Origin of the sequence: Enterococcus sp. AZ084, from assembly GCF_051714905.1 — a bacterium.
In the GTDB taxonomy this organism is placed as follows: domain Bacteria; phylum Bacillota; class Bacilli; order Lactobacillales; family Enterococcaceae; genus Enterococcus_B; species Enterococcus_B pernyi.
In genome coordinates this window covers 2,145,758-2,203,428 of record NZ_JBIOSS010000001.1, presented here as the reverse complement: position 1 = coordinate 2,203,428, position 57,671 = coordinate 2,145,758, and the positions used below count along the sequence as shown (strand labels likewise).

Annotated in this window: 62 protein-coding genes, 3 tRNA genes and 1 riboswitch (1 of these 66 cut by a window edge); of the genes, 58 read left to right on the top strand and 7 right to left on the bottom strand. The window is 37.8% G+C overall.

Features of this window, described 5'->3' with window-relative positions:
* Positions 1–52 precede the first annotated feature (52 nt).
* The 4 genes from IGI79_RS10050 to IGI79_RS10035 all read left to right on the top strand — a co-directional run bounded on the left by IGI79_RS10050 (position 53) and on the right by IGI79_RS10035 (position 2,783).
* Positions 53–484: a DUF1934 domain-containing protein gene (locus IGI79_RS10050; protein WP_066026358.1), complete on the top strand. Its 432-nt coding sequence runs from the start codon at positions 53–55 to the stop codon at positions 482–484.
* A gap of 76 nt (positions 485–560) precedes the next feature.
* The gene (gene rpoE, locus IGI79_RS10045; protein ID WP_019723160.1) at positions 561–1,172 is read left to right on the top strand and encodes a DNA-directed RNA polymerase subunit delta; all 612 of its coding nucleotides are present in this window, start codon (positions 561–563) and stop codon (positions 1,170–1,172) included.
* Between the two features lie 280 nt (positions 1,173–1,452).
* Positions 1,453–1,851, top strand: a complete 399-nt coding sequence (locus tag IGI79_RS10040; RefSeq protein ID WP_010734858.1) for a hypothetical protein — start codon at positions 1,453–1,455, stop codon at positions 1,849–1,851.
* 302 nt (positions 1,852–2,153) lie between these two features.
* The gene (locus tag IGI79_RS10035; protein WP_438845911.1) at positions 2,154–2,783 is read left to right on the top strand and encodes a hypothetical protein; all 630 of its coding nucleotides are present in this window, start codon (positions 2,154–2,156) and stop codon (positions 2,781–2,783) included.
* 108 nt (positions 2,784–2,891) lie between these two features.
* On the opposite strand, the gene IGI79_RS10030 is transcribed toward IGI79_RS10035, so the two are convergent.
* Positions 2,892–2,963, bottom strand: a tRNA-Arg gene (locus IGI79_RS10030).
* Between the two features lie 59 nt (positions 2,964–3,022).
* Between IGI79_RS10030 and rpoN the strand changes: the two genes are divergently transcribed.
* From rpoN to IGI79_RS09985, 9 genes are all read left to right on the top strand, one after another.
* On the top strand, positions 3,023–4,351 hold the full coding sequence (gene rpoN / locus IGI79_RS10025; RefSeq protein ID WP_195274443.1) for an RNA polymerase factor sigma-54: 1,329 nt from the start codon (positions 3,023–3,025) through the stop codon (positions 4,349–4,351).
* Positions 4,352–4,503: 152 nt separating this feature from the next.
* Positions 4,504–5,595 (top strand): sugar-binding transcriptional regulator, encoded by a 1,092-nt coding sequence (locus tag IGI79_RS10020; protein ID WP_171844984.1) that lies wholly within the window; start codon positions 4,504–4,506, stop codon positions 5,593–5,595.
* Positions 5,596–5,635: 40 nt separating this feature from the next.
* Positions 5,636–6,637 carry a type I glyceraldehyde-3-phosphate dehydrogenase gene (gene gap / locus IGI79_RS10015; protein WP_010734862.1) on the top strand — a complete coding sequence of 334 codons (1,002 nt, stop codon included), beginning with the start codon at positions 5,636–5,638 and terminating at the stop codon, positions 6,635–6,637.
* Positions 6,638–6,743: 106 nt separating this feature from the next.
* Positions 6,744–7,934, top strand: coding sequence for a phosphoglycerate kinase (locus IGI79_RS10010; protein WP_065095695.1), 1,191 nt, complete (start codon positions 6,744–6,746; stop codon positions 7,932–7,934).
* Positions 7,935–8,028: 94 nt separating this feature from the next.
* Positions 8,029–8,784 carry a triose-phosphate isomerase gene (gene tpiA / locus IGI79_RS10005; RefSeq protein WP_019723102.1) on the top strand — a complete coding sequence of 252 codons (756 nt, stop codon included), beginning with the start codon at positions 8,029–8,031 and terminating at the stop codon, positions 8,782–8,784.
* Between the two features lie 116 nt (positions 8,785–8,900).
* A complete protein-coding gene (gene eno / locus IGI79_RS10000) occupies positions 8,901–10,199 on the top strand; it encodes a phosphopyruvate hydratase (protein WP_010734865.1) in 1,299 nt (432 codons plus the stop codon).
* An 803-nt stretch (positions 10,200–11,002) separates the two neighbouring features.
* Complete coding sequence (locus IGI79_RS09995; RefSeq protein WP_019723101.1) at positions 11,003–11,497, top strand: hypothetical protein; 495 nt, start codon at positions 11,003–11,005, stop codon at positions 11,495–11,497.
* Between the two features lie 544 nt (positions 11,498–12,041).
* A complete protein-coding gene (locus IGI79_RS09990) occupies positions 12,042–13,505 on the top strand; it encodes a helix-turn-helix domain-containing protein (RefSeq protein ID WP_195274444.1) in 1,464 nt (487 codons plus the stop codon).
* Positions 13,506–13,710: 205 nt separating this feature from the next.
* Positions 13,711–14,757 (top strand): WxL protein peptidoglycan domain-containing protein, encoded by a 1,047-nt coding sequence (locus IGI79_RS09985; RefSeq protein ID WP_195274447.1) that lies wholly within the window; start codon positions 13,711–13,713, stop codon positions 14,755–14,757.
* A gap of 146 nt (positions 14,758–14,903) precedes the next feature.
* Here IGI79_RS09985 and tnpA read toward each other — a convergent pair whose 3' ends face one another.
* Positions 14,904–15,359 (bottom strand): IS200/IS605 family transposase, encoded by a 456-nt coding sequence (gene tnpA, locus IGI79_RS09980; protein WP_100917284.1) that lies wholly within the window; start codon positions 15,357–15,359, stop codon positions 14,904–14,906.
* Between the two features lie 181 nt (positions 15,360–15,540).
* Entirely contained in the window at positions 15,541–15,960 is a 420-nt protein-coding gene (locus IGI79_RS09975; protein ID WP_195274210.1) for a hypothetical protein, read from the bottom strand.
* A 459-nt stretch (positions 15,961–16,419) separates the two neighbouring features.
* Between IGI79_RS09975 and IGI79_RS09970 the strand changes: the two genes are divergently transcribed.
* The 14 genes from IGI79_RS09970 (at position 16,420) to IGI79_RS09905 (ending at position 25,702) form a co-directional block, all read left to right on the top strand.
* Complete coding sequence (locus IGI79_RS09970) at positions 16,420–17,322, top strand: PBECR4 domain-containing protein (protein ID WP_195274211.1); 903 nt, start codon at positions 16,420–16,422, stop codon at positions 17,320–17,322.
* A gap of 477 nt (positions 17,323–17,799) precedes the next feature.
* A complete protein-coding gene (locus IGI79_RS09965) occupies positions 17,800–18,123 on the top strand; it encodes a hypothetical protein (protein ID WP_229054055.1) in 324 nt (107 codons plus the stop codon).
* A gap of 150 nt (positions 18,124–18,273) precedes the next feature.
* Positions 18,274–18,657 carry a hypothetical protein gene (locus tag IGI79_RS09960; RefSeq protein ID WP_195274268.1) on the top strand — a complete coding sequence of 128 codons (384 nt, stop codon included), beginning with the start codon at positions 18,274–18,276 and terminating at the stop codon, positions 18,655–18,657.
* Between the two features lie 346 nt (positions 18,658–19,003).
* Positions 19,004–19,396, top strand: coding sequence for a hypothetical protein (locus tag IGI79_RS09955; RefSeq protein WP_229054057.1), 393 nt, complete (start codon positions 19,004–19,006; stop codon positions 19,394–19,396).
* A gap of 176 nt (positions 19,397–19,572) precedes the next feature.
* Entirely contained in the window at positions 19,573–20,010 is a 438-nt protein-coding gene (locus IGI79_RS09950) for a hypothetical protein (protein WP_195274215.1), read from the top strand.
* Positions 20,007–20,390: a hypothetical protein gene (locus IGI79_RS09945; RefSeq protein WP_438845910.1), complete on the top strand. Its 384-nt coding sequence runs from the start codon at positions 20,007–20,009 to the stop codon at positions 20,388–20,390. The genes IGI79_RS09950 and IGI79_RS09945 overlap by 4 nt, the downstream gene beginning before the upstream one ends.
* Before the next feature lie 136 nt (positions 20,391–20,526).
* The gene (locus IGI79_RS09940; protein WP_229054059.1) at positions 20,527–20,940 is read left to right on the top strand and encodes a hypothetical protein; all 414 of its coding nucleotides are present in this window, start codon (positions 20,527–20,529) and stop codon (positions 20,938–20,940) included.
* A gap of 119 nt (positions 20,941–21,059) precedes the next feature.
* The gene (locus IGI79_RS09935) at positions 21,060–21,449 is read left to right on the top strand and encodes a hypothetical protein (protein ID WP_195274219.1); all 390 of its coding nucleotides are present in this window, start codon (positions 21,060–21,062) and stop codon (positions 21,447–21,449) included.
* 139 nt (positions 21,450–21,588) lie between these two features.
* On the top strand, positions 21,589–21,981 hold the full coding sequence (locus IGI79_RS09930) for a hypothetical protein (protein ID WP_195274221.1): 393 nt from the start codon (positions 21,589–21,591) through the stop codon (positions 21,979–21,981).
* A gap of 398 nt (positions 21,982–22,379) precedes the next feature.
* Complete coding sequence (locus IGI79_RS09925) at positions 22,380–22,778, top strand: hypothetical protein (protein WP_195274223.1); 399 nt, start codon at positions 22,380–22,382, stop codon at positions 22,776–22,778.
* Positions 22,771–24,345 carry a cutinase family protein gene (locus IGI79_RS09920; RefSeq protein WP_195274225.1) on the top strand — a complete coding sequence of 525 codons (1,575 nt, stop codon included), beginning with the start codon at positions 22,771–22,773 and terminating at the stop codon, positions 24,343–24,345. The genes IGI79_RS09925 and IGI79_RS09920 overlap by 8 nt, the downstream gene beginning before the upstream one ends.
* Before the next feature lie 13 nt (positions 24,346–24,358).
* Positions 24,359–24,652 carry a hypothetical protein gene (locus IGI79_RS09915; protein WP_065095657.1) on the top strand — a complete coding sequence of 98 codons (294 nt, stop codon included), beginning with the start codon at positions 24,359–24,361 and terminating at the stop codon, positions 24,650–24,652.
* A gap of 3 nt (positions 24,653–24,655) precedes the next feature.
* Complete coding sequence (locus IGI79_RS09910; protein ID WP_019723969.1) at positions 24,656–24,982, top strand: hypothetical protein; 327 nt, start codon at positions 24,656–24,658, stop codon at positions 24,980–24,982.
* A gap of 99 nt (positions 24,983–25,081) precedes the next feature.
* Positions 25,082–25,702: a sugar O-acetyltransferase gene (locus tag IGI79_RS09905; protein ID WP_010734876.1), complete on the top strand. Its 621-nt coding sequence runs from the start codon at positions 25,082–25,084 to the stop codon at positions 25,700–25,702.
* A gap of 163 nt (positions 25,703–25,865) precedes the next feature.
* On the opposite strand, the gene IGI79_RS09900 is transcribed toward IGI79_RS09905, so the two are convergent.
* On the bottom strand, positions 25,866–26,444 hold the full coding sequence (locus tag IGI79_RS09900; protein ID WP_065095658.1) for an ECF transporter S component: 579 nt from the start codon (positions 26,442–26,444) through the stop codon (positions 25,866–25,868).
* Positions 26,445–26,450: 6 nt separating this feature from the next.
* Complete coding sequence (locus IGI79_RS09895) at positions 26,451–27,425, bottom strand: nucleoside hydrolase (protein ID WP_065095659.1); 975 nt, start codon at positions 27,423–27,425, stop codon at positions 26,451–26,453.
* A 23-nt stretch (positions 27,426–27,448) separates the two neighbouring features.
* A riboswitch (PreQ1 riboswitch) is annotated at positions 27,449–27,493 on the bottom strand.
* Positions 27,494–27,784: 291 nt separating this feature from the next.
* Here IGI79_RS09895 and IGI79_RS09890 point away from each other — a divergent pair.
* The 24 genes from IGI79_RS09890 (at position 27,785) to IGI79_RS09775 (ending at position 45,059) form a co-directional block, all read left to right on the top strand.
* Positions 27,785–28,750, top strand: a complete 966-nt coding sequence (locus tag IGI79_RS09890; RefSeq protein ID WP_171844985.1) for an alpha/beta hydrolase — start codon at positions 27,785–27,787, stop codon at positions 28,748–28,750.
* Between the two features lie 90 nt (positions 28,751–28,840).
* Entirely contained in the window at positions 28,841–29,116 is a 276-nt protein-coding gene (locus IGI79_RS09885; protein ID WP_019724263.1) for a GNAT family N-acetyltransferase, read from the top strand.
* Positions 29,117–29,316: 200 nt separating this feature from the next.
* Positions 29,317–29,553 carry a preprotein translocase subunit SecG gene (gene secG / locus IGI79_RS09880; protein WP_010734881.1) on the top strand — a complete coding sequence of 79 codons (237 nt, stop codon included), beginning with the start codon at positions 29,317–29,319 and terminating at the stop codon, positions 29,551–29,553.
* A 202-nt stretch (positions 29,554–29,755) separates the two neighbouring features.
* On the top strand, positions 29,756–30,502 hold the full coding sequence (locus IGI79_RS09875; protein WP_065095661.1) for an alpha/beta hydrolase: 747 nt from the start codon (positions 29,756–29,758) through the stop codon (positions 30,500–30,502).
* Between the two features lie 2 nt (positions 30,503–30,504).
* Positions 30,505–32,868 (top strand): ribonuclease R, encoded by a 2,364-nt coding sequence (gene rnr, locus IGI79_RS09870; protein WP_438845909.1) that lies wholly within the window; start codon positions 30,505–30,507, stop codon positions 32,866–32,868.
* A gap of 33 nt (positions 32,869–32,901) precedes the next feature.
* Positions 32,902–33,366, top strand: a complete 465-nt coding sequence (gene smpB, locus IGI79_RS09865; RefSeq protein WP_010734884.1) for an SsrA-binding protein SmpB — start codon at positions 32,902–32,904, stop codon at positions 33,364–33,366.
* A 301-nt stretch (positions 33,367–33,667) separates the two neighbouring features.
* On the top strand, positions 33,668–34,387 hold the full coding sequence (gene atpB, locus IGI79_RS09860) for a F0F1 ATP synthase subunit A (RefSeq protein ID WP_010734885.1): 720 nt from the start codon (positions 33,668–33,670) through the stop codon (positions 34,385–34,387).
* 49 nt (positions 34,388–34,436) lie between these two features.
* The gene (gene atpE / locus IGI79_RS09855) at positions 34,437–34,652 is read left to right on the top strand and encodes an ATP synthase F0 subunit C (RefSeq protein WP_010734886.1); all 216 of its coding nucleotides are present in this window, start codon (positions 34,437–34,439) and stop codon (positions 34,650–34,652) included.
* 101 nt (positions 34,653–34,753) lie between these two features.
* The gene (gene atpF / locus IGI79_RS09850) at positions 34,754–35,278 is read left to right on the top strand and encodes a F0F1 ATP synthase subunit B (RefSeq protein ID WP_104871740.1); all 525 of its coding nucleotides are present in this window, start codon (positions 34,754–34,756) and stop codon (positions 35,276–35,278) included.
* A complete protein-coding gene (gene atpH / locus IGI79_RS09845; RefSeq protein WP_010734888.1) occupies positions 35,265–35,807 on the top strand; it encodes an ATP synthase F1 subunit delta in 543 nt (180 codons plus the stop codon). The genes atpF and atpH overlap by 14 nt, the downstream gene beginning before the upstream one ends.
* Before the next feature lie 22 nt (positions 35,808–35,829).
* Entirely contained in the window at positions 35,830–37,386 is a 1,557-nt protein-coding gene (gene atpA, locus IGI79_RS09840; protein ID WP_010734889.1) for a F0F1 ATP synthase subunit alpha, read from the top strand.
* A 13-nt stretch (positions 37,387–37,399) separates the two neighbouring features.
* Positions 37,400–38,302 carry a F0F1 ATP synthase subunit gamma gene (locus IGI79_RS09835; RefSeq protein ID WP_010734890.1) on the top strand — a complete coding sequence of 301 codons (903 nt, stop codon included), beginning with the start codon at positions 37,400–37,402 and terminating at the stop codon, positions 38,300–38,302.
* A 22-nt stretch (positions 38,303–38,324) separates the two neighbouring features.
* Positions 38,325–39,731 (top strand): F0F1 ATP synthase subunit beta, encoded by a 1,407-nt coding sequence (gene atpD, locus IGI79_RS09830; protein ID WP_010734891.1) that lies wholly within the window; start codon positions 38,325–38,327, stop codon positions 39,729–39,731.
* A gap of 13 nt (positions 39,732–39,744) precedes the next feature.
* Positions 39,745–40,167, top strand: a complete 423-nt coding sequence (locus IGI79_RS09825) for a F0F1 ATP synthase subunit epsilon (RefSeq protein WP_010734892.1) — start codon at positions 39,745–39,747, stop codon at positions 40,165–40,167.
* 311 nt (positions 40,168–40,478) lie between these two features.
* The gene (locus IGI79_RS09820) at positions 40,479–40,709 is read left to right on the top strand and encodes a DUF1146 family protein (protein WP_029594144.1); all 231 of its coding nucleotides are present in this window, start codon (positions 40,479–40,481) and stop codon (positions 40,707–40,709) included.
* Between the two features lie 95 nt (positions 40,710–40,804).
* Complete coding sequence (gene murA, locus IGI79_RS09815; RefSeq protein WP_010734894.1) at positions 40,805–42,106, top strand: UDP-N-acetylglucosamine 1-carboxyvinyltransferase; 1,302 nt, start codon at positions 40,805–40,807, stop codon at positions 42,104–42,106.
* Between the two features lie 14 nt (positions 42,107–42,120).
* Positions 42,121–42,297, top strand: coding sequence for a DNA-directed RNA polymerase subunit beta (locus IGI79_RS09810; protein ID WP_010734895.1), 177 nt, complete (start codon positions 42,121–42,123; stop codon positions 42,295–42,297).
* Positions 42,298–42,509: 212 nt separating this feature from the next.
* Positions 42,510–42,785 (top strand): membrane protein insertion efficiency factor YidD, encoded by a 276-nt coding sequence (gene yidD / locus IGI79_RS09805; RefSeq protein WP_010734896.1) that lies wholly within the window; start codon positions 42,510–42,512, stop codon positions 42,783–42,785.
* Between the two features lie 32 nt (positions 42,786–42,817).
* The gene (locus IGI79_RS09800; RefSeq protein WP_104776153.1) at positions 42,818–43,267 is read left to right on the top strand and encodes a GNAT family N-acetyltransferase; all 450 of its coding nucleotides are present in this window, start codon (positions 42,818–42,820) and stop codon (positions 43,265–43,267) included.
* Between the two features lie 65 nt (positions 43,268–43,332).
* Entirely contained in the window at positions 43,333–44,217 is an 885-nt protein-coding gene (locus tag IGI79_RS09795; protein WP_065095665.1) for an ROK family protein, read from the top strand.
* A 74-nt stretch (positions 44,218–44,291) separates the two neighbouring features.
* A complete protein-coding gene (locus tag IGI79_RS09790) occupies positions 44,292–44,525 on the top strand; it encodes a DUF2969 domain-containing protein (protein WP_010734899.1) in 234 nt (77 codons plus the stop codon).
* Between the two features lie 87 nt (positions 44,526–44,612).
* Positions 44,613–44,693: transfer RNA gene (locus IGI79_RS09785), tRNA-Tyr, on the top strand.
* A gap of 6 nt (positions 44,694–44,699) precedes the next feature.
* Positions 44,700–44,771, top strand: a tRNA-Gln gene (locus IGI79_RS09780).
* 117 nt (positions 44,772–44,888) lie between these two features.
* Complete coding sequence (locus IGI79_RS09775; protein ID WP_010734900.1) at positions 44,889–45,059, top strand: hypothetical protein; 171 nt, start codon at positions 44,889–44,891, stop codon at positions 45,057–45,059.
* A 52-nt stretch (positions 45,060–45,111) separates the two neighbouring features.
* On the opposite strand, the gene IGI79_RS09770 is transcribed toward IGI79_RS09775, so the two are convergent.
* Positions 45,112–45,720: a TetR/AcrR family transcriptional regulator gene (locus IGI79_RS09770; RefSeq protein ID WP_029594141.1), complete on the bottom strand. Its 609-nt coding sequence runs from the start codon at positions 45,718–45,720 to the stop codon at positions 45,112–45,114.
* A gap of 173 nt (positions 45,721–45,893) precedes the next feature.
* Here IGI79_RS09770 and IGI79_RS09765 point away from each other — a divergent pair, with 173 nt between their 5' ends.
* Complete coding sequence (locus IGI79_RS09765; RefSeq protein WP_195274229.1) at positions 45,894–50,123, top strand: 2-hydroxyacyl-CoA dehydratase; 4,230 nt, start codon at positions 45,894–45,896, stop codon at positions 50,121–50,123.
* Between the two features lie 237 nt (positions 50,124–50,360).
* Complete coding sequence (locus tag IGI79_RS09760; protein WP_010734905.1) at positions 50,361–51,068, top strand: GntR family transcriptional regulator; 708 nt, start codon at positions 50,361–50,363, stop codon at positions 51,066–51,068.
* 84 nt (positions 51,069–51,152) lie between these two features.
* Here the strand turns inward: IGI79_RS09760 and IGI79_RS09755 are convergent, their stop codons facing one another.
* Positions 51,153–51,797, bottom strand: a complete 645-nt coding sequence (locus IGI79_RS09755) for a YigZ family protein (protein WP_438846071.1) — start codon at positions 51,795–51,797, stop codon at positions 51,153–51,155.
* Positions 51,798–51,928: 131 nt separating this feature from the next.
* Between IGI79_RS09755 and IGI79_RS09750 the strand changes: the two genes are divergently transcribed.
* The 5 genes from IGI79_RS09750 to secA form a co-directional block, all read left to right on the top strand.
* Entirely contained in the window at positions 51,929–52,219 is a 291-nt protein-coding gene (locus tag IGI79_RS09750; protein ID WP_010734907.1) for a DUF7662 domain-containing protein, read from the top strand.
* A 263-nt stretch (positions 52,220–52,482) separates the two neighbouring features.
* Positions 52,483–53,808: a DEAD/DEAH box helicase gene (locus tag IGI79_RS09745; RefSeq protein WP_195274231.1), complete on the top strand. Its 1,326-nt coding sequence runs from the start codon at positions 52,483–52,485 to the stop codon at positions 53,806–53,808.
* A 139-nt stretch (positions 53,809–53,947) separates the two neighbouring features.
* The gene (locus IGI79_RS09740) at positions 53,948–54,490 is read left to right on the top strand and encodes a ComF family protein (RefSeq protein WP_317742866.1); all 543 of its coding nucleotides are present in this window, start codon (positions 53,948–53,950) and stop codon (positions 54,488–54,490) included.
* A gap of 136 nt (positions 54,491–54,626) precedes the next feature.
* Positions 54,627–55,178, top strand: coding sequence for a ribosome hibernation-promoting factor, HPF/YfiA family (gene hpf / locus IGI79_RS09735; RefSeq protein WP_010734910.1), 552 nt, complete (start codon positions 54,627–54,629; stop codon positions 55,176–55,178).
* 217 nt (positions 55,179–55,395) lie between these two features.
* On the top strand, positions 55,396–57,671 hold the 5' portion of the coding sequence (secA, locus tag IGI79_RS09730; protein WP_195475775.1) for a preprotein translocase subunit SecA. It continues 259 nt past the right edge of the window; the window shows 2,276 of its 2,535 coding nt (coding positions 1–2,276); its start codon is at positions 55,396–55,398; the stop codon falls past the right edge of the window.

Below are 57,671 nucleotides of genomic sequence, written 5' to 3'. Positions count from 1 at the left end.
CAAATCAGTGGAAAGTGGGAACAATGTAGCTATGAGAAAAGGAGAATGTCAAATGGAACGATCTGGATTACCGATTTCGATACAATTACGTACAAAAGTGAAACAACAAGGAGAGCAACAAGATTTTTATTTTGATCTGAAAGGACAAATGGTCAAAATTGGCGATACCTTATACATACGTTATAAAGAGATCCAAGAAGGACAAGAAGAAATTCCTGTCACGATCAAGATCATGCCAGATGGTCACGTGCAATTGATCCGTGCTGGTGAAATGCGTATGCGTTTGAAATTTGCCTATCGTGAACGCTTGGAGACTCATTATCGGACCCCTTACGGAATGATCCAAGTCGACACATTCACGAAGGAATTACACGTCAGTCTAAAAGATCGACCAACCGCTGGCAAAGTCATGATCGAGTACGATTTATTCATGGGAATAGAAAAAATAGGTGAATATGAGATGGTCTTAGATTTTACTGCATAAAATAGCAAAGAAACGTTTGATTTTTTACCTGTGATTTTGTATGATAAGGAGTAGACTGTGAAAGGACGTGTCCTGATTGGAAATTAGTGTATTTGAAGGTGCAAACAAAAACGAATTATCAATGATCGAAGTCGCACACGCGATCTTAGAGCAGCGTGGTGATGTGATGGACTTTTCTGATTTAGCAAATGAGATTCAAACATATCTTGGCAAATCAGATAGTGACATTCGTGATTCACTCGCACAATTTTATACTGACTTAAATATCGACGGTAGCTTTATTTCATTAGGCGACAATCGTTGGGGCTTGCGTTCATGGTATGCCATCGATTCGATCGATGAAGAAGTCAACCATGGAATCGACGAAGAAGACGAGGATACACCACGTCGTCGTAAACGCAAAAAAGTCAATGCCTTTATCAATGATGACGAAGATGCCATCGATTATAACGATGATGACCCAGAAGATACTGATCTGTCTGACGAAGACGATGATGATCTTTTTGAAGATGAAGATGACGATGATGAAGAAATCGCTGCATACAATTCAGACTTACAAGAAATTGGTGCAGATACTGGAGACGACGAAGAAGAAATCCCAGGAAACATCGAAGAAGATCTAAGCATTATCGAAGACGATGACGAAGAAGACGAAGAATTTGAAGACGAAGATTTCCCAGAAGAATAAGTAAGAGAAATCACAAAAAACTGCAAGTTACTTGTAAAAGTAGCCTTGCAGTTTTTTGTATTAGAATAAAAGAAAAAGTCCTAGAGAGTAAGGCAGAACGTCAACTAGAAACCAAAAGTGTTTCTCCTTAAGGATGAAGGCATATTTCTGTGATTTATAGAAATGTTTCAGAGAAAAGCATTAGGTGATATCAGCGAATCTTTTTTCATTTGTTGTAAAAAAGAGTATGATGAAAGTGAAACTGAGACATGACAATCAAATATAAAAGGAGACGATCGATATGTTAGATGATCAATTAAAATGTCCCAATTGTCAGACCAAATTCTATTATAATGAAGTACGTCACATTGTGAAGCATCGAGAAAAAGAAATGCCGATCCGCTGTCCTGAATGCAATGAAGTAGTCGAACGGAAACTTTCTCATGGCTATTTCGTGACATACAAAGAAACAGATTTTTCAAAGTTGGATCAAGAAGTGGAGGAAACACCGAAGCAATACAAAAGCTTGAAAACCGGTGCGGTGATCAGTGCAGATGAATACCGGGAAATGATTGAACGTCATGATTTATCTTTAAACGGACCAATGAGTTCGGAATTGATGGGCGGTATGAACTATTTTATTGAAAATGAAGCATTGAACAACGAAGAAAGTTACGAAGATTATGTTCCTTATGATTGATAAAAAATGAAAGAGAGTGGGGCAATAATCCTCTCGCACCATTTAAAATCGAATAAACGGCGGAAATAGAAGTAACTCTTCGAAAAATAAGACGCCGTCCACCAAAATTTGAAAAATAATTTTCGTGGATGGCGCCTTATTTTTTGAGGCTAAACACTGCTGTAGTGACTTCTTGAGGAAACAGGTTATAGAATCAAGTCGGAAAATAAAAAACGATTGTTTTTTATAAAAACTCTTTGCTTCATTGGCTATTTCCGATTATGATTATAGACAGAAGAATAACAAATAAATAGGAGTAATCAATGAAAAAGTCAATACGAATAAAAGTAATCGGTTTTCTTGTGATTTTATTTGGGTTGTTTCTCTTGGTCCATTCATCACCAAAAGAGCAAACCTCTTTGAATCTTTCAACGAAAAATGAAGAAAATACATATCGTACAATGTCCAGTAAGTTGGACTTTCAGCAACTGCTTCGTGTCATTTCGAGAGAATATCAACTAACCGAAGAAGAAGCTAAAAAACAGCTCGGCTATACTGAGCAAATGGTGCAAAGCGCAATACATAATGGGGCAATCTACCGTATCTTTTCTCAAAACATAACTGTCAACAGAGTATACCAACCAAATTTATTGTTATACTGTGAAACGAGTGAAAGTGGAAATTTCCGAGCAATCAAGTCGATTTTATCCGTTCAGTTGAAATCCGCTGATCAAGGATTGGAAAAACATTTTACAGGAGATGTATTTGCTTATTTAGAGGACCCTAACCGAATATTTTATCTCATCAATGGTGATTTTTATGATCAAAAAACAGCCGCTTTAAGAAACGGTTTAACGCTTCGTCAAGGTGAGGGTGTGACAGAGCGTTATACTCCGGGACCTTTAACGAATCATTTCTACTATAGTTACATAGAAGATTGGTTTACTTTTTGAAATCCCATGAAGAAATCAAAAAAAGCAGTTTTCCTAGATAGGAAAACCGCTTTTTTTCTTAGAAATTTGAAAGCAAAATCTTCACAAATATGCTAAGATAACAATAGACGCGTCCTGAGGGAATCGAACCCCCGTCTCAAGAACCGGAATCTTACGTGATATCCACTACACTAAGGACGCAAGCACTGCAACAATTGTATCGAAATCAAAAATAAATTACAAGGGGAATGGACAAAAAAATGAAATTTGAACAAAATTTTTCACAAAAACAACAACAAACACAAAAACTTGCCATGACACAACAGCTCCAACAGTCCATCCAAGTCTTGCAGTATAACAGCGAAGAGCTACTGGCTTTTGTTGAAAATCAGGCGTTGGAAAACCCCTTAGTAGAAGTGATCGAACCGGATTGGCAACCCGATTACCAAAAACGTAATGCCAGTTATGAGGGAGAAGAGACGAGCTACTTGAATCAAATTCCTGATACAACAGGCTCACTTTTTGAATCATTGATCGAACAAGTCCATTTGAATTACCGAGATACTTTCTTACGTAAGTTGATTTTATATTTGATCGAATATATCGACCTGAATGGTTTTTTGACTATTTCTTTAGAAGACGCCATCCAACAAACGAATGCGACACCAATCCAAATGCTTGACGCATTGACGCTGATCCAGCAGTTAGAGCCAGCAGGTGTTGGGGCGCGAAGTTTACAAGAATGTTTGATGTTACAAACCGAAAGAGACGATTATGCGCCCGAATTGGCTTACATCGTCTTGGAAGAATGGTTTGATCAATTAGTCGAACGCAAATGGAAAGAGATCGCCCAACATTTTGCGATTCCATTAAGCGATGTACAACGGATCTTTGACTATATCCAAACCCTTAGTCCAAGTCCTGGACGAGTCTTTGACCATAGTAGCGGTTTGTATATCATTCCCGATGTCAAAGTTGTCGTAATAGGTGAAAAAGTCCAAGTCATCTCAAATCGAGGCAACCAGCCGAATGTACGTTTTCAAGAAGCCTATTTTCAACAGATGCAAAAAAAAGCAGATAAAGAGACTCAAGCCTATTTGAAAGAACGAAAACAAGAATTTGAATGGCTACAAAAAACGATTTTGCAACGCGGTGATACGATCATGCGTGTGGCGCAAATCATTGTTTCTCGGCAAAAAGAATTCTTTACAAATGTCGCACGACCGATCCGCCCATTGACCTTAAAAGAAGTCGCAGAAGAAATCGACGTCCACGAATCAACGGTCAGTCGAGCAGTCAATGGCAAGTATCTTGAAACCGATTTTGGTGTCTTCGAATTGAAAAAGTTCTTTACGACGAGACTCCAACCTACAAATGCAGAGAGTACTGAAGACCTATCAGCAGATACCGCAAAGAAAAAAGTCCAAGAACTAGTGGATGCAGAAGATAAAAGCAAACCATTATCTGATCAAAAATTAGTAGAACTACTGAAAAATGACAAAATTTCGATTTCTCGACGAACAGTCGCCAAATATCGTGACTTGTTAGGAATCCCTAGTTCATCGAAAAGAAAACGGTATGATAAATAATTGAATGAAAGACTGGAAGAATCTTAAACATTTTTCTAGTCTTTTTTTGTTGATAAATACGGACAAAACTGTTAGACTATGTCATGTGAGGTTGAGATTTTCCTAGTAGAAAACGTGCAAGTTGGAAAGTCCGATTTATTTTTTTAGATCACATGGGTCGTTTTGAGTCTACATTGGACGAAAAATGTCCAACTAAGGAGATCGCTATGTTAGATGAATTGAAACTGATTGAAGCTGTTGCGCCAGACATCATGGATGTTTTGCAAGAACGCTATAAGATTTTGCGCAATATTTACTGGATGCAGCCAATTGGTCGTCGTAGTTTATCGGAAAGCATGGGCATGACCGAACGTGTCTTACGAACAGAAACGGATCTGCTCAAACAACTTGAACTGATCAACGCCTCTAAAAGTGGTATGACGCTGACGAAAAAAGGAGAGGAAGTCTATCAAAGCCTCGAAGGCTTTATGGACCAACTTTTAGGAATGCATCAGATTGAAATGAAACTATCTGAGTATTTTGGAAACCAGCGCTGTATCGTTGTTTCTGGAAACAGTGAACAACAACCAAAAGTAGCAGATGCTTTTGGCGAAGCCTTAGACGAATCACTGAATCTACTACTTCCTGAAGGTGATAATATCATCGCAGTCATGGGAGGAACGACGATGGCGATCGTTGCAGAGCAACTGACTAGCTTAGAAAATAGCAAGCGCCATAACTTGTTTGTTCCTGCGCGAGGTGGGATCGGCGAGGCGATTACTGTACAAGCGAACTCAGTCAGTGCTAGAATGGCTACAAAGGCAAATGGAAAACACCGAGCACTATATGTGCCGGAACAATTAAGCTTGGCTACTTACAATTCATTACTCAATGAGCCGTCTATACAAGAAGTTTTAAACTTGATAAGTCAGGCGAATTGTGTTATTCATAGTATTGGACGGGCGTTGCATATGGCAGCGCGACGAAAGATGAATGAAGAAGAATTGCTGATGTTGAAACAAGCCAATGCCGTTGCGGAATCTTTTGGCTATTTCTTCAATGAAAAAGGAGAAGTCGTTTATAAAGTCCCACGAATCGGCATCGAATTAAAAGACTTAGCTAAAGTCCCGATCATTCTTGCGGTTGCAGGAGGGAAAGCCAAAGCCAAAGCAATTCGAGCGTATATGAATAATGCACCAAAACAAACGTGGCTCATCACAGATGAAGCCGCTGCTAATGAGATTTTAAAAGGGGTATCCCTTTAAAATAAATATTTTTTTGATTTTCATAAGGAGGAAATCTTAAATGACAGTTAAAGTAGGTATTAATGGTTTTGGACGTATTGGACGTCTAGCGTTCCGTCGTATCCAAGATGTAGATGGAATCGAAGTAGTAGCAATCAACGATTTGACAGATGCTAAAATGTTGGCACACTTGTTAAAATACGATACAACTCAAGGACGTTTCAACGGAACAGTTGAAGTTCACGAAGGTTCATTCAACGTAAACGGAAAAGAAGTTAAAGTATTAGCTAACCGTAACCCTGAAGAATTACCTTGGGGCGAACTAGGCGTAGACATCGTTCTAGAATGTACTGGTTTCTTCACTTCAAAATCAGCTGCTGAAAAACATTTAACAGCTGGTGCTAAACGTGTTGTTATCTCAGCTCCTGGTGGAGACGATGTACCAACAATCGTTTACAACACAAACCATGAAACATTAACTGGTAAAGAAACAGTTATCTCTGGTGCTTCATGTACAACTAACTGTTTAGCTCCTATGGCTAAAACATTGAACGACAAATTTGGTGTTGTTGAAGGATTAATGACAACTATCCACGCTTACACAGGTGACCAAATGACTCTTGACGGACCTCATCCTAAAGGTGACTTCCGCCGTGCACGCGCTGCTGCTGCAAACATCGTTCCTAACTCAACAGGTGCTGCTAAAGCAATCGGTTTAGTAATCCCTGAATTGAACGGTAAATTAGACGGAGCTGCTCAACGTGTACCAATCGCAACTGGTTCATTAACAGAATTAGTTACAGTTCTTGATAAAAACGTAACAGTTGATGAAGTAAATGCTGCAATGGAAGAAGCAGCTAACGAATCTTACGGTTACAACACAGACGAAATCGTTTCTTCAGATATCGTTGGTATGACTTACGGTTCATTATTTGATGCTACTCAAACAAAAGTAATGACTGTTGGCGACAAACAATTAGTTAAAACTGTTGCTTGGTACGACAACGAAATGTCATACACTGCACAATTAGTACGTACTTTAGAATACTTCGCTAACTTATAAGATAAATCGTACAAGTGTAACCTATATCCATGTACACTTAAAAGCGGGGAAGCAATCGCGCTTCTCCGCTTTTTTTGATAAGATGTTTATTTTAGGAGGAAATCAAATGGCTAAGAAAACAGTCAAAGATATTGATTTAAAAGATAAAAAAGTCCTTGTCCGTGTTGACTTCAACGTTCCTTTGAAAGACGGCGTCATCACTGATGATACACGTATCAAAGCTGCGTTACCAACAATCAATTATGTGTTGGAGCAAGGCGGAAAAGCGATTCTTTTCTCTCACCTTGGACGTGTGAAAACAGAAGAAGACAAAGAAGGAAAATCTTTGGCACCAGTTGCAAAACGTTTAGGCGAATTGCTAGGTAAAGAAGTAACTTTCGTTCCTGAAACTCGTGGTTCAGAATTAGAAACAGCAATTGCTGACATGAAAGACGGAGACGTAGTTGTTTTTGAAAACACTCGTTTTGAAGACATCGACGGCAAAAAAGAAAGCAAAAATGATGCTGAATTAGGTAAATACTGGGCTTCTTTAGGCGATGTATTTGTCAATGATGCGTTTGGTACAGCTCACCGTGCCCATGCTTCTAACGTAGGGATCGCTTCAACAGGTATCCCAACAGTTGCTGGATTCTTGATGGATAAAGAAATCAAGTTCATCGGCGAAGCTGTTGAAGAACCAAAACGTCCGATGATCGCGATCTTAGGTGGAGCGAAAGTTTCAGATAAAATCGGTGTCATCGAAAACTTGATTCCTAAAGCAGACAAAATCTTGATCGGCGGCGGAATGACTTACACATTCTACGAAGCAAAAGGCATCAAGATCGGTAACTCTTTAGTTGAAGCAGATAAAGTAGCTTTAGCAAAAGAATTGATCGAAAAAGCAGGCGACAAATTAGTTTTACCAATCGACAACGTTTGTGCCCCTGAATTTTCAAATGATGTAGAAACACAAGTCATCGAAGGAGATATTCCTGAAGGCTTGATGGCATTAGACATCGGTCCTGCTTCAGTTAAATTATTTGCTGATACATTACAAGGTGCGAAAACAGTTGTATGGAACGGACCAATGGGTGTATTCGAAATGAGTAACTTCGCTAAAGGTACGATCGGTGTTTGTGAAGCAATCGCTAACCTTGAAGATGCTACAACGATCATCGGTGGCGGTGACTCTGCAGCTGCTGCGGAACAATTAGGTTTTGCAGACAAATTCACTCACATCTCAACAGGTGGCGGTGCAAGCTTAGAGTTGCTTGAAGGGAAAGAATTACCTGGACTAGCTGCAATCAACGACAAATAAGCATAAAATCAACGAATAAATAAAATGGTGAGAGGACCATCTACAGATTGCTCAAATCTGTAGTCCTCTTACATTCTGAATAGGAGTGCATATCATGCGTAAACCAATTATCGCTGGTAACTGGAAAATGAACAAAACTGCATCTGAAGCAAAAGATTTTGCAGAAGCAGTAAAAAACAAGATCCCTTCAAATGATAAAGTAGATTCAGTGATTGGATCTCCTGCATTATTCTTACAAGAATTAATGGCTTCAGCTGAAGGTACAGAATTGAAAATCGCTGCACAAAACTCTTACTGGGAAAACTCAGGTGCATTCACTGGTGAAACATCACCAGCAGCTTTAGCTGATCTAGGTGTACAATATGTGATCATCGGTCACTCTGAGCGTCGTGAATACTTCCACGAAACTGACGAAGATATCAACAAAAAAGCGAAAGCAATCTTCGCAAACGGTATGATCCCAATTCTTTGCTGTGGTGAGTCATTAGAAACATATGAAGCAGGCAAAACTGCTGAGTGGATCGAAGGACAAATCACTGCTGGTCTTGAAGGCTTAACAGAAGGTCAAGTAAGTAATCTAGTTATTGCTTACGAACCAATCTGGGCAATCGGTACAGGTAAATCAGCAGATGCTGAAATCGCTGACGAAATCTGTGGCGTGGTACGTCAAACAGTTGAAAAACTTTACGGCAAAGAAGTATCAGAAGCAGTTCGTATCCAATATGGTGGTTCTGTAAAACCTGAGAACATTGCTGAGTATATGGCAAAAGAAAATGTGGATGGCGCATTAGTTGGCGGAGCTAGCTTAGAAGCGGATTCATTCTTAGCATTACTTGATGCTGTAAAATAATTATTGAAAATTTGTGAAAAATGCAAGAAATGTTTGCACAAAGACACAAAATTAACTAAAATCGTATATGAGGGAAATCCCTTAGGAAAAAACCAAACTCAAAGGAGAGACAAAACATGTCAATTATTACTGATGTTTACGCTCGCGAGATTCTAGACTCACGCGGTAACCCAACAATCGAAGTAGAAGTATACACAGAAAGCGGTGCTTTCGGCCGTGGAATGGTTCCTTCAGGTGCTTCAACTGGTGAATACGAAGCAGTTGAATTACGTGACGGAGACAAATCTCGTTATGGCGGTAAAGGTGTAATCAAAGCTGTTGACAACGTAAACAACATCATTGCTGAAGCAATCATTGGCTACGATGTACGTGACCAAATGGCTATCGACAAAGCAATGATCGCTTTAGACGGAACTCCTAACAAAGGTAAATTAGGTGCGAACGCTATTCTTGGTGTTTCAATCGCTGTTGCTCGTGCAGCTGCTGACTACCTAGAAGTACCTTTATACCACTACCTAGGCGGATTCAACACAAAAGTATTACCAACTCCAATGATGAACATCATCAACGGTGGATCACATGCGGATAACTCAATCGACTTCCAAGAATTCATGATCATGCCTGTTGGCGCGCCAACATTCAAAGAAGCACTACGTATGGGTGCGGAAGTATTCCATGCATTAGCTGCAATCTTGAAATCTCGTGGATTAGCAACTTCAGTTGGTGACGAAGGTGGATTCGCTCCTAACCTTGGTTCAAACGAAGAAGGTTTCGAAGTAATCATCGAAGCAATCGAAAAAGCTGGCTATGTTCCTGGTAAAGACGTTGTTCTTGCAATGGACGCTGCTTCTTCAGAATTCTACGACAAAGAAAAAGGTGTTTACGTATTAGCTGATTCAGGCGAAGGCGAAAAAACAACTGACGAAATGATCAAATTCTACGAAGAATTAGTATCTAAATACCCAATCATCTCTATTGAAGATGGATTAGACGAAAACGACTGGGATGGATTCAAGAAATTGACAGAAGTTCTAGGCGACAAAGTTCAATTAGTGGGTGACGACTTGTTCGTAACAAACACTGAAAAACTTGCTGAAGGTATCGAAAAAGGAATTGCTAACTCAATCCTTATCAAAGTTAACCAAATCGGTACTTTGACAGAAACTTTCGAAGCAATCGAAATGGCTAAAGAAGCTGGTTACACTGCAGTAGTTTCTCACCGTTCTGGTGAAACAGAAGATTCAACAATCTCTGATATCGCAGTTGCAACAAACGCTGGCCAAATCAAAACAGGTTCTCTTTCACGTACTGACCGTGTTGCGAAATACAACCAATTATTACGTATCGAAGACCAACTTGGTGAAGTTGCAGAGTACAAAGGTTTGAAATCTTTCTACAACTTAAAAAACAAATAATCAAATGATTGTAAGAATGCCCTTCTTGTGTCGTATGACATGAGAGGGGTATTTTTTTAGGCAGACGATTAATCAGAAAAAATATTTTTAGTACTTAAAGAAACGAATGATAGAAACAAATCATAGATTCTTATGAATATAAATAAAGATCATCATTCCTCATATTTTATTAGGCACAAAATAGATTAATTAGCTTTAACCAAGCTGTTCTTAATTCATCGCGTCTTTATCATGGATGATGAAAACGAGACGATTGAGAACAAGTTTGTACCTCCTATAAACTTGAAGATCGACAACTATGTGGGGTTTCTTTTTATTATATAGTGTGTTATAGTCTATTGATTATCTAAACAACGAACGATTCCGAAGAATTTCTTCTTTATCATTTGCTTCTCTTACTTCCTCAACCTAACCACCAAGTCTTTTGACGTCATCATCATATGTTGCCATATAAACAAAACCCGCATAGTGTTCGGTTCCAATATAAATAAGTTGATTTTTGATGAATGTAAGAGAATAAGTTCTCATGGAAATTTTTTTGATAACCGGATACGGATTTGGTCGAAATATCACGCCTAAAAGGTCTAATAACTCTGATCAAAGGACAAATAGGGAGCTTTTATAGAGGTAAGGAGTGAGCCTAGTCCATCTTTCCGGACAAGTTTCTATCATGTAGCAAAGAACGTAGTGAAAGATTATCCTGTTTTTAAAAAAAGAGTTGAATGTTCGGATAAACCCTATAAGGAAATTTAATGTAAACTGATTTTGTGAAAAAAATATTAAATTCCGGAGGCTATCCAACAATGAAAAAAAAGGTATCCACAACAGTTATGCTATCAACTTTGTTGTTAGTAGGTAGTAACCCAAGCTTAGTAAACGCATCCGAGGCAGTCAGTGAAAAACAAATACCGATTGAAGTCCAAGATGGAAAACTAGATATCACTTTCAATGAAGGAACAACAAACAAAGTCGATTTCAAATTATCTGATTTTGACTTAAACTCAGATATGCGTAAACAAACGAAGGTCTTGAAAGCAACTGCTACAGTAAATAATACAAAATCACAGGATGTTTTTGTGAATATTTTTGCAAAACTTGACCAATATGGAAATGGACTAGACATTCAACCTTCAAACCCACATCTTCAAGCACAACAGGTAATGCGAATGAGTTCGGTACAGATCGAAAAAGATTTCGATGTCATTTTAGATGCAAATGATTACGTATGGCGATCAAACAGAGATGATAGCGCCAAAATCATCTTGACAGCACAAGAAGTAAATAATCCTTGGGGATAATACTCCGGACTAAAAAATAGTTATTTTCAGTTGTGAAAGGCTTGCCAGATAAAAAGAGTTAAGTGTGCGAAGATTGACAGAATACGATGGATCATAATATAGAATACGTAGATCTATCCGTCTGTCCTATAGAATATTCAAAGAAGAAATGCTGATCCAATCAATGAAAACTACTCTTGTTGATTGCCTGATCAGTGTTCCTTCTTTTATTCTTTCGTGTAGTTGCAAGCTTCTACTGTCGCTGGTTGGTCCATCAGAGTTATGAATCTAGTAATACAAACAGAGAAAATTTTAATCAATAGAAATTTATTAGAAATAAGTGAAGGTGTTTAGATAATAATTCCGTAGAAAGACAAATATACATGATCAAAGCTTCACTACCTTAGTAATCAAGTCAAAATGTACAGGCAAGACCAATACAACAGCCATGCAAGTTGAACTAGGAGACATCGGTATAGTTCGCTGAAAATAAAAAATGAAACATTCTGACTAAATGAATTCTTCTTAGTATAGAATCCTCTAAAAATGAAGGTTGGTAGAAGAAATGGAATATATAATGGATACGTTTAGTAGCCGTTACTTAACAAAAAAGCAAAACGAAATGTTGCAACTGTTTACGGTTCTAGTGACAGAAAAATATTTGTCATTGAATAAATTAAGTGAGCGGTTAAACTTAACGATGTATCAAACGAAAATATTACTGGTTGAACTCGAAGAAAACTTCGAACAATTGAATTTTACATTTTCATCTTTCTTTTTACTAGAAAAGGGGACGATTGGTTTAATCGAAGGTGTTAATCAGGAACTGTTGCTTCAAGTATTTGTTAATTTGAAAAAAAAGTTTTTTAATGAATCACCTTATTTTCAATTATTGCTCTATCTCTTGAAACACCGAAAAACTCGTGTAGTCGATATTTCCGAAAAGTTGATGTTTAGTAAGTCTTATAGTTATAAATTGATCAGTCGGCTGAAAGATATCTTTCATTATCAAAAAATACCAATAACTATTAATAGTAATTTTGAATCAATTTCTTTGGAAGGCAATGAGATGTCTATCAGAACATATCATTACCTGGTACAAATCATGGCATATAATGTTTTCGCAGATAGCCAAACAAGAGTGAATATTGACCTAGTAGGTGGACACTATGAGAGGTTGAAGACAACAAAAGCAAAGCATGACATTCTATTCTCGATACTTGAAAATGCTGTGTCACGTGGGTATATCATACAAGATTTGGACAAAACAGCGATAGAACTATTCGCTGATATGAAAGAACTGTATGAAGAGGACTCGCTAACAAAGTTGATACCAACGCGAAACATGGAAGATAGAGAAAAAGAAGTTGCATTCTTTTATTTTTGTAGACAACTTCTCATCCCTGAAACGACAAGCAAGCAGGACAAGATAGTCTTAGGTAAAAAATTCAAAGAGCATAGACAGAACGAAATCGTTGATTTTTCTATGAATGTCGTCGAAACATTATCAGAAAAATATAAGATAAATTCCGATGTGGAACATGTGATTTTATATGAAAGTGTCATCAATAGTTGGGCATACAAAAATATTTATTTCGAGAATTTAAAGGGAGTGGCTAATCAAAATAGTCCCAATAGTAGAATCCATGAAATGAAGCAGCTACTATTGGAAATAGTCAAAAACAGGAATTTTCAAGTTGGTGATAGACAAATATTTGCGAACAAGTTAGCACATATCCTTTCGTATTATTTGCCTATCCAAAACAATGAAAGAGTGACTATTGCTATATCGATGTTGCATCATCCGGAATATGTACCAGTTATCGAAAGTAAATTACTAACGATATTTAATAAAAAAATCATTCATTTCACTTCTGACTTTACTGATGCAGATATTTTGGTGTCTGATGGGATTGTGTACCACGAAGAGTCCCAAGATTTTGCTTTTTTTAGAGACATTCACAATAAGGATCATTGGGACAATTTAAACGCGATTGTCCAAGCAAGAATTATCTTAAAGTTAGAGTAATGAATTTAATAAATATAGATAATAAAAAAATCTCGAAGGAAACTTATTCTTTTCAATTTGATCAGGGAAAAGTGAAACATTCTGATGAATCAAAATACAAAGTATGATGATAGGATAACTACTGTTGTGAAAAAGAGGAATAAGAATGATCAAGAAAAAATATAGAGATTTAAGATACTTGATAGGAAAATGAATAGGAGAAATAATGACAAAAAATAGCCAAGCCAAAGAATACAAGTTAGTTGACTTCTGTTCGCTTATTTTCGTTTTATTGATGGGATGTTTTTTTTACATACAACCAGTAGAGGCGTCCGAGGAAGATACTGCATCGATCCTAGTGGATGTGCAACCCAAAGAATATGAGATCAGAGATAGCTATCTGCAGTTTACTCCAGAACTTAATAAGAACTATGAGTTCACTGCTACGATTACAAATATAGGTGACAAAGACTTAGATGTTACTGTCTATCCATCGGTTGCTATATCAACGATGGGAAGTGTCACTTATGTTGAAAATACAGAAAATCTTTTAGATGAAAAGTATGACTTTAGTAAATACGTGAAGATAACTGATGCTAATGGCGAACTAGAAGACGGGAAAATCAAAGTTGAAGCGAAACAAAGTGAAACGATAGCAATTTTGATCAATGTGACTGAGGAACTTAATGGAGAAGTTTTAGGTGGGGTGAATTTCTCTCAGACATTAAGTGAAGAAAGTCATGAAGATGCTGTAGATATCGTTCATGTCTATGAGAAAGTGATCCTATTTCATCTCAAGATGGATGAAATAGAGGCTGAAAAAGAACAAACTTATGATGAGTTTGAGTTTGTGAGCTCACAGGATGCGATAAGGCTTGATTACTATATAGCCAACAATGATCCTGCAGTAACTTTTGCGGAAAGCGGCTCATACAAAGTAATCAATCCAAACGGGGATATCATTTCTGAAGGAGAAATTGAAGAAAGCTCAATTGCATTGACGCCAATGACTAAAACAAAGCTGAATCTGCCCTTAGTTAGGGATGCAGAATTGGTATCTGGGGAATATCAATTCATCATAACTGTTGATGGCAAGGAGAAAATAACTAGATTTAGCTATACAAAAGAGGCGCTTGAACAATTGATTGAACAAACAAACGGCTCGAATCATGTTGTTGTCAATCAAACCAACAATATATGGGTGATTGGTTTATTAATCATTTTTTCTACTCTATTGATTGTCATAAGTGTAATACTTTATCTTAAATCATAACCACCCTTCAAAAGGGTGGTTTGCTCTAGGGCTATAAGCCCTTAACACCGGCCAGCGCCTAAAGACGCTGGCTTTCTCATTTCATGTTCAAGCCATATTGCCTTTGTCACTTTTGCCTACCTTTAAAAAGGTGTTTGTTCTACTCTTTAACCCTTAAAAGGGTCTTCATATTCTCGAACGCTCAATTTATCTAGCGCTATATCATGTTTCTCCTGTTCTTGAATGTATTTCCTTATGGTCGCTTCATTCAATCCCACAGTGCTTACATAATATCCTTCTGCCCAAAAATGTCGATTGCCAAATTTATATTTTAAATTTGCATGCTTATCAAAAATCATCAATGCACTCTTTCCTTTAAGATAACCCATAAAACTTGACACACTTATTTTTGGCGGGATACTCAATAACAGATGGACGTGATCTGGCATCATATGTCCCTCCAAGATTTCTACTCCCTTGTACTTGCATAGTCGTTTGATAATTTCTTGAATACTTGCTCGATATTGATTATAGATGATTTTTCTTCTATACTTTGGTGTGAATACAATGTGGTATTTGCACAACCACTTTGTATGGGCTAAACTATTTGCTTTATTAGCCATTTCTTTTCCCTTCCTTTCGTTATCAATATGACCTGAACAATCATATTTTAACGATAGGAAGGGCTTTTTGGTAGAACCTTTTATTCCCCACCCGCATAGCAGGTGGTTTTCTGTTTCACTCGCTTTGCGAGCTCAACTTGGTCTAAAGACAACAACAATATAAGAAAACGAGAATCAACAGCTAAGGCTGCGATTCTCGTTTTTCGCTATTAGGCGAAAGGCCAAATTTATAAATGATCAATAATGTGAGAAAAGAAATTCCGGTACCAGCAAAGCCATAATACATATCAATGATATCCGGCGTGTTTATAAACCCGAGTACAGTTTCACATAGCGCATTTGCTACAAGTAAAAGTAAAGAAAAAATGATGATATAATTGAACTTTGAACCCATCAATAACCAAAAATAAGGAATCAAACCTAAAATCAAACTAATGGAAAAGTTTGAAATATGAAAATAAAAATCCGAATAGATCGAGGTAAAAATCGTTATATCCCAATGTTTTGATAAATACATAAAAGATCCAACAGCAATCACTACAAGATACAAAATAGAAGTCCATAACTTGGGTAAAGATTTAAAAGCAAGTTGGTTCTTCATGACGAGTCACCTCCGAATGATGTTTGGGTAATGAATATAGTGAGCTTTCCTATGTATTGTTAAAAAGAGGTGGTCAAGTTCATTATAGCCTATTTACTTTATTATGTAATATATCAAACAAGAAGGATGCGAATTAAAGAATATATCTATATCAAAAAGACAATACCAAGACATTTAAGGTAACTTATAGCCTAATGTTTACTCGATCTATTACAGACGTACCAGACTAATATTTATAACTCACTTGTAGAGGCAATTAAATTGTGGTACTATATTTTTGAAAGAAGTCGAGAATTCTTGGGCTTAATTGGAATTCTTGAAGAATGTATTTTCTTGCCTGAAAGGGTATCAGTTATCTGACGTGATGAAAGAGCCATTCATCAAAATCTTACTTTCAAAGTCATTGGGTGCTGACTTAAATGTAATCCTTATTTTGTAGCGAAGGTAATTTTGTTACGAATGAATGAAGTGTTTACTTACGATATCACGTATTTAAACATAGGCTTAGGAGAAGCCTTGATACACAGTTATCAAAAACAAGCACCCTTAAAAGAGAACTGGGAAAGCGAATGTGCAGTATGCATGTTCGCTTTTTTTACTAATTACAATTTAAATAGAAAAGAAAGAGAGCTTACAATGGAATATTCAAAAAAATTTGTGAAAACCTATCAATTATCTAAGTTATTCACCGAGAGCAATGAATTTCATTTGTTTTGCCAGACTATGATTTCTTTACTTACAGTTTTTCAAGAGGAATTTGTACATCGAAAAATAGATTACTTTTTTAAAACGGGAACAAAAGAGAGACAGCAAAAAATCTCTTTATGCGTACCTAAAGAAAGCATTATGCATTTATTTGGAATTAATTACTATGCCTTGCATGAGAGACATACTGTACATTTATATAATCAGCCAAGTTTTGCTTTAAATTTTTATCGTGATTTTGAATCTAATAAATTGGACTTTTCAAAATGCTGGGTTGAAAGTTTAGCTAAAGTAAAAGATAAAATGTCAGTTCTTAAATATATCAAGGACATTAAAACTGATAATGTTAGAGTTGGAAAATATGGGATACTTAGAACTATACCAATGACTAACACATTAAGTATACATAGAACGTTTTTGGGATTAGGGCTATATCATGACAATCCTGAATTTTCAGTACCTCGCACTTGTCTTAATTTAAAAAAAGATAATGAAGCACAAAATAATCCTTCTTTTAGAAATGTATATAAATGTTCAAAAATCATTGAATATGAAAGATTACCCAATGGAAAGTGGCAAAAAATAAGGCATGATGACTATACAAAGTATCTCCAAGCGGAAAAATCTTTGAAAAAGAAAAATAAAAAAAGAAAATAGCTCTTTGATTAAAAAAATCATAAACTTATTTATTATTTTTAATTTTTTTGTTCTATGGATAGTAGCAATATAGCCGTTTCAGTATACATATTTGTTAAATAAATTTAACTAGAAAATGAAGCCAAGACTGTATCAGTCTCTGCCTTCATTTTTTTATATCTATTTATTGATATATGACATATTTCGTAGATAATCAGTTGACTCTAAAAATTAAGTAACATAATCTATCTAATCAGGTTTTTATCCAAGGATAGATTATAGTTTGTTATAATGTTTCTGGAAGCGTTATAATGGATGGTCAAATAGGGGCATAAATAAAAAATAGCTAACACGGTTTGCGTACATATATAGAAAGATAAGCTCGATTTTTGAGATGAATGAAAGTAGAGGTTAGAGAGTTAACAGTGAAAAAAAATAATTGTGGTATGCATAACTATGTTTTTAACATTGGTGAGTATTTTAGGAATAAGAAACATATTGAAACCTACAGAAAAAGACAAACAGATAACCTTTTTAAAAGCACATGAAAAGGAGATGACGGAGTATATAAAAAATTATAGTTCGCAAGATGGCCACATTACGTTTAATTGGGAGACAACAGCAGTAAATACAGGTATTGCATTTTCCAAACCTGTATTGATTGTCAAATTTGATATTAGCGACAGTTCAAAATTAGAGTATAACAATCGAGGTTATGTACTTAGGGTAAAAACTGATGTAAAAAAATTAAATAAAATAAGTGAATTGATGATCTTAAATGACCCTATTTATTCTAATATTCAGGATGATAGAGATGACTGATTTTGAAGAGAACTTTAATCTATATGTCGATATAGCGAAAGACGCGCATGTAGGACATCTAAAAAGATTTACATATGGCTCATAAAAATATACTCAAAAGATATTCTAATTTGAAAGAACTAAGAATGTGAGGATAATCAATTGGGAAAGATGAAATGGTTGATTCCAATAAGTTTAGGTATATTATTCATGCTTGTAGCAACGATAGAAGTGAAGAAGATGAGCGAACCAACAGAAAGAGAAAAACAAGTAGCTTTTTTAAAGGCATATGAAGAAGAAATGACAGAGTATGTAAAATCTCAAAATGCAAAGATTCAAAGTGTTAAGTATGAATGGGATAGTGTAAAAGTTGATGATATAGGAAATGGGACACCTATGGGCGCTGGAAAATTATTGACCATTAATGGAGGATTCAATGATATCGAAGAGTCAAACTTCATACTAAGTTTTGGAGTGGATGATAAAAAAATGCCTGAACTTGATACTATCGGGCTATTAAGCTCTTTGTATGTAGGTGGGAGAATCTATGAGTAATATAGAGAATTCTGACAAGATTTACGCTAACTTAGCAGAAAGTTCTTATAGTAACTGTCCCAATCCTTTTACAAGTTATCAATAATAGTAAAATCTACTTCCAAGCCATTATTACCCTAAAAACAGTCAAAGCTTATAAAACAATACGAGTATCGAAAGTAAAGAAAGACATAAAATAAAAAGTTACGTGAAAGTACATACCAAAAATAGCCCCAAATAAAAATATTGCTGAATCAAAAAAGTCATTTCGTTAAAAAAGTGAGACACGTAAAAATATCAATAGACTGTCAGAACATACACAAAAGATATTCATAATTGAAAGGATAAGAAGTGAGGTGATAAGCAATTGGAAAAGAAAAAATGGTTGATTCCAATAAGTATAGGGATGTTAGTCATGGTTTTTACAGTGATAGCAGTAAAGGATATAAGTGAACCTACAGAAAAAGAAAAACAGATAAACTTTTTAAAAGCACATGAAAAGGAAATGACGGAGTATATTAATCAATCCGAAGGTGAAAAAGTAACAGCGATTAATTATGATTGGAATAATGTTAACCAAGTAGTTATCGGAAATGGTCTTCCTAGTGGAGCTGGCAAAAAAATTCAAATTTTTGGATTTGTAAATAATAAGCCATATATGGATTTCAGATTGGATATAGAATTGAATCAAAATAATATGCCTGATATTTCAACTTTACATTATGGACAACAAATAAATAATGAGGAACTTAATAACTGATATAGAGAATCAAGCTATATGCTGATTTTGCATGCGTATACCAAAAAGAATCTCTAATAAAAATATTGCTAAAATCAAAAACGCAGTTTTGTTAAAAAATCCCTAATACAGATGAGAGTATTGATAGATTGACTGAACATATACAAAAACATATCCAAAACTTGGAAGATCGAGGAATGGGGAATAATCAATTGGGAAAGAAAAAATGGTTGATTCTAGTAAGTATAAGTATGGTAGCAGTCCTTTTAGCAACGATAGGAATAAAGAATATAAACGAGCCAACAAAAAGAGAAAGACAAATAGTCTTTTTACAAGCCCACGAAAGAAAAATGACGGAATTTGTAAAGCAGCAAAATGAAATCGTTAATAAAGTTGTGTTTGATTGGGATTCACTAGAGCAAGAGATAGTGGGGAATGGACTTCCGCAAGGTGCCGGTGAGGTTTTTATTATTCGAATACAAATTATTGATCAGAATAACAAGGAAATAAACTCATTTGGTTTCGCTATAAATCCAGATGATGTTAATAGGCCTAAGAAGATAGAAAAAATGTATACGATCAATGCTAACTATGATTACTATAGTTGCAGCCACAGAAGGGAGAAAGCCTTGTGAGGAAAAAGAAGATAATTATTGTAGTTGGTTTGACTATTACCTTAGTTCTATTAGGCACGCTAGGAATGAAAAAAATAATGGAACCGACGGAAAAAGAAAAACAAATTGCTTTTTTAAAAGAACATGAAGAGAAATTGTCTAAGTATATAAAACAAGAAAGTCATTCAGAAATCGAAATCAAATATGATTGGAAATCTGTAGAACGCAGTCAAATGATGGCATTCTCAAGACCAACCTTGGCAATCAAATTTGATGTTATTGATAAGAAAAAAAGTAGTGCAGAAAACTACTATAATAAAGGAAATACTTTAGTCATTGATGTAAATAAAGAGTATTCTGCTATAAATGATATGTGGACTACGAATGATATTCTAGAATAAAGACCTTGAATGATGTAGATAAATGACTAATCTCAAAATCAATTTAAATGTTTATATAATTTGATTTCAAAGACCGCACAAAGTAAAACTAAATAGTTTTGCTTATGAATCTTTGAAAAAAATGAGGGATAATCCATTGGGGAAAAAGAAAAAATGGCTGATTCTAGTAATCGTAAGTTTACTATTAGCCCTTTTTACAACAATAGATGTGAATAAAATGAATGAGCCAACAGAAAAAGAAAAACAGCTTGCTTTTTTGAAAGAACATGAAGAAGAATTAACCAAGTACATTATAGAGAAAAATTCACAAATCAATATAGCTATTATTAAATATGATTGGGAATCATTTAGGATAGAGGATAGCGGAGCTTTTACCCAAAAAATGTACATAGTTGATATTGAGTTATATGACATTGATAAAAATGAAATAGATGGTGGAGCAATTCAAGTTTTACCAAATAACTTAATAAAACCTACTAAGATAGAAGAGATAGCGACCGATAATTTTGAAGAAGCAATGGAAGAGTTAACTAGTGGTGAACTTAGATGATTCATAAAAATTTTTCCATTTTTACAAATGCAAAAGATAGTTATGAAAAACCTGTAAGCACAGTCTACTTTAACCCGATACTTATGTATGAAAATAGTTAAAAATTGGAAGACCAAGGGATGAGGGATAATCAATTGGGAAAGAAGCAATGGTTGATTTCAGTAAGTATAGGTATATTATTAGTCATTTTAACAATGATAGGAGTGAATAAAATGAGTGAACCAACAGAAAAAGAAAGACAAATAACTTTTTTGAAAGAGCACGAGAAAAAAATTACAGCATATGTTATAGAAAGAAACGATTACGTAATTTCAAAAAATTATCAAATTAAAAATATTGAGTATGATTGGGAAACAGTTCGAGTTGTACAGGGCATGGCGTTTAGTCCTAAGTCCATAACTGTCAATATCAGTCTTTTTGATGAAACAGATAAAAAGATTGATGGATTTGAAATATATATTTATCCCGATAATATTTCAAATCCTACTAAAATTAAAAGCTTTGAATAAGGTGAAATACAAATGAAGATTAAATTTTGTATAGACAGCCACTTAATCGAACATCAAAAAGAGAAACTGAGATCAAAAACATAACGTATGCTTGTAACTATTGATTACATAAAGATAAAAATATAAAGGAGAAAAATATGTGGGGAAAAAGAAGAAAATTATTGTAGTAAGTTTGACTATCATCTTAATCCTTATAGGCGCGCTAGGAATGAAAAAAATAATGGAACCGACGGAAAAAGAAAAACAAATCGCTTTTTTGAAAGAACATGAAAAAGAAATGACCATATATGTAAAGTCACAAAATGATAAAATCACAAGCGTTCAATATATCTGGGGAAGTGTAGAAGTTATTACGATTGGAAATGGACTTCCTTTTGGGGCAGGGGAAGCACTCACAATTGAAGGAAAATTCAACCATATTCCTGACTCCAGTTTTTATTTACAATTCAGTCTTGAAAAAACAAATAGAATGCCAGTGATAGAAAGCATGACTGCTTTTAATTCTTTTAGAATTGGGGGAATGCTTCTATGAGAAATGTAGAGAATATCAACAATATTTATACCAATTTAGCCGGAAGCAGCTATAATAGTTCGCCTAATTCAATTTAAAAATATTGAAATAGTATGAATTAAGTGGAATTTGATTATGCTATTAAAGAGATTGTTTAATATAGGAATGCAACTAATGAGGAAGCAAAGCTACCCAATAACGATAAGATGCTACCATAAAAACAGTCAAAGAGTTAGGGAAATACGTGGTCCAAAAGTAATCAGAGGAAATAAAGTACATACCAATAAATGTACACGAATAAACGATATTTCTAAAATCGACAAAGTTGTTTTGTTTTAAGGGCCTGTTTCGGTAAAGTTTCGAGAGTTTGTCAGAACATAGACATAAATTAGAAGAACAAGGAATGAGGGGATAATCAATTGGGAAAGAAGAAAAAGTGGTTGATTTCAGTAAGTATAGGTGTATTATTAGTGCTTTTGTTAACGATAGGAGTGAATAGAATGAGCCAACCAACAGAAAAAGAGAACCAAATTGCTTTTTTGAAAGAGCATGAAAGTAAAATGACAGAATATATTAACCAATCTGAAGGTAAAAAAGTAACAGCGATTGATTATGATTGGAACAATGTTAATCAAGTGGTTATCGGAAATGGTCTTCCTAGTGGTGCAGGTAAAAAAATTCAAATTTTTGGATTCGTAAATAATAAGCCAAATATGGATTTCAGGCTTGATATAAAATTAAATAGAAACAATATACCTGATATGTCAACTTTACATTATGGTCAAAAAATAAATTATGAGGGAGAACATCATGTCTGATTTAGAAAATACAAATAATATATATGCTAATTTTGCACAAAGATCTTATACAGGTCGTGAGATTAACTTTCCTTATGAAGAGCTTAGCTTTAGTAAAAAAAAGAAACTAGACAATAATAATTCTGTTAAATTCAACTTCCCAAATGCAAAAGATGCTCATGGAAATGATTTAAGCACTGTCTACCTCCAACCCGACACCACCGTAAAAACAGTCAAGGAGTTAGGAAACATCCGAGTCCCGAAAGTAAACGGAGGCTATGAAGTACAAAGTTATGTGAAAAACACATATAAGCAAGGACTCTTGACGGATGAAAAAGCTGGATTCAATGCTTATTATGTGACGGATACCCCTAAGCTGTCTATCGAGACTAAGCATACTTATTTTGTTACTAGAGGCAGTGATGGTATTTCTTCAAGCAATTTGAATCTTAATGACTGGTGGCATAATAACCAGGCATTTACAACAAAAAATGCCTATATTCCGCAAGCAAAATTAGCAAATCAAGCCATGCACCAGAAGATAACGGAAATGGCTACAGAAGCACCCAATGCTACAATGGCTGTCACAGGTCATTCTTTGGGAACGATGGTATCGATTCAAGCTGTAGCGAATCTCCCTGAAAAAGATATTGCCAAAATCGACAAGGTTGTTTTGTTTCAAGGACCTGATGCACGTGAAAGTATTAATAAAATGTCTGAACAGGCACAAAAAAATATCCAAATGTTGGAAGAGCAAGGAAAAATCGACTATTATGTCAACGCTTTTGATATTGTTTCGATGTTAAATAGAAATAAGCCTGGGGTAGATGAGATTGGTAATGTCCGCTATTTATTACCTAAATCGTTTAACACCACGTTTGATATGGAAGATAAAGACGGCTCGAGTCATGATTTTGGACAGTTTCAAATAAATCCTGATGGCACACTTCAGGAAGCTAATTTAAAGGAACATGGCTACATTTTTGCTGCGGGGGTAAAGGTTTCCCAATTGATAGATAAATATTTGAATCGTGTAGTAAAAGAAAAACCAGAAGGTGGGTTATCTTTTACCGAAGTCATAAAATTATTGCTATCTGGAGAATATAAAGATTTTGAAAAAGAATATGCCAAGATTATTGCAGAGGCAAAAGTTGCTAGTGAATGGAACGAGACGGTCAACGAATTACATAAAAGAATTTCTAATGCTTCAGGTTCTAAAAAAATCACTTTACAATCGGAGTTAGTTCAATCGATCATCCAAAAGGCGAAAAATATAGGCGAAGAGTACGAGATCATCTTTAAAAATGCCCAAAAAGAATTTGAAGATGAGATTACGGCAATATCGAAAGAAATATTGGCTGGTGCGGGAGCAATCAAAAACTATTTGACTTATTGGGAAGTACAAGAGATGGTTTCCCCGTATGGAATAAATAATTTATGGGACAGCGGACAAGCCTCATTAAATACGAATCAAGTGAAACAATATAAAGAGAAGCTGGAGGAATTTAGTAATAAACTGGCGGTAGTAGCAAATCATCTTACAGAGTATGACAGACAGGCAGGAAATATTTTGTTCAAAAACAAGTGAAAGGAGTTTATCCATGGAAGATAGAGAATTACAAGAATTTTTAGAAAGACTTGGACAAGAACAAAAGGAACGGGAACGAGTAGCCATACAAGCGCTGATTCTGGCAAAGGAAAGTCGCATCGCTCAGGCCAAGTTAACTTCGATCGAATCCCTAAAAGAGATCTCAGAAGGAATGTATCAACAAACGAATAGTGTCTTACCATCTACTTTGAAAGGCGCTTTAGAAGGGGAAAGTGCCGTTGGAGCAGAACAGTATGTCAAACAAATGAAACAACCAACGTTGGTCACACCTGTGAAAAGGGGGTAAAGAATGGGGACAGTAGAGAAACAACGGAAACTACAAGATTTAGAGGAGCAATTCTATCAAAACAAACGTCAGATACACCGTCAACAAGAAGAAATCGATCATCAGTTAGTAAACTTTAGGAAAGAAACAGGTCAATTGGTACAAAAAATCATGTATTTGACGAAGAATGATCATTGGGATAGCCGACAATTCTATCATCAAATGGAGGCAATAGATCGTAACCTGATCCATACGGCTCAAAACTATGCACGACAATTAGAAGAAAAAGAGCAAGAATTAACAAGATCCTATCGAAAAGAGATAGAGCGAATTCACGAAACCAATTACTAGAAAAAAAGTGTCACGATCTTTCACAAATCTCTCTTCCTTATAGAAAATAGACTCTCTGTTATAATACATGTAAGCAAATAAGATAATAGGGGGAGAAAGATGAGCGAAGATGATGTGAAACAGATAACCAATACAGGGTTGCCATACGATGATATGGACTCTAAAGTAGTACACGCACGAAATCATGCCTTGAGACAATGCAGGAGATACAATTTTCTCGTGAATTCAGAAAATCATTATAAATACCCCATTTTACGGGCGCTATTCGCTTCAATGGGTGAGAATGTCTATATCGAGTCGAATTTTCAATGTGAGTTTGGATTCAACATTTCTATAGGAAATAATGTTTATTTGAACCATGATATGATCATTCTTGATTGTCATGAGGTGACGATCGGAAATGACGTTTATGTAGGGCCGAGAGTTGGTTTGTATGCAGCCAATCATGCAGAAGATCCATTTGAACGTGCTGATCATGTCGTTTATGCGAAGCCGATCCATATTGGCGATAAAGTTTGGTTAGGAGCGGGAGTCCATGTTCTTCAAGGGGTGACGATTGGTGCAAATAGCATCATTGGGGCAGGAAGTGTCGTAACAAAAGATATACCAGAAAATGTGATTGCTGCGGGGAATCCATGTAAAGTGATCCGACCGATTACGTATAAAGATCGAGAAAAAAATATTAAAGTCCAAGATAGTGCCTTGTTGATGGAACGATAGCATACTGGATTCAGGAAAGTCTCTTTCAGTCAAACAAGAGACAAAAACTTTTGGATAACAAACAATACCCGAACGATGGATCATTCCTTCTCATAGAGATGAGAGAAATTGATTCGACGTTCGGGTTTTTGCATTTAGTGATTAGCTATAGTACAAATACGCATCAACGATTTCTTGTCTTTGCCACTACTTGGTTTGGTAATTTCAACACAACGAGTGAAACGACAAGGACCGATAGCAGCCGATCTAAATAATCTGTCGCTGCTTGAACGATCGTGACACTTACAGCTTGGTTTAGTCCTAATCCGTAAAGAAGTTGGACGATGGCACTTGAACCTGATGAGGTGATACCGCCAAATAATTGGATCGTGATGATCGAGGATAGTATGGTTCCAGGCGCTGAAAGGACAAATGTCCACGCCAATAATGAAAGTCTACTCTTCAAACCGTGTGCCTGTAATTTCTGTGGTAAAATCAACCCTGCTAATAGTCCAGTGACGATTTGTATGGGTGAATAATACAAAGAGAACATGTCCATTGTCACGCCACTAAGCAAACTACTACTCAATCCTGTCAAAACACCAGGAATTGGTCCGAGTAAGGCACCGGCAAAAATCGTGCCGATCGAATCAAGATAAATCGGTAAACGGAGCCATAAAGCAATCGTTCCACCGAGAAAGTTGATTCCGATACTTAGTGCCATGATTGTGATCATTCTTGTCGTGATTTTCTTTTGTGTCATCTTTTTTCATCCTATCTTTAATCTTTCCAGATCATTTTTTATCAATTCTTCTTGTGCATGTAAAAGAACGGCTAAAAACTTCCGGAAAAAAAGAGAGGTGTCGACATCTGTCATGATTAGACTGTTTGGTTTTTTCTGCCAAAAATCATAACGATCAACCAAGGTTTGTCCGCGGCTGATGCCTTGTGTTTCAACAGCAGTATAGCTAGTGAATCCTTGGCACAGTTGTTCATCGATGAAATAAGCAACTGCTAAAGGATCATTGATGACACAACCAAGGATGCGTTCTTGCTGCCAGTGAAAGTCAAAGTAAAAGCGTGTGATTGCTTTTAAATAGTTGCCTTCTTGAGGTGCAAGTTGGCAACAATATTCTAGGATCGTTGGTGTAAAGACGATTTCTCGTGTCACGTCTAAACCGACCATCTCGATCATTTGACCAAGATGTTCAAATACATAAGCTGCGGCATCAGGGTCACACCAGTAATTGTATTCTGCTACTGGTGAACAATTGCCGTGGCTTTTATACGTGCCGCCCATCGAAACAAATCGATCCATGTGCTTTCCTAGTTGTGGATTCTTTTGTAAAGCAGAAGCGACATTTGTTAGCGGCCCTAACGCAATCACTGAAGTATCTTTTTGTTCAGCAAAATAACTCGCTAAAAAATCAACAGCGTGGATCGTTTCGGCTTGCTTGTCTGTTACTAATGGGAAGTTCGTTTCCCCTAGACCGTCCATGCCGTGAGTATCTTGAGCGCTGATAAATGGCGTGTTGAGTGGTGTTGCAGAACCTTGATAGACAGGGATGTCTAAACGGTCACAACGTTCCAAACAACGGATCACATTTTCAGTTCCCAAATGTACGGGGACGTTCCCACAAACGGTGGTGATTGCGACAACTTCGATTTCTGGTGATTTTAATGCAAACAATAGCGCTAATGTATCATCGATACCGGGATCGCAATCAATAATAACTTTTCGCATTATTTCCAATCTCCTTTCTTTAGAGACACTTAGTTTTTTATCCTGGGAAGTTTCCGAACCAGTCCAAGGGGTCAACCCTTGATTCCAATGCACGGCATTAGTATACTTATTTTTATGAAGAATGTAAATGTTATGCAAACAATTCATTATCTCTTATGAGTGTTAGAAGTAGGAAGAGAAGATCGTTTGTAAGGAATAAGGTGTTTAAAATTACAGCTGGTCAATGGTTCACTGTCTGCCTCTTTGGTAGAACGTGGTACAATAGAAATGAACGTTGAAATACGTAGGAGAAAGCTAGAGCACCATTTAGCATACTTGAATTTTTGTTTCAATCACCAAGTAGAAAGTGTGGGATGCAAGTGATTGTTTTTTATAGTTTATTAATTATGTTATTAATGATCGGTAGTTATCATTTTATTGCTTATCTGTACGCAAAGAAGTTGATCAAAACTGGATTACAACGTGGTTATGCTTGGTATGAAGAGACAGGTCATCAACTCATGGACCCTGCCTCTTTGACGACAGTCGAAGAGCAACGCCAACGTTTAGAAGATCTAGCAGAAGATTTTTGGCAACAAGGAGAACCCATTATGACCAAAAGTCAAGAGGGGTTAAAATTGAAGGGGAGGATATTCTCTACTTATTCGAACAAAGGTAAATGGGTAGTCTGTGTCCATGACTATCGCAGCACAGGAAAAAAAGACATGTCTTATATCGGGAAAAAGTATGCAGAAAAAGGCTTCAATGTCTTGATCCCTGATTTGCGTGCCCATGGGGAAAGTGAAGGGGAGATCATTGGGATGGGGTGGTTGGATCGATTAGATCTGATACTCTGGATCAATGAGATCTTGCAACGAGAGCCAGAGGCTAAGATCATCTTACATGGAGGCTCAATGGGGGCTTCTACGATCATGATGGCTAGTGGCGAGAAGTTGCCGAGTGCTGTCAAAGGCTTGATCCTTGATAGTGGCTTTGTATCCGTTTATTCAGAATTTCGTTATATGTTAAGCAAATTGACAGTTTTTCCAAAAAAAATCATTATGCGACATGCGAATCGTTACGCACAAAAATATGCAGGCTATTCTTTGAAACAGGCATCAGCAACGAGACAGTTAGGGAGCAATCATTTACCCGTTCTGATCATCCATGGTGAACATGATCATTTTGTTCCGATGGAAGCAGCTTATACGATCCAAAATGCAACGGCAGGAGATAAAGCCTTACTGCTAGTGCCTGGAGCAGAACATTTAGAAGCAGTCAGTAAAGATCCAGAGACCTACTGGACAGTGATTTTTTCATTCATTGAGCAAAGAGTGGGTCTATAAGTACAAATGATTGTTTGAAAAAAATAGGACTGGTAAAATCAAATTGAATAAAGAAACTGTTCGTTATTTTAGGGTTGGGAGAGTGAAATGATGGAAATCAAAGAAGAAAAAAATCGCTTAGTGTTATTGGACGATGAACAAAATGAAATAGGAGAAATGACGTGGTCTGATGCTGGTCCTGATATTATGATCATTGATCATACATTTGTTGATCCTGCATTTCGTGGACAGAAATTAGCAGAAAAATTGGTTGCTACAGGAGTAGAAGTAGCCAGACGTACTGGCAGAAAAGTGATTCCGTTATGTCCCTACGCAAAAGCGGAGTTTGAGAGAAAAGCTGAATATCATGATGTTTGGCGAAAATAAGCGTTAATGGTTAGCAAAAAAGCATTGATTTTAGAGGAGGATACAGGTGGATCGTTTGTCACAGAACCTGCAAAAAAATCGATGTGAAAAAGCCTAGAAATGTTCTTTAAAACATCGCCCATCTTATGAAACACTGTTGTCACAAGACGTGTTATGTGATAAAGTTAGAAGGACGATATTTTGAGAAAGGAGGCTGTTTGATGTATAATATTATTTTAGGGATCGTCATTGTCATCTCGATTATGATGGTCATTGCAATCATGATGCAACCAAGCAAACAAAATAGTGCAGCAAGTGCATTTACAGGTGGCGCAGATCAATTATTCGGAAAGCAAAAAGCACGTGGATTTGAAGCAGTAATGCAACGCTCGACAGCTGTTATGGGCGCTGTATGGATGATTCTGTTGTTCGTACTTGCATTTTTATCTTCTAAATAAATCGTTCGAAACCAATGATCAGAAGTGATCATTTGCTTCATTCAGATTTTGAGGATATACGGATGGTTCATCGATTGTTCAAAAAAATAGAAGGTCTGGGAAACGAAATGCTCCCAGACCTTTTTTGTTGAATAGAAAAAGAACCGTTATATAAGAAGGTATTTGCTAACTATGGTAAAATAAGGCTAATGAGGTGAATAAAATGAAAAGTCTACCACAACCTATTTATGAAAAACATGGGAAGCGTGCAATCCTCTTATTGCATGCGTATTCAGGTAGTCCAAATGATGTACGGATGTTAGCCCGTTTTTTAGAGAAATCAAACTATTCGGTCTATGCCCCAATGTTTACAGGACATGGCACGCTTGCTCCAAATGAGATCTTAGAACAGGACGCTGAGACGTGGTGGCAAGACACGAAACAAGCGATCCAGTTTCTCAACGATGAAGGATTTTCTGACATCGCCGTATTAGGATTGTCGATGGGTGGCATTTTTGCCGTTCGAGCATTATCAGAATTTCCGATGATAGGAGGCGGATTTTTTTGTTCGCCAATTTCTCCAGTAGAAAATCATGTGCCGGAGAATTTTGAGAATTATGTACGCCAGGTCTTGAAAATTGCCGGTGAATCGGAGTCGATGATCGAACAACAAGTCGAAAGCTTTCGGCCACGAGTACAGCAACAATTAATAGATATTCAAGAGCAAGCAGCAATAACAGAAAGTAAGTTATCAGATATCCAAAAACCAGTATTCATGGCTCAAGCGGGTCAAGATGAAATGATTGATCCTTATGGTGTCTACGAGACAGCAAAAAAACTTACGCAAACTGACATTTCCTTACACTGGTATCCAGAAAGTAAGCATGTGATCACAGTAGGAATAGCAAGAAAAGCGTTTGAAAAGGATGTATTGGATTTTCTAGAGAACTTACCTTGGAATGAGGAATAATAATGACAAAAGAAACATTAAAAGAAAAAATCATTTTCTTTATTGAAAGCAGTCGTAAGAAAAGTTTTTCGATGGAAGAAATCGCTGAAGGTCTTGGCTTTCAAAAAAGCGAAGATTTTAAATTACTAGTGCAAACCATTGCACAGATGGAAAGAGAACAAAGTATTGTCTTTACCAAAAAAGGTAAAATCAAACTGCCACTCCAACCCATTTTGATCGAAGGAACGTTCCGCGCAAATGAGCGAGGATTTGGGTTTGTTACGATCGATCCCGAAGAAGATGATGTGTATATCCCGAAAGAAGCAACTGGTTATGCGATGGACGGGGATACTGTCGCAATCGATATCGTCAAAACGGCGGATGCCTTTACGGATCGTGGAGCCGAAGGAAAGGTCGTTGAGATTCGTCAACGCGCAACCACACAAATTGCCGGAGAGTTCATCGCCTATACAGAAGATGAAATGGCAGAAACGGATCTCTATGGAGTAGTGATTCCAAAAGATAAAAAAATGAATCAGTTCAAAGTGTATGCCGCAGCAGAAGGTGTCCGTCCAGTAGATGGCAGTATCGTCTTGATCGAATTGACCCATTATCCTGAAAAAAGCTATGCAACGAGTTTAGAAGGAATCATCAAACAAGTCATTGGACACAAAAATGATCCTGGCATGGATATTTTATCGATTGTCGTAGCCAATGGGATACCGACCCAGTTTCCGGATGATGTATTAAGCGAAGCAGATGCTGTACCAGATAGTATCAGTGACAAAGATTTGATTGGTCGCAGGGATTTACGTGACCAATTGATCGTGACGATCGATGGCGAAGATGCCAAAGATTTAGATGATGCAGTCACAGTTAGAAAATTAGATAATGGAAATTACTTTTTAGGCGTCCACATTGCCGATGTTTCATACTATGTGACAGAAGGCAGTCAATTAGATCGTGAAGCCTATGAACGTGGAACAAGTGTGTATTTGACTGATCGTGTGATTCCGATGATCCCGCAACGTTTATCAAATGGGATTTGTTCGTTGAATCCTAAGGTTCCTCGTTTAACGATGAGTTGTGAAATGGAGATCGACCCAACAGGGAAAGTCATTTCTCATGAGATTTTTCCAAGTGTGATCCAAACAACAGAGCGAATGACTTATACAGCAGTCAATCAGATCTTAGAAGAGCAAGACGAAGAAACTATGGCTCGCTATGAATCATTGGTTCCTATGTTTCAAGCGATGGGTGAGTTGCATGAGATCTTAGAGACGATGCGTATTCGTCGTGGTGCGATCTCTTTTGAAGATCGGGAAGCCAAAATCATGGTTGATCCAGACGGTCACCCTCAAGATATCCTCTTGCGGAGTCGTGGTGTAGGAGAACGTTTGATTGAATCCTTTATGTTAGCAGCCAATGAAACGGTGGCAGAACATTATTCACGTGCGAATTTCCCTTTTATTTATCGTATCCATGAGCAACCAAAAGAAGAGAAAATGCAACGATTCTTTGATTTTGCATCTGCTTTAGGGATTTTAGTCAAAGGAACGAAGGGCACGATCACACCTAAGGACTTACAAAAAGTGATCGAAGATGTGGAAGAAAAACCTGAGTCAGCAGTAATCAATACCATGTTGTTGAGAAGTATGCAGCAAGCACGCTATTCTGAGGATAATTTTGGTCATTACGGATTAGCAGCAGAGTACTATACACATTTCACGTCACCGATCCGTCGTTATCCAGACTTGATCGTGCATCGTTTGATTCGCTCATATGGTCAAGATCCAAGTGAAAGCAATCAAACACATTGGGAAAATGCACTGCCTGATATTGCCGATCATAGCTCGAAAATGGAGCGACGTGCAGTTGAAACAGAACGTGAAGTGGACTCAATGAAGAAAGCCGAGTTTATGATGGATAAAGTGGGAGAAGAATTTGATGGGATCATCAGCTCTGTGGTGAAATTCGGGTTATTCATCGAACTTCCAAATACAGTAGAAGGTTTGATCCATATCAATGAATTGAAACAAGATTACTTCCACTACATTGAAAACCATCTAGCGCTCGTTGGTGAGCGGACAGGATTAACTTTCAAGATCGGACAAAAAGTCCGAGTAAAAGTAGTCAAGGCTGATCCTACGGAGCGAGCGGTTGATTTCGAATTAGTCTCCGCAGAGGAATTGGCACCGTTGGAAGCGCCAAAAGGAAGAAGAAAAGAAGCAAATAGAGGTTCTTCAAAACATTCAAATGGACGGCAAACGGACAAGAATAAACGTCCGAAGAAAGCCGATAGTAAATATGGTCCAAAAAAAGAAAAAGGGAAAAAAGGGAAAAAACCTTTTTACAAAGGCGTCACCAAGAAGAAAAAGAAAAAATAAATAAAAAATGAAAATGAATTGGGGGAATGTCCAATGCCAAAAGGCGAGGGAAAACTGATTGCGCAAAATAAAAAAGCTCGCCATGATTATTCGATCATCGACACAATGGAAGCAGGAATGGTTTTACAAGGTACAGAGATCAAATCTATTCGCAATAGTCGTATCAACTTAAAAGATGGATTTGTTCGTGTGAGAAACGGCGAAGCTTTTTTGCATAATGTCCATGTCAGCCCTTATGAACAAGGGAATATCTTTAATCATGATCCACTAAGAACTAGAAAATTGTTATTGCATAAAAAGCAAATTGCGCGTTTATTGAATGAAACAAAAAATACCGGAATCACGATTGTTCCTTTGAAAGTCTATATCCGAGACGGCTATGCGAAAGTCTTGATCGGATTGGCCAAAGGGAAAAAATCGTATGATAAGCGAGAAGATCTGAAGCGAAAAGATGTGGATCGACAAATTGATCGTACATTAAAAAATTTCTCTAGATAATTTCATTATCCTTTTTCGCATATTCGGTGCTTTTAGATTTACTTAATGATAAAATTTGTTAGCATTTAATCTGATGAAACATGATTATCACAGGTTTTTTCTGAGTTTCCAGGCATCATATCATCCATGTTTTTGATGATTTTTAGACTGAAATAAAAAAGTGTCTAATTTTCATGAAAATACTTTGAAATTTCTATTTCATGGTGGTATGATACCGTTTGGTTAGAAACCGATAAAGAAAAACCAGATACACACATGAAATTGATTTTATGTGAAATTCGGGGAAAAGAGGTGAAATGGATTGGATGAACGCTCGCTAACGTTCCACATTGGACCGGTTTGGTTTGATGGGACTGTTTGTTTGATGGTGTTGTTAACTTGTTTGATCGTTTTCTTTTTAGTTTACTTCTTTACAAGAAATTTAAAGATGAAGCCAACTGGAAAGCAAAATGCACTTGAATGGGTCATTGATTTTACACGAGGGATCGTTACAGATAATGTGCCTAGAAAAGAATTGAATAATTTTCATTTATTGGCATTTACCTTGTTTCTCTTTGTTTTTGTTGCGAACAATATCGGTTTAGTAACAAAAATCGTCTTACCTAGCGAAACGACACTTTGGAAAAGTCCGACAGCAGACCCGTTTGTAACTTTAACATTGGCATTTATTATGATCACACTTACTCATCTATTCGGGGTGAAGAAGCTCGGTTTCAAAGGTTACTTTGTCAACTCGTTCCTAAAACCTTATAGTTTTATGTTTCCAATGAAGGTGATCGAAGAGTTCACAAACTTGTTAACACTTGCTTTACGTCTTTATGGGAATATTTATGCGGGAGAAGTATTGCTAACTTTGATCGCAAAAATGATGACAAGCTTAGGCTGGTTCTCATTGCCTTTAGCAATTCCGTTAGAGATGGTTTGGATCGCGTTCTCACTATTTATCGGAAGCATCCAAGCATTTGTCTTTGTCACTTTATCAATGGTATATATGAGTCACAAAATCGAAGTAGAAGAGTAAAACAACTAGATTTAATTACTATTTAAACTATTTTAGGAGGAAGTAAATTATGAATTATATCGCAGCAGCAATCGCAATCTTAGGGGCAGCTATCGGAGCTGGTTACGGTAATGGTCAAGTAATTTCTAAAACAATTGAATCAATGGCACGCCAACCTGAAATGTCAGGTCAATTACGTACAACGATGTTCATCGGGGTAGCCTTAGTCGAAGCCGTTCCTATTCTAGGTGTTGTTATCGCCTTGATCCTAGTTTTTGGTGTGTAATAAAAATGCTGAGGTTGCGCGATAGTCAAAAAAGCTATCTACTATTTTATTAAATACGCAATCTAAGAAAACTGGATTCTCAGAGAAAGGAAGGCTAACCTATGCTGAATCAATTGGCAATTGCAGAAGTTGGCAATCCGATGTTAGGTAATATCATCGTTGTCAGCGGCTCATTTTTGATATTAATGGTCCTATTAAAACACTTTGCGTGGGGACCAATCAGCGATATTTTGAAAAAACGTGAAGATAAGATCGCCAATGATTTAGATTCTGCAGAACAATCTCGCATCAAATCAGCAAAATTAGAACAAGAACGTGAGCAACAATTGTTGGCTTCTCGCTCTGATGCTGCGGATATCATCAAACATGCGAAAGAAAGTGGAGAATTAAGCCGCCAAAATATTTTGAAGGAGACGCAAGAAGAAGTTGCTCGTCTAAAAAATAAAGCGCAAGCGGATATCACGATGGAACGTGATACTGCATTGAACTCAGTCAAAGACGATGTAGCTGAACTTTCTCTTCAAATCGCGGAAAAAATCTTGAATAAAGAATTATCTCCAGAAATGCACGAATCTTTAATCAATCAATATATCGAAGGTCTAGGTTCGTCAAATGAAACTAGATAAATATACAGTAGGTAGACGTTACGGAAAAGCATTATTTGAACTGGCGATCGATTCAAATAATACAGAAGAAATTTACCAAGAACTTCTTAGTCTACGTAAAATCTATGCTGATGTTCCTGAATTAGGGAGTATCCTTAGTGATGTTCGGTTGGAACCGCATGAAAAGCGATTGATCATGGACAAATTAGTCAGTGGTTATCAAGGAATCGTAAAAAACTTTTTAGAAGTCGTGTTCATGTACAATCGGATGAACGATCTACCTTTGATGATCGACGAATATGAACATCGTTACAATGAAAATAATGGTTTGTTACTAGGAAGTGTGACTACAGCAGTCCCACTTTCGGCGGAACAATTGACTAGACTTGAAGAAAATGTCGCTAAAACAATGAACTACCAAACGGTCGAATTGAAACAACAAGTTGATTCTACGATCATTGGTGGAGCAATTGTAGAAGCAGATCATCAAGTGATCGACGGAAGCATTCGGACGCAGTTGGAAAAATTGCGTAATCAATTAAATAGATAGTACAAAGAGGTAGGTGAATCGAATGGCTATCAAAGCAGAAGAAATTAGTGCCTTGATTAAAGAACAAATTGAACATTATGAAAACGTGCTTTCAGTCGAAGAAATCGGTACAGTCACTTATGTTGGTGACGGAATCGCACGTGCGCATGGACTTGAAAATGCCATGAGTGGTGAACTACTTGAATTTTCGAACGGTTCATATGGTATGGCACAAAACTTGGAATCAAATGATGTCGGAATCATTATCTTAGGTGATTTTGAATCCATTCGTGAAGGGGATAAAGTAAAACGCACAGGAAAGATCATGGAAGTACCTGTAGGGGACGCAATGATCGGACGTGTCGTCAATCCTTTAGGACAACCCATTGATGGGCTAGGAGAAATCGTGACGGACAAAACACGTCCAGTTGAAGCGATGGCACCTGGTGTTATGCAACGTAAATCAGTCAACGAACCAATGCAAACAGGGTTGAAAGCGATCGATGCGTTAGTACCGATCGGACGTGGACAACGTGAATTAGTCATCGGTGACCGTAAAACAGGGAAAACATCGATTGCAATCGATACGATCATCAACCAAAAAGGTCAAGATATGATTTGTATCTATGTAGCCATTGGACAAAAAGATTCAACGGTACGTACACAAGTAGAAACATTGAAAAAATATGGCGCAATGGATTATACGATCGTAGTCAATGCGGGAGCTTCTCAACCTGCACCATTGCTATACATCGCACCTTATGCTGGAACAGCTATGGGTGAAGAATTCATGTATAACGGCAAACATGTATTGATCATTTTTGATGATCTATCTAAACAAGCTGTTGCCTATCGTGAGCTTTCTTTATTACTTCGTCGACCACCAGGCCGCGAAGCCTATCCAGGGGATGTTTTCTACTTGCACTCACGTTTGTTAGAACGTGCAGCAAAATTAAGTGATGATCTAGGTGGAGGGTCAATGACTGCTTTACCATTTGTTGAAACACAAGCTGGAGATATCTCTGCTTATATTCCAACAAACGTCATTTCGATCACTGATGGACAAATCTTCTTAGAAAGTGATTTGTTCTATGCAGGAACTCGTCCAGCCGTAGATGCAGGGTTATCAGTTTCTCGTGTTGGTGGTTCAGCACAGATCAAAGCAATGAAAAAAGTTGCCGGAACATTGCGTCTAGACTTAGCAAGTTATCGTGAATTAGAAGCATTTACGCAATTTGGTTCTGATTTAGATGCGGCGACACAAGCGAAATTGAATCGTGGTCGTCGTACAGTAGAAATCTTGAAGCAAAAATTACATGCACCTCTTGCAGTGGAAAAACAAGTAGTCATCTTATATGCATTGACACACGGTTACTTAGACAGTATCCCTGTAGATAGCATTTTAGATTTTGAACATGAGTTATTTGAATATCTTGAGACAAATCATGCAGATCTCTTTGAAACGATCCGTACAACGAAAGATCTTCCTGAAGAAGAAGCGTTGAACCAAGCAATTCAAGAGTACAAAGATATCTTTATGGCAACAAAAGGAAATAATTCTTCAACAGAAGACAAATTGAAATCCATTCAAAATGCATAGTGAGGTGAGATGAATGGGCGCTTCATTAAATGAAATCAAGACACGAATCGCGTCAACGAAAAAGACGAGCCAAATCACTCGTGCCATGCAAATGGTCTCAGCCTCTAAATTGACAAAATCTGAAGCTTCTTCACAGAAGTTCCAGATTTATGCCAATAAGGTGAGAGAAATCGTTACGCATTTAACAGCAACACAATTAACTGACATTGCTTCGGCTAATCCAAGAGGAGATGTCAATTATAATAGTATGCTGATCAGTCGACCAGTTAAAAAAACCGGTTATATCGTGATCACAGCTGATGGTGGGTTAGTCGGTGGCTACAATAGTTCCATATTGAAACAAACCATGTCCATCTTGGAAGAAGACCATCAATCACCAGATGAATATGTCATGATCGCCATTGGTGGTACCGGAGCGGATTTCTTTAAAGCTCGTGACATCAACTTAGCGTATGAACTGCGCAATTTGTCTGATCAACCTAGCTTTGATGAGGTTCGTAAAATCGTGAACATGGCAACGACCATGTATCAAAATGAAGTATTTGACGAATTGTATGTATGTTATAACCATCATATCAATTCATTGACTAGTCAATTTCGTGTAGAAAAAATGTTACCTATTTCAGATTTAGATCCGGGAGAAGCGAAAAGCTTTGAGCAAGAATATATTTTTGAACCTTCAAAAGAAGAAATCTTGACTCAACTGTTGCCGCAATATGCCGAAAGTTTGATTTATGGTGCGATCGTTGATGCGAAAACGGCAGAACATGCCGCGGGAATGACTGCAATGAAAACCGCAACAGATAATGCTGCGAACATCATCGATGATCTGACGGTTTCTTATAACCGTGCAAGACAAGGGGCGATCACCCAAGAAATTACCGAAATTGTTGCCGGAGCATCGGCACTAGAATAGCAAGGAGATTGGAGGAAAAAAGATGAGTTCAGGCAAGATTGTTCAAGTAATCGGTCCCGTTGTCGACGTGGAATTTTCTTTAGACCAATCCTTACCAGATATCAACAACGCATTAGTTGTTTATAAAAATGATGAGCAAAAATCAAAAGTTGTTCTTGAAGCAGCATTAGAATTAGGTGACGGTGTGATCCGTACGATCGCAATGGAATCGACGGATGGACTACAACGTGGAATGGAAGTCATCGACACAAGTAAAGCGATCTCTGTACCAGTTGGAACAGAAACATTAGGTCGTGTGTTCAACGTGTTAGGTGAAACAATCGATTTGGAAGCACCATTTCCAGAGGATGCCCAAAGAAGCGAGATCCACAAGAAAGCACCAAATTTTGATGAATTAAGCACAAGTACAGAGATTCTTGAAACTGGGATCAAAGTCATTGACTTATTAGCACCTTATTTAAAAGGTGGGAAAGTTGGATTGTTTGGGGGTGCCGGTGTTGGTAAAACCGTACTGATCCAAGAATTGATCCATAATATCGCCCAAGAACATGGGGGAATCTCAGTGTTTACCGGTGTTGGTGAACGTACCCGTGAAGGAAACGATCTGTATTACGAAATGAAAGATTCAGGCGTAATCGAAAAAACAGCGATGGTGTTTGGACAAATGAATGAGCCACCAGGTGCTCGTATGCGTGTCGCACTAACTGGATTGACGATTGCGGAATATTTCCGTGATGTCGAAGGACAAGACGTGCTCTTATTTATTGATAATATTTTCCGTTTTACCCAAGCAGGTTCGGAAGTATCTGCCTTACTAGGACGTATGCCATCAGCGGTTGGTTATCAACCAACCTTAGCGACTGAAATGGGACAACTCCAAGAACGGATCACTTCAACGAAAAAAGGTTCGATCACTTCGATCCAAGCAATCTACGTGCCAGCGGATGACTATACTGACCCAGCGCCAGCAACGACATTTGCCCATTTAGATGCAACGACAAACTTGGAACGTAAATTGACCGAACAAGGGATCTATCCAGCCGTTGACCCACTTGCTTCTTCATCAAGTGCGTTATCTCCTGAAATCGTAGGAGAAGAACACTACAAAGTAGCGACTGAAGTACAACATGTATTACAACGTTACCGTGAATTGCAAGACATCATCGCTATTTTAGGGATGGATGAATTATCAGATCAAGAAAAAATATTGGTTTCACGCGCTCGTCGAATCCAATTCTTCTTATCACAAAACTTCAATGTAGCTGAACAATTCACAGGTCTTCCAGGTTCTTATGTACCAGTTGAAGAAACTGTCAAAGGCTTCCGTGAGATTCTTGAAGGTAAATACGATGACCTTCCTGAAGAAGCATTCCGCAGTGTCGGCCGAATCGAAGACGTTGTCGAAAAAGCGAAAAAACTAGGCTACTAGAAAGGGGTGCCCCATGGATCAATATTTAACTGTTAATGTGGTTACTCCCGATGGTTTAGTTTATGATCACCATGCGGCAATCGTTGTTGCACGCACTACTGCTGGCGAACTTGGTATTTTACCACAGCATGCGCCCATCATCGTGCCTTTAACGATCGATGAAGTTCGTGTGAAGCGGACAGATTCAGATACACACGTTGACTGGATTGCTGTGAACGGCGGCATCATGGAAGTTCGCGATAACTTAGTTTCAATCGTCGCAGATAGTGCGGAACGTGAACGAGATATCGACGTCACTCGAGCAGAACGCGCAAAACAACGTGCTGAACGCCAAATCGAAGAAGCCAAACAAAAAGAAGATAAGAATGAACTGAAACGGGCAACTGTTGCGTTACACCGCGCAGTGAACCGTATCAATGTATCAAAACATAAGTGATTACTATAATTGACAAGTAATTGAATTATGGAGGGAGAACAACTCCCAAAAGAAGAGATCGGGACAAACACTTATGGGTGCTAATGCAGCCACGTGTGTTTCCCGATCTCTTCTTTTCTTTAACATTCATTGTTAGGATAAAATTTATTTTTTTAGTGTAAAGAAATGATATTTTTCATCCATTTTTCAGAGTTTGTCAAGAAAATTACAGAGATTTATCATTTTTACAACCAATAATTTCTACTTTTATAAAATTTATGGTATCATCAGTGTGTTAGTTATCAAAAACATTTGTTAGAAAGGGCGTAATGATGCAAGTATATGGTATTGATGCAATCATTCGGATCGTTAGTCATTTGGCATTTATTTACTTAGCCTTTTGGTCTTTGCGTTCTTTACGCGTTGACGCTTTTTTTCGTTCAATGCATACGACACAAATTAGAATGGCAATTGTCCTTTTTTCAATTTTTTTAGGGTATACAGCGAGCAGTTTTTTCTTAGAGATCATTGCGCTATGTCGAAATCTTTTCGTCAGCCTATAATTTTAAAAAAAGGTACTATTTTAAAACAAGAAGTGATATAATAAAAAAGATTTTGAGCGAATGTATACTCAACGGATTTTTTTGGGGGGAACAACATGGAAGAGATCATCGTAAAAGGTGGCAATCAATTAAAAGGAACAGTAAAGATCGAAGGAGCAAAGAATGCGGTATTGCCGATTTTAGCCGCAAGTTTATTGGCTGAAGAAGGAACGACCGTTTTAGATAATGTGCCAATTCTTTCTGACGTGTTCACTATGAATCAAGTGATCCGTCATTTGAACGTAGATGTAGCGTTTGATGAAGAGAATAATCGTGTGACACTTGATGCATCGAGAGAATTAGAAATTGAAGCACCTTATGAATACGTAAGCCAAATGCGTGCGTCAATCGTTGTGATGGGACCATTATTGGCTAGAAATGGTCATGCAAAAGTTGCAATGCCTGGTGGATGTGCGATTGGAAAACGTCCGATCGATTTACACCTAAAAGGTTTTCAAGCCTTGGGAGCAAAAATCATTCAAAAGAATGGTTATATCGAAGCAATCGCCGATCAACTGATCGGAAATACGATCTATTTAGATTTTCCAAGTGTTGGTGCGACACAAAACATCATGATGGCTGCTGTCAAAGCAAAAGGCACGACGATCATTGAAAACGTCGCACGTGAACCTGAAATCGTTGATTTAGCGAATATCTTAAATAAAATGGGTGCGAATGTTTATGGCGCTGGTACAGAAACGATGCGTATCGAAGGCGTTGATCATTTGCATGCAGTCAACCATTCAATCGTCCAAGACCGTATCGAAGCCGGTACTTTCATGGTAGCAGCAGCAATGACTGAAGGCAATCTATTGATCGCTGATGCGATTTCTGAGCATAATCGTCCATTGATCTCTAAATTGATCGAAATGGGTGCAACGATCACTGAAGAAGATGGTGGCGTTCGTGTCATCGGACCAAAACATATTTTACCAACAGATGTAAAAACAATGCCACATCCTGGTTTCCCAACGGATATGCAAGCACAAATGACTGCTATCCAGTTGGTTGCAGAAGGTACAAGTGTTGTGACTGAAACAGTCTTTGAGAACCGTTTCCAACATCTTGAAGAAATGCGCAGAATGAATGCACATGTAAAAATTGATGGCAACATTGCAATCATGGATGGTAATCACGAATTACAAGGTGCTGAAGTCTATGCAACAGATCTAAGAGCAGCAGCAGCGCTCGTATTAGCTGGTTTGAAAGCAAATGGAATCACACGCGTTCGTAACCTAAAATATTTAGATCGTGGCTATTATAATTTCCATATTAAATTGCAACAATTAGGTGCAGATGTGGAACGTGTAAATGTAGAAGAAACACCAGTCGAAAAAACACCACAAACAATCGCTTAAGGATGTGACGAGAGATGACGAGTCCACGCTATATTTTGATAAGTTTGGTAAAAATTTTAGCTGTCATTTTACTTGTACTCCTATTATTCATCATTGGAACAATGATCGGATATGGTTTGATTGGCGGTGGAAGTCCATTCAAGGTCTTTCAACCGAGCTTATGGTTGCATATCTTTGATTTCTTTAGTTAAGTGTGTACACTAGGTAACAGATAAGATAAAAAGAGGTTGTGGCAAAAGCGTACAGCTCCGAGAAATAAGCGCCAAAATCCGAAAATAGCTTTTCATATTTTTGGGTTTTGGCGCTTATTTCTGTAGGAATTGCTTTTAGAACACCGTTTATCCGGTTATAGGGGATGGTAAGTGGATGTATGACCAATCCTCTTTTTTATGGAGATGAAAATATGAAAAAGATTTTAATTTATTTAGTTCGAGGATATCAGCGTTTTATTTCACCTGCGTTCCCACCAAGTTGTCGGTATTATCCAACTTGTTCCAATTACATGATCCAAGCCATCCAAGTACATGGTGCGCTCAAAGGAACCCTAATGGGAACAGCACGCATCTTTCGTTGCCACCCATTTGTGAAAGGCGGTATCGATTATGTGCCTCGTAACTTTCGTTTGACGCGTAATAAAGAAGATCAATCGATGCCAGACTATAAAAAATACAAAAAATAGAGTCATTGATTTTTATTAGATGGGAGAAAGCGATGTTTCAACAATTGAACAAAAGTGACTTACCATGGGCGTTACTACTAGAAGCCGATCCTGATAAAAACAAAGTGATCGCTTATGTGACCAATGGCGATGGATTTATCTGGAAAGAGCAGGATGAAGTGATTGGTGTGCTTGTTTATGAAATCAGAGAAACGGAATGTGAAATCATGAATGTTTCTGTTGCTGATGCGCATCAAGGAAGTGGAATCGGTGGCAAGCTGATTGACCATGCACTCGAACAGTTGAGCAAAGAATGCAAACAACCAACAAAAATACTGATCCGTACAGGAAGTATCACGAATCCAGCGTTACATCTTTATCAGAAAAAAGGCTTTAAAGAAGTATCAAGAGAAAAGGATTACTTCATCAATAACTACCCAGAACCAATCTATGAAGAAGGAATACTTCTAAGAGATCAAGTCACTTTAGCCAAAGAATTATAGAATAAAAAGAAAGCGTTTCATAGTGAAACTAATGATGAAAAACTATTGAGGAGGAACAAATAAACATGGGGATTTTAGCATTCGACTTTGGCGGTTCAGCTGTCAAATATGGTTATTGGGAACAAGAAAAACTAACACATAAAGGTCAGTTCACAACACCAGCTACATGGAAAGAAATGAAAGCGCAACTATTGTTGGTATTCCAACAATTATCACAAGAAGTAGCAATCAGTGGGGTCGCCTTTAGTGCACCAGGTGTTGTGAATAGCCAACGACAAGTGATTGAAGGTATCAGCGCGATCCCTTATATCCATGGGTTTGATATTTATACTGAATTAGAGGAATTGTTTGGTCTGCCAGTTGCTATGGAAAATGATGCGAATTGCGCGGGAATGGCTGAGTTTTATGAAGGTGCTGCTCGTGGCTATCAAAATGTTGCTTTTGTAGTGATTGGTACAGGCGTAGGTGGTGCGATGTTCACTAATGGTGAATTGAATAAAGGCGCTCATCTTTATGGCGGAGAATTTGGCTTGATGTTTCTTAATGGGGAGCATACATTCAGTACATTAGGAACGGCAGTCCAAATGGCGTGGCGGTATTGTGAACGCAAAGGATTAGATAAACATACCTTTAGTGGAAAAGAAGTCTTTGAATTAGCAGAAAATGGTGATCCTCTCGCACAAGAAGAAGTTGAATCTTTTTATGATTATTTAACAAAAGGGTTATTTAGTATTCAATTTTCTTTTGATCCAGAAGTGATCGTATTGGGTGGCGGAATTTCTGCAAAAGAGGGATTACTGACAGAAATCAATCAACGGATGAAAAAATTGACGAATCATTTTGGGTTGAATGATTTTGATCCATTGATCACCCTGTGTGAGTATCGCAATGATGCGAACCTGATAGGGGCAGCAGCAAATTATCTAGCGCAACAAGAAGCAGGAAAATAAATTATCAAATAGAAGGCACGCAGTGAATGTTTTCTGCCGTTAAATGTGATAAACTATTGAGGAGGTGGGAAATAATGTCAAAAAAGAATAAAGATATTGAAGTGCGTACCGAAGAGATCAAAAAAACGATCAAAGGGAACACATATGAGGTAACGCAGTTATTTATTGGTAAAAAAATGATCGGTGAAATTTTAGCGTATGGCCCAAAAGAATTTGAGATTTTCTTGGGAGAAGAAGACTTTGGCAAAGAAAAAAGTCTTGAAAATGCGATAGAAACAGTAATTCGTCATTGGAATTTACACGAATAAAAAAATATCAAAAAAATTTTCAATAAAGGGTTGCAATCACTTGGAAAATTAGGTATTATAACTAAGTCAGGTTGATACAAACCTTTCGGAGGAGTAGCGAAGTGGCTAAACGCGACGGACTGTAAATCCGTTCCTTAGGGTTCAGTGGTTCGAATCCACTCTCCTCCATTTCATTGGGGTATAGCCAAGCGGTAAGGCAAGGGACTTTGACTCCCTCATGCGTTGGTTCGAATCCAGCTACCCCAGTTCCTAGAGTGATCAGTTGCAGATCACTCTTTTTTTTGTGTAAAACACCTTGTTTCTTGCTGATTTTGCTATTATAGGCTAGAGTAGATATAAGAAGAAAAAAAGGAGGCGGCACAAATGAAGTGGAAACAAAAAGTAGATGAAACAGCAGAAAAAATTTACGATATGATCAAATCGGAGAAGTACAATGTAGAGATCCATGTACCGAAAAAATCAGAAAAATTTGTCCAAATCAAAGCGAAACGTCCAACAAATCATACCAAAAAATGGTTGTCTAAAAATCGTTAAGAATAACAAAAGCTCTGAAGTTCACATAATCTTGTGTTCTTCAGAGCTTTTGTTATTTTTCAATCTCGATCCCTAAGACGGTCAAGTGACCATTTCCCACTAATTTGATGACTAAAGTAGCTAACTGCTGTGGTGTCATCTCGGTATCACTAGTGACCCACCAATGTAAAGTACCAGTAAAAATGGCAGTTATGTATTCTGTGATAAAGTCAATAGGTACTTCTAGTTCGTTCTCTGTGATTTTTAGACGATCAAAGATAGTGGCATATTTTTCTGATAAGAAAATTTTCAACTTTTTCCTGAAAAACTCGATCGAAGTGCCGTCCAAAGTCGTAATAAATATGGCTTTGTTCTCAGCCACCAATTGGTAAATTTGAGTTAAGGCGCGGTTGACCCGTTTCAGCTTCAATTTATTGCCTTCCATCAAGGGTTCCAAATCTAAGATCGAGGTAAATGTCTGGATAGCGATATGGAATAAATGCTCATAGAGATCTTGTTTATCTTTGAAATGAGCATAAAAAGTCGCACGATTGATCATTGCTTCATCGGCGATTTCTTGGATCGTGATTCGCTCCATACTTTTTGTTTCTAGTAAACGTAAGAACGCTTCAATAATCATTTTGTTGGTACGTTTCACTCGAAGATCGTTTTTCTTCATCATAAAAATCTCCTCACTTTTGGTCGACAAATCGCACACGATTGTTGTTTATCTCACAAACTGACGATTATTGCTTATTGCAATCGCTCTAAATCGTTTTAAAATAGATATATGTAGTATAACAGACGGTTTGTTCAATGTTCAACAAAGCGTTTTTTTAAGAAGGTGGCGAGACGATGAAAATGTACGGAGGTATCGATGTAGGTTCAACGACAGTAAAATTAGTGATTCTTGATAACCATGGCGAAACTCTTTTTGCTAAATACGAACGACATTATGCAGATATCAGAAAAGCAACCATCAACATATTAGAAGAAGCCAAAACAACCTTACAAGATCAGGGGATTGCTTTTGCCATCACTGGTTCTGGCGGTATGGGATTAGCGGAACATCTACAATTACCTTTTATCCAAGAAGTGATTGCATGTACAAAAACGATTGAAGAAAGGATTCCCGAAACAGATGTAGCAATTGAATTAGGGGGAGAAGATGCCAAAATTACTTTTTTTGGTTCTTCTTTAGAACAACGCATGAATGGTAGCTGCGCGGGAGGGACAGGCGCGTTTATTGATCAGATGGCAGCACTATTGAAAACCGATGCAAATGGGTTGAATGAACTAGCTAAAGCGTACCAACAGCTTTATCCAATTGCCTCTCGCTGTGGTGTATTCGCTAAAACGGATGTACAACCACTGATCAACGAAGGAGCGGCGAAAGCCGATATCGCTGCTAGTATTTTTCAAGCCGTCGTCAATCAAACAATCGCTGGTTTAGCAGCAGGCAGAAAGATCAAAGGAAAGGTCGCCTTTTTAGGTGGCCCACTTTACTTTATGTCCGAATTGCGCCAACGCTTTATTGAAACGCTTGGTCTATCGACAGAAGAAGTGATTTTTCCAGAAAATCCGCAACTATTCGTAGCATTAGGGGCAGCTTATCACGCAAAAACTTCAAAGGAAAAAACACTCAGTGAATTAATCCAGAAATTGAAAAGCCAAGAGCAAGAGTTGCTTCATCCATCTCGTTCTTTAGCGCCATTGTTTCAGAACGATCAAGAGTTAGCTGATTTTCGCAGCCGACACGAAAAAGCGAAGGTGCAAGAACGTGCGCTAGCTACCCATCAGGGGGTGGCTTTTCTAGGTATTGATGCTGGTTCGACAACGACGAAAGTCACCTTGATCAATCAATCAGGAGAGCTATTATTCTCATTTTATGGAAACAATGAAGGACAGCCTTTAGAAACAACCATCAACGTATTGAAAAATATGTATCAGCAAATGCCTAAAGACTGCTTTATCGGTAAAGCGGTAGTAACTGGCTATGGGGAAGCGTTGATCAAGAGTGCGTTGAAAATCGATATTGGCGAAGTTGAAACGATGGCGCATTATAAAGCAGCGAATTTTTTTCAACCAGGTGTCGATTTTATTTTAGACATTGGCGGACAAGACATGAAGGCAATGACGATCAAGGACGGTGCATTGTCCTCGATTCAATTGAACGAAGCCTGTTCTTCAGGTTGTGGTTCATTTATCGAAACATTTGCTAAGTCATTAGGTTATGGAATCCAAGATTTTGCGGTTGCTGCTATTTCAGCCAAGAACCCTGTGGACTTAGGTTCCAGATGTACGGTCTTCATGAATTCAAAGGTCAAGCAAGTCCAAAAAGAAGGCGCTTCTGTTGGAGACATCTCGGCTGGTCTATCTTATTCTGTGATCAAAAATGCGATCTACAAAGTGATCAAAATCAGAAAACCAGAAGATCTAGGCAATAAGATCGTGTGCCAAGGTGGAACCTTTTACAACGATGCAGTCTTGCGAGCATTTGAAACAATCAGTGGACGAGAAGTTGTTCGTCCTTCTATCGCAGGATTGATGGGTGCATATGGGGCTTCTTTGATTGCTTTGGAAGAATATCAAAAAGGGGAAATAAGTGAAGTACTCTCATTCGAAGAATTGTCTCAGTTGACGACAGAAAAAGAATTGACGCACTGTGGGTTGTGTGAGAACAATTGCCTATTGACGGTCACTTTATTTTCTGATGGTCGGAAATTGATTTCTGGTAATCGTTGTGAACGTGGGGCACAGATCAAAATCAAAAAAGCCGATAAGAAAATAAATTTAGTGGCTGAAAAATCTCGGCAATTATTCCGTTACCGTCCATTAAGAAAAACAGAAGCGGTCAACGGGGAAATCGGGATTCCAAGAGTATTGAATATGTATGAAAACTTTCCTCTTTGGCAGACTTTCTTTCGTACTTTAGGCTTTCGAGTAGTCTTATCCCCTCGTTCGAGTAAGGAAATCTACGAACAAGGGATCGACACGATTTCCAGTGATACCGTCTGCTATCCAGCAAAACTGGTGCATGGCCATATCCAGTCACTGATCGATGCTGGTGTTCCCTGTATTTTTTATCCGGGCGTGATCTTTGAGCAAAAGGAGAACAACCAAGCGGACAATCATTTTAATTGTCCCATCGTTCAAAGTTATCCAGATGTCATCAAAAATAATGTCGATGCGATTCGGGAAGGACGGATCGATTACCGTCAGCCGTTTTTGAATCTAGCGAACGAAGCATCAGTGGCAAAGACGTTACACCAAACATTTTCTGATTATGGATTTTCAGAAGATCAAATAAAAGAAGCCTTACACCAAGGATATGAAGCATTAGCCGATTTTAAAAAAGAGATTCAGCAAAAAGGAGAAGAAACCTTGAGGATGCTACATCAGAACAATGAACGTGGCATCGTCCTCGCAGGTCGACCTTACCATCTAGATCCGGAAATCAACCATGGGATTGCAGAATTGATCACACAAGAGGGCTTCCATGTCTTGACAGAAGATAGCATCGCTCATCTAGGAGATGTTGGGCAATTACGAGTAGTGAATCAATGGGTCTATCAATCAAGGTTATATGCCGCCGCCCGAGTCGTTGCCAAATCTAAGGAGTTGGAGCTGGTACAACTGAACTCTTTCGGGTGTGGGATCGATGCAGTCACGACGGATCAGGTAGAAGAGATCATGGCGCAATATGGCAAGTTATACACAGTTTTGAAAATTGATGAAGGCGCAAATTTAGGTGCCATCAGGATACGCTTGCGCTCATTAAAAGCTGCGGTCAATGCACGAACCAAACAACATTTTCAACCAACAAAACAATTTCTGACACCAGAAAAAATCACCTTTACCAAAGAAATGAAGAAAACACATACCTTGTTGTTGCCGATGTTAAGTCCTATCCATCAATCTGGTTTAGTTGATGTTGCTCTAAAATCCTCGGGATATCAAGTCGTTTGTTTGCCAAGTGAAAGTGGCAGTGCTGTTGATGTTGGGTTGAAGTACGTCAATAATGACGCGTGCTATCCGGCAATCATTTCGATTGGGCAAATAGTCGAGGCGTTAGAAAGTGGAATATATGACTTGAATCATACCAGTGTGATGATGACCCAAACGGGAGGGGGGTGCCGAGCGACCAATTATATCCCATTACTTCGCAAGGCGCTTGATGAAGCTGGCTTCCCACAGATACCCGTAGTTTCAGTGTCTTTCGGCAATCAAGGGGTGGAATCTTCTCCTGGCTTTACGTTCACATTGCCTTTGTTGAAACGTTTAGCTGTTGCTTTTTTATATGGCGATCTTTTTGAACGAGTCGTTTACCGCACTCGACCGTACGAGATAGAAAAAGGAATGATTGATGAAATGCACCATCGCTGGCTTGAACGAGTGGAGCGCAATGTCAAAAATGGATCTTTGACACACTTCAACCGAAATATGGCAAAAATCATCCATGATTTTGATACGGTCCCGCTAACGAATCAAACCAAACCTAAAGTAGGTATTGTTGGAGAGATTTTAGTCAAGTATTCACCTACAGCTAATAATGATATTGTCCGTTTATTAGAAGAGGAAGGTGCCGAAGTCGTTGTTCCTGATATCATGGGCTTTATGAATTATTCGATATACAACCAAATCTGGAAATATGAACATTTAGGTCATTCGAAAAAAAGCAAATGGGTCGCGCAGTTTCTTATCCGCTTGATTGAATATGTTGTAAAGCCAATGGATAAAGCATTAAGGAAATCACAACGCTTTGATGGAATAACACCAATTCATCAATTAGCAGAGGAAGCAAGCCAGATTTTATCAATTGGCAATCAGACTGGTGAAGGCTGGTTTTTAACCGGTGAGATGATTGAATTGTTGGAAAATGATGTGCCTAATATCGTTTGTATGCAACCATTTGGCTGTCTACCGAATCATGTCGTAGGCAAAGGGGTATTCAAAGAGCTTCGTCATCGTTACCCAAAAGCCAACATTACGGCAATCGATTATGACCCAGGTGCTTCCGTAGTCAATCAATTGAATCGAATCCGTTTGATGATGGCAACGGCCATGAAAACATTGGATCAATGATTAGTTGGGTGAACTTGAGCCAGCCTTTTTTGATTCTGTCGTTTCCGAGCAAGAATAGTAAGGGCTTGTTACTTTAATTACTTATTGAATAAGAGTGAATGATCATAGTTCTCTATCCAAACGCTATTATGTCGGAGGGCAAGGCAGTGGAATGAACCGCATGATGGGCTCTTTTTTGTTGAGAATTAGGTATATACCAGTTATAATAAAATAGAAATGAAAGGACGGGTAGATGTTATGTCGAATCAATTACCGGTATATATACAAATTCACGATCAAATCAAAAGTGAAATCGAGCAAGGCGTCTGGAAAATTGGAGATCGTCTTCCTTCAGAAAGAGAATTAGCCATCAAGTTCAATGTTAGTCGAATGACTTTAAGACAAGCAATCCAAAACTTAGCCGATGAAGGAATCCTTGAAAGAAAAATTGGATCAGGTACCTACGTGGCACGAGAAAAAGTCCAAGAAAAGATGTCTGGTGCAACCAGTTTTACCGAAATCATGGAATCACAAAATCGTGTACCATCCAGTCGAACGATTTCTTATTTTCTAACGTCACCAAGTTCGAGTGAAATGGAGAAATTGCAACTAAAAAAAGATGATACTATCTTACGAATGGAACGTATTCGTTTTGCTGATGATATCCCGATTTGCTTTGAAATTGCGAGTATTCCGCAAAAAATCATCGACGGATACAGCAAAGCAGAAATTACGGAGTCATTGTACCGAACACTCGAAGAAAAAAGAGGAAACAAGATTGGTGCGGCGAAACAAACAATTTCAGCAGTCTTAGCTTCAGAAAAAATTGCTGAATATTTAGAGGTCAAGCGAGGAGATGCCGTTTTACGTTTAAGACAGATTTCTTACTTTGAAGATGGCACGCCATTTGAATACGTACGTACCCAATATGTCGGCGACCGCTTTGAGTTTTATTTAGAAAGATGATCGTTCATATTGAATAAAAAGACCAGAGAATAGTCATCGGCATAGCTGCCTTCTATTCTTTGGTCTTTTTCTCTATGATCAGGCTCATTCTCTTGCTTGAATGAGTTGTTCATGATAAGAAACAGCGCCTTCAGTAAATGTCACTTGACCGCTCAAAAGTTCAATGATTGCTTCTTGGAAAGCAGAGACCTCTTTTTCATTGATCATGCAAACAACGATGACTTTTTCTGTATAGCGGATTTCTTTCACATTCACCTGCTGGAGTGCCAAGAAGTTTTCTATTTTTCCTAGCTGGGGATAGGTAACATGAATCGATAGTTCTTGTTGCAATGTCCCTTCAACGATGCCAATTTCTTGTAATGCGTGGGAAACTGAGTGCGCATATGCACGAATCAAGCCGCCTGCACCTAACTTGATCCCGCCGAAATAACGAGTCACAACAGCTGCAACATTGATTAGTTCATTTTTTTTGATGACTTCTAGCATCGGCACGCCAGCAGTTCCACTCGGTTCACCATCATCGCTACTTCGTTGAATCTCATTTTTTTCACCAATCACGAACGCACTACAATTATGATTGGCTTTCCAATGTTCTTTTTTTGTTTCTTGGATAAATTGTTTTGCTTCTTCTTCCGTTTCAACTCGCTTCAGTGAGCAGATAAAACGTGATTTTTTTATTTCAAGCTCACTTTGACCATTTTCTTTGATCGTGTAATAACGTTCTAACATCTGTTTCACTACTTTCATTATTTGTTCTCGTCTCTTTTCAAGTATAGAGAATTTTTTTCTGCATGACAATTATGTTAATAGTTGCTTAACGAAGGGAATATGGGATAATAAAGAAAAGTGAGGTGCGTAACATGAAAGAACGAGTCAAAAAGTATGATGCCATCACTCATTATTTAAAGACAAATGGTGGCTCTCAAATCACGCTGACATTTACTCAAATCGATGAGTTGCTTTTTCCAAGTAGTGCCTTGCCCCGTTCTGCACGAGAAAGTACGGATTGGTGGGCGAACGATTATAAACATCCTGAAAAAGGAGCCTATGGCTGGATCAATGCTGGCTATGAAGTAGTGGTCATCAATTTAGAAAAAGAATTTATCGTATTCAATCAATTAGTCAAATCCAGTTGGTTGTTTGACGAATAACTACTTTTCATCTGTTGATCGGATCACTCGATTCAAGTCCAAATTTAGCTCTAGCTACATATATCAGTATGATCTGAGTCCGGAAGTTTCTGTAAAAGAAATGGCACGCTGACTCAGTTTCATACTTTTTTTGTTTTCCATTAAAATCTTAGAGCTGGCTGATTCGTTTACTGGCTATTTTTCTAATTTGATCAAATACGATTTATTTTGCATGAAAGATTTCTTTTTTGGCGTATCTATTTTACGAAGGGAGAGAAGCGCACATGCAAGCAGAGGATTTTTATGGGAGACGCTTGTTAACTAGAGAAGTATCTGGGAATGAACATTACTATAAAAAATTGAACTATGAAATGGTCGATGCAGTCACAATAAAAAAGAAGCAGCTTTATTGCAATCGTTGCAGTCAAACAACTCCATTGCAAGAAGCGAAAATCAATGAATCTAGCTATTACTGTCCCCACTGTTTGTTATTAGGGCGTTGCGATACACAACAACAGCTCTACTTATTCGAACAACCAAATGGGAAAAAACGTCATATAAATGACTGTTGGGAAGGTCAGCTGACAACATTACAACAGCAAATTTCGGATGATCTATGTGAACGATCGGGTGAGCATTTGGTTTGGGCAGTTACAGGTTCAGGCAAGACGGAGATGCTTTACGCCAGTATCCGCGCTACCTTAGCTAAAGGTGGGAGAGTTGCTATCGCCTCACCAAGGATCGATGTTTGTCAGGAATTAAACCTACGACTAAGAAAGGTCTTCCCAGAAGAAACGATCCGCTTGCTTCATGGGAAAGCAGAAGAACCTTATCGTTCTGGTTCTTTAGTGATTTGTACGACGCATCAGTTGTATCGTTTTTACCGAGCATTTGCTCTTTTAGTAGTAGATGAAGTGGATGCTTATCCATTTGTGGGGGATCAAGGGTTAGCTTATGCAGTGGAAACCGCGCTACAAAGAAATGGCCAACTGATATATTTAAGTGCGACACCCGATGACCAGTTATTGAAAAAAAGCCGAACAGCTATGACTGTTCATCAGTTGGCTTTACGCTTTCATCAACGATTATTGCCAGAACCGAAACTGCTTTTTTGGGATCAGTGGGCAAATCGCTGTTTGCACCCAAAAAAGAATCAACGATTGTGTCGCTTGATCCAAGAGCTAGTCAAAGAAAACCATGTGCTATTATTTTGCCCGAGTATCTCCTTAATGGAACAATTGGAAAAACAATTAAAAAAACAACTGTCTTGTCGTATGACATCCGCCTCTTCTAAAGATGAAGCACGTAGTAGAAAAGTCCAAAATATGAGAGAGCAACAATACGATGTCTTTTTGACCACGATGATCTTAGAGCGTGGGGTAACATTTGAACGGATCTCCGTCATTGTTTTAGGCGCCGACCATCCAGTCTTCAGCAAATCTTCACTAGTCCAAATCGCAGGGCGTGCCGATCGAAAGGGAGGATTCACGAATAGTCAGGTCTATTTTTTCTATGAAGAAAAGACACCTGCCATCGCAAAAGCGTGTAAAGAAATCAAACAAATGAATAAAAAAGGAAAAGAGCAACGAGATGAATTGCGTATACTGTAAGAAAACCTTTAGTAGAAATATAACAATTGGCGAATTGCTTGGACTGAAAAAAATCGCGAGATGTTGCCAGGAGTGTCAATGTTTATTCCAACGAATACAACAGGAGAGTAGCTATCAGTGCGAGGGATGCCAAAAAGTAGTGAATAGACAGGCTGTCGATCAGCATGACTATTGCCGAGATTGTTTGAGTTGGCAAACGCGTTACCCTGACTATCCTTTTTGTCATCGTGCGTTCTTTCATTATGATCAAGCGTTCCAAACTTGGCTCAAACAGTATAAATTCATGGGTGATATCCAGTTGGCGCATACCTTTAGCGTAGAGTTGCAAGAATTGCGAAAACAGTACAAATCGTTTGTTTTTTGTCCAATCCCATTGTCTACAGAAAGGATCAACGAAAGAGGATTCAACCAAGTGAGTGAACTATTGAGAGCTGCAGGGCTTCCTTTTCAAGAATTGCTGATCAGAGGAAAACATCATACACCACAAGCCAAGAAAACAAGAGCGCAACGTTTGTCTACATCACAACCATTTGTTTATCAGCCATCTACACTGAAAATCAAAGGGGAAAATATCTTACTGATCGATGATGTTTATACGACTGGCCAGACGATGTTCCATGCAGCGACCTGCCTATTGGCGCAGTCACCCAATAAAGTACAGACGTTCTCACTTGCTAGATAAGCTTTTTGTAGAAACAGCAGTAAAATGACAGCGATTTAGTTTGCAAATGCTTACGAGTTCGATATAATGGAAGTAAGAAGAGGGAAAGAGTGGTCCTTCTCCTTCTTGATTGTGGTAGATGAAAGGGGTAGTTTTTATGTTTAGATATAATGTACGCGGCGAAAATATCGAAGTAACTGAAGCGATTCGTGACTACGTAGAGAAAAAAGTAGGAAAATTAGAACGTTATTTCAGCGATGCTCCCGATGCTACGGCGCATGTGAATTTAAAAGTTTATACTGAAAAAACAGCAAAAGTGGAAGTTACGATTCCATTACCTTATCTCGTATTACGTGCCGAAGAAACTTCACCAGATCTATATGCAAGTATTGATTTGGTTGTTGATAAATTGGAACGTCAAATCCGCAAATTCAAAACAAAAATCAATCGCAAATCTCGTGAAACTGGTTTGAATACAGCAAATGCGGCGGTTATGTTCAATAATGAAGACGAAGAAGAAAATGAGTCTGAATTAGATATCGTGCGTACAAAACGCCTGTCATTGAAACCAATGGACAGCGAAGAAGCTGTTTTACAAATGAATATGTTAGGCCATAACTTTTTCATCTTTGAAGATGCAGAAACGAATGGTACAAGCATTGTTTACCGTCGTAAAGATGGCAAATATGGATTGATCGAAACTGATTGAGAAATAACGAAATAATAACATGAGAAAAACTTGCAGTGGTCTCTAATGACTACTGCAAGCTTTTTTTTCGGATTGAATAGATAAAAAAGAATATGAAATAATTATGAAGATATCACTTTAATTGTCTTAAGTTATTTCATTTATCCACAACTAATGATAAAATAAGAAACAGAGTCTACATAGTTTGGATATTATATAAAAGGAGATTAAACAACGCATGGCCAATTTTATTCGTTCGATTATCGAAAATGATAAGAAAGAACTAAAACGTTTAGAAAATATTGTAAAAAAAATCGAAGCTCATGCTGATGATATGGCAGCATTAACAGATGAACAATTAAAAGCAAAGACAACCGAATTTAAGGAAAGATATAAAAAAGGGGAAACATTAGATCAACTTTTACCAGAAGCTTTCGCAGTCGTTCGTGAAGCAGCAAAACGCGTATTAGGATTGTACCCTTACCCTGTGCAGTTGATGGGGGGGATCGTCCTTCATGATGGAAATATTCCAGAGATGCGTACCGGTGAAGGGAAAACCTTGACTGCTACGATGCCTGTTTATTTAAATGCTTTGACAGGAGAAGGCGTTCACGTAGTTACTGTCAATGAATACTTGTCTACCCGTGACTCCAATGAGATGGGTGAGTTATACAACTTCTTAGGTTTGACAGTTGGTTTGAATATCAATTCAAAATCAGCAGATGAAAAACGTGAAGCCTACAATTGTGATATTACGTATAGTACAAACAACGAGCTAGGGTTTGACTATTTGAGAGACAACATGGTCGTTTATCGTCATCAAATGGTACAACGTCCATTGAACTATGCGATCGTCGATGAAGTCGATTCGATCTTGATCGATGAAGCAAGAACGCCATTGATCATTTCTGGACAAGCAGAAAAGTCAACTGCGTTATATACGCGTGCTGATAACTTTGTCAAACGATTGAAAGAAGAAGAAGATTATAAAATCGATGTTCAATCAAAAACGATCAGCTTGACTGAAGCGGGAATTGAAAAAGCCGAAGAAACTTTCGGTTTAGATAACTTATATGATATTGAAAATTCTGCTTTAACGCATCATATCGATCAATCATTACGCGCAAACTATATCATGATTTTAGATATCGACTATGTGGTCCAAGATGGAAAAGTAATGATCGTTGACCAATTTACTGGTCGTATCATGGATGGACGCCGTTATTCTGATGGCTTACACCAAGCGATTGAAGCCAAAGAAGGCGTGGAGATCGAAGATGAAACAAAAACGATGGCATCGATCACATTCCAAAACTATTTCCGTATGTATAAGAAATTATCTGGTATGACAGGGACAGCGAAGACAGAAGAAGAAGAGTTTAGAGAAATCTACAACATCCAAGTCATTCAAATCCCTACAAATCGTCCGGTCATTCGTGATGATCGTCCAGATTTGTTATATCCGACATTGACAAGCAAATTCAATGCAGTCGTTCAAGATATCAAAGATCGTTACCGCAAAGGACAACCTGTTCTTGTAGGTACTGTCGCTGTTGAAACGTCTGAATTGCTTTCTGATTTATTGAACCGAGAACGCGTCCCTCATGAAGTACTAAATGCCAAAAACCACTTTAAAGAAGCCGAAATCATCATGAATGCTGGTCAAAAAGGAGCAGTTACGATTGCAACGAACATGGCTGGTCGTGGTACGGATATCAAGTTAGGTCTAGGTGTTCGTGAGTTGGGTGGATTAGCCGTTATTGGTACAGAACGTCACGAATCAAGACGTATCGATAACCAGTTACGTGGACGTGCCGGTCGTCAAGGAGATCCAGGGATGTCACAATTCTACTTGTCTCTTGAAGATGACTTGATGAAACGATTCGGTTCAGAACGAATCAAAGCTTTCTTGGAACGCATGAAGATCGGTGAAGAAGATGCAGTGATCCAAAGTAAGATGTTGTCGAAACAAGTTGAATCTGCGCAAAAACGTGTAGAAGGAAACAACTACGACACACGTAAAAACGTTCTTCAATACGATGACGTGATGCGTGAACAACGTGAAGTCATCTATAAACAACGTCAAGACGTCATCATGGAAGAAACAAGTCTATCTGAACCATTGATGAATATGGTCAAACGAACGATCAGTCGAGTAGTAGATGCACATACTCAACTTGAAAAGGAAAACTGGAACCTTGAAGGGATCGTTGACTTTGCTGGTAGTACACTTGTTCATGAAGACAGTATTTCATTGGCTGATCTAGAAGGCAAGACACCGCAACAAATCAAAGAATTCTTAAATGAAAAAGCACAAGAAATCTTTAATACGAAAGCTTCACAACTAAATGGACCTGAGCAATTACTTGAGTTTGAAAAAGTCGTGATCTTACGTGTTGTCGATTCAAAATGGACAGACCACATCGATGCAATGGATCAATTACGTCAATCGATCGGACTACGTGCTTACGGACAAAACAATCCACTTGTCGAATATCAAACAGAAGGCTACAA

Excerpts from the sequence above, each read along its gene's own strand:
- IGI79_RS09760 (WP_010734905.1), top strand. The coding sequence starts at position 50,361 with ATGTCGAATCAATTACCGGTATATATACAAATTCACGATCAAATCAAA.
- IGI79_RS09935 (WP_195274219.1), top strand. The coding sequence starts at position 21,060 with ATGAGGGATAATCAATTGGGAAAGAAGCAATGGTTGATTTCAGTAAGT.
- IGI79_RS10035 (WP_438845911.1), top strand. The coding sequence starts at position 2,154 with ATGAAAAAGTCAATACGAATAAAAGTAATCGGTTTTCTTGTGATTTTA.
- IGI79_RS09910 (WP_019723969.1), top strand. The coding sequence starts at position 24,656 with ATGGGGACAGTAGAGAAACAACGGAAACTACAAGATTTAGAGGAGCAA.
- IGI79_RS09995 (WP_019723101.1), top strand. The coding sequence starts at position 11,003 with ATGAAAAAAAAGGTATCCACAACAGTTATGCTATCAACTTTGTTGTTA.
- tnpA (WP_100917284.1), bottom strand. The coding sequence starts at position 15,359 with ATGGCTAATAAAGCAAATAGTTTAGCCCATACAAAGTGGTTGTGCAAA.
- IGI79_RS09765 (WP_195274229.1), top strand. The coding sequence starts at position 45,894 with ATGAAAATGTACGGAGGTATCGATGTAGGTTCAACGACAGTAAAATTA.
- IGI79_RS10040 (WP_010734858.1), top strand. The coding sequence starts at position 1,453 with ATGTTAGATGATCAATTAAAATGTCCCAATTGTCAGACCAAATTCTAT.
- IGI79_RS09970 (WP_195274211.1), top strand. The coding sequence starts at position 16,420 with ATGAATGAAGTGTTTACTTACGATATCACGTATTTAAACATAGGCTTA.
- atpE (WP_010734886.1), top strand. The coding sequence starts at position 34,437 with ATGAATTATATCGCAGCAGCAATCGCAATCTTAGGGGCAGCTATCGGA.
- IGI79_RS09790 (WP_010734899.1), top strand. The coding sequence starts at position 44,292 with ATGTCAAAAAAGAATAAAGATATTGAAGTGCGTACCGAAGAGATCAAA.
- atpD (WP_010734891.1), top strand. The coding sequence starts at position 38,325 with ATGAGTTCAGGCAAGATTGTTCAAGTAATCGGTCCCGTTGTCGACGTG.
- IGI79_RS10010 (WP_065095695.1), top strand. The coding sequence starts at position 6,744 with ATGGCTAAGAAAACAGTCAAAGATATTGATTTAAAAGATAAAAAAGTC.
- hpf (WP_010734910.1), top strand. The coding sequence starts at position 54,627 with ATGTTTAGATATAATGTACGCGGCGAAAATATCGAAGTAACTGAAGCG.
- murA (WP_010734894.1), top strand. The coding sequence starts at position 40,805 with ATGGAAGAGATCATCGTAAAAGGTGGCAATCAATTAAAAGGAACAGTA.
- atpF (WP_104871740.1), top strand. The coding sequence starts at position 34,754 with ATGCTGAATCAATTGGCAATTGCAGAAGTTGGCAATCCGATGTTAGGT.
- smpB (WP_010734884.1), top strand. The coding sequence starts at position 32,902 with ATGCCAAAAGGCGAGGGAAAACTGATTGCGCAAAATAAAAAAGCTCGC.
- IGI79_RS09825 (WP_010734892.1), top strand. The coding sequence starts at position 39,745 with ATGGATCAATATTTAACTGTTAATGTGGTTACTCCCGATGGTTTAGTT.
- IGI79_RS09975 (WP_195274210.1), bottom strand. The coding sequence starts at position 15,960 with ATGAAGAACCAACTTGCTTTTAAATCTTTACCCAAGTTATGGACTTCT.
- IGI79_RS10050 (WP_066026358.1), top strand. The coding sequence starts at position 53 with ATGGAACGATCTGGATTACCGATTTCGATACAATTACGTACAAAAGTG.
- atpA (WP_010734889.1), top strand. The coding sequence starts at position 35,830 with ATGGCTATCAAAGCAGAAGAAATTAGTGCCTTGATTAAAGAACAAATT.
- eno (WP_010734865.1), top strand. The coding sequence starts at position 8,901 with ATGTCAATTATTACTGATGTTTACGCTCGCGAGATTCTAGACTCACGC.
- secG (WP_010734881.1), top strand. The coding sequence starts at position 29,317 with ATGTATAATATTATTTTAGGGATCGTCATTGTCATCTCGATTATGATG.
- atpH (WP_010734888.1), top strand. The coding sequence starts at position 35,265 with ATGAAACTAGATAAATATACAGTAGGTAGACGTTACGGAAAAGCATTA.
- rnr (WP_438845909.1), top strand. The coding sequence starts at position 30,505 with ATGACAAAAGAAACATTAAAAGAAAAAATCATTTTCTTTATTGAAAGC.
- IGI79_RS09960 (WP_195274268.1), top strand. The coding sequence starts at position 18,274 with ATGAAATGGTTGATTCCAATAAGTTTAGGTATATTATTCATGCTTGTA.
- IGI79_RS09875 (WP_065095661.1), top strand. The coding sequence starts at position 29,756 with ATGAAAAGTCTACCACAACCTATTTATGAAAAACATGGGAAGCGTGCA.
- IGI79_RS09900 (WP_065095658.1), bottom strand. The coding sequence starts at position 26,444 with ATGACACAAAAGAAAATCACGACAAGAATGATCACAATCATGGCACTA.
- IGI79_RS09915 (WP_065095657.1), top strand. The coding sequence starts at position 24,359 with ATGGAAGATAGAGAATTACAAGAATTTTTAGAAAGACTTGGACAAGAA.
- IGI79_RS09885 (WP_019724263.1), top strand. The coding sequence starts at position 28,841 with ATGGAAATCAAAGAAGAAAAAAATCGCTTAGTGTTATTGGACGATGAA.
- IGI79_RS09775 (WP_010734900.1), top strand. The coding sequence starts at position 44,889 with ATGAAGTGGAAACAAAAAGTAGATGAAACAGCAGAAAAAATTTACGAT.
- IGI79_RS10020 (WP_171844984.1), top strand. The coding sequence starts at position 4,504 with ATGGGTCGTTTTGAGTCTACATTGGACGAAAAATGTCCAACTAAGGAG.
- IGI79_RS09905 (WP_010734876.1), top strand. The coding sequence starts at position 25,082 with ATGAGCGAAGATGATGTGAAACAGATAACCAATACAGGGTTGCCATAC.
- IGI79_RS09810 (WP_010734895.1), top strand. The coding sequence starts at position 42,121 with ATGACGAGTCCACGCTATATTTTGATAAGTTTGGTAAAAATTTTAGCT.
- IGI79_RS09835 (WP_010734890.1), top strand. The coding sequence starts at position 37,400 with ATGGGCGCTTCATTAAATGAAATCAAGACACGAATCGCGTCAACGAAA.
- IGI79_RS09795 (WP_065095665.1), top strand. The coding sequence starts at position 43,333 with ATGGGGATTTTAGCATTCGACTTTGGCGGTTCAGCTGTCAAATATGGT.
- IGI79_RS09750 (WP_010734907.1), top strand. The coding sequence starts at position 51,929 with ATGAAAGAACGAGTCAAAAAGTATGATGCCATCACTCATTATTTAAAG.
- IGI79_RS09990 (WP_195274444.1), top strand. The coding sequence starts at position 12,042 with ATGGAATATATAATGGATACGTTTAGTAGCCGTTACTTAACAAAAAAG.
- IGI79_RS09800 (WP_104776153.1), top strand. The coding sequence starts at position 42,818 with ATGTTTCAACAATTGAACAAAAGTGACTTACCATGGGCGTTACTACTA.
- tpiA (WP_019723102.1), top strand. The coding sequence starts at position 8,029 with ATGCGTAAACCAATTATCGCTGGTAACTGGAAAATGAACAAAACTGCA.
- IGI79_RS09920 (WP_195274225.1), top strand. The coding sequence starts at position 22,771 with ATGTCTGATTTAGAAAATACAAATAATATATATGCTAATTTTGCACAA.
- IGI79_RS09895 (WP_065095659.1), bottom strand. The coding sequence starts at position 27,425 with ATGCGAAAAGTTATTATTGATTGCGATCCCGGTATCGATGATACATTA.
- IGI79_RS09770 (WP_029594141.1), bottom strand. The coding sequence starts at position 45,720 with ATGATGAAGAAAAACGATCTTCGAGTGAAACGTACCAACAAAATGATT.
- gap (WP_010734862.1), top strand. The coding sequence starts at position 5,636 with ATGACAGTTAAAGTAGGTATTAATGGTTTTGGACGTATTGGACGTCTA.
- IGI79_RS09985 (WP_195274447.1), top strand. The coding sequence starts at position 13,711 with ATGACAAAAAATAGCCAAGCCAAAGAATACAAGTTAGTTGACTTCTGT.
- rpoN (WP_195274443.1), top strand. The coding sequence starts at position 3,023 with ATGAAATTTGAACAAAATTTTTCACAAAAACAACAACAAACACAAAAA.
- IGI79_RS09820 (WP_029594144.1), top strand. The coding sequence starts at position 40,479 with ATGCAAGTATATGGTATTGATGCAATCATTCGGATCGTTAGTCATTTG.
- IGI79_RS09755 (WP_438846071.1), bottom strand. The coding sequence starts at position 51,797 with ATGTTAGAACGTTATTACACGATCAAAGAAAATGGTCAAAGTGAGCTT.
- IGI79_RS09950 (WP_195274215.1), top strand. The coding sequence starts at position 19,573 with ATGGGGAATAATCAATTGGGAAAGAAAAAATGGTTGATTCTAGTAAGT.
- yidD (WP_010734896.1), top strand. The coding sequence starts at position 42,510 with ATGAAAAAGATTTTAATTTATTTAGTTCGAGGATATCAGCGTTTTATT.
- IGI79_RS09745 (WP_195274231.1), top strand. The coding sequence starts at position 52,483 with ATGCAAGCAGAGGATTTTTATGGGAGACGCTTGTTAACTAGAGAAGTA.